Source organism: Yoonia sp. MH D7, assembly GCF_054439475.1.
The window spans coordinates 1-55,794 of sequence record NZ_JBTJCF010000005.1; the positions used below are offsets into that span (position 1 = coordinate 1).

General features: G+C 53.5%; 57 protein-coding genes and 8 pseudogenes (1 of these 65 only partly in view). 36 read left to right on the top strand and 29 right to left on the bottom strand.

Annotated elements, in window-relative coordinates; all coding sequences use genetic code 11:
- From ACXLHR_RS18365 to ACXLHR_RS18425, 13 genes are all read left to right on the top strand, one after another.
- Nucleotides 1-468: FAD-linked oxidase C-terminal domain-containing protein (locus ACXLHR_RS18365; RefSeq protein ID WP_458792926.1), on the top strand; the 468-nt coding region annotated here is incomplete at its 5' end.
- Entirely contained in the window at nt 468-1,901 is a 1,434-nt protein-coding gene (locus ACXLHR_RS18370) for an FGGY family carbohydrate kinase (RefSeq protein ID WP_458792927.1), read from the top strand. The genes ACXLHR_RS18365 and ACXLHR_RS18370, both read left to right, overlap by 1 nt.
- Nucleotides 1,902-1,913: 12 nt before the next feature.
- On the top strand, nt 1,914-3,311 hold the full coding sequence (locus ACXLHR_RS18375; protein ID WP_458792928.1) for an aldehyde dehydrogenase family protein: 1,398 nt from the start codon (nt 1,914-1,916) through the stop codon (nt 3,309-3,311).
- Nucleotides 3,312-3,315: 4 nt separating this feature from the next.
- Complete coding sequence (locus ACXLHR_RS18380) at nt 3,316-4,116, top strand: enoyl-CoA hydratase/isomerase family protein (protein WP_458792929.1); 801 nt, start codon at nt 3,316-3,318, stop codon at nt 4,114-4,116.
- Nucleotides 4,113-4,871: an enoyl-CoA hydratase/isomerase family protein gene (locus ACXLHR_RS18385; RefSeq protein WP_458792930.1), complete on the top strand. Its 759-nt coding sequence runs from the start codon at nt 4,113-4,115 to the stop codon at nt 4,869-4,871. Before ACXLHR_RS18380 ends, ACXLHR_RS18385 begins: the two co-directional genes overlap by 4 nt.
- 12 nt (nt 4,872-4,883) lie before the next feature.
- Entirely contained in the window at nt 4,884-5,501 is a 618-nt protein-coding gene (locus tag ACXLHR_RS18390; protein WP_458792931.1) for a TetR/AcrR family transcriptional regulator, read from the top strand.
- A 4-nt stretch (nt 5,502-5,505) separates the two neighbouring features.
- Nucleotides 5,506-6,660 (top strand): iron-containing alcohol dehydrogenase, encoded by a 1,155-nt coding sequence (locus tag ACXLHR_RS18395; protein ID WP_458792932.1) that lies wholly within the window; start codon nt 5,506-5,508, stop codon nt 6,658-6,660.
- A complete protein-coding gene (locus ACXLHR_RS18400; protein ID WP_458792933.1) occupies nt 6,660-7,115 on the top strand; it encodes an acyl-CoA thioesterase in 456 nt (151 codons plus the stop codon). Before ACXLHR_RS18395 ends, ACXLHR_RS18400 begins: the two co-directional genes overlap by 1 nt.
- Before the next feature lie 891 nt (nt 7,116-8,006).
- Entirely contained in the window at nt 8,007-8,342 is a 336-nt protein-coding gene (locus ACXLHR_RS18405) for a DUF7832 domain-containing protein (protein ID WP_458792934.1), read from the top strand.
- The gene (locus ACXLHR_RS18410; RefSeq protein WP_458792935.1) at nt 8,278-9,066 is read left to right on the top strand and encodes a CpaF/VirB11 family protein; all 789 of its coding nucleotides are present in this window, start codon (nt 8,278-8,280) and stop codon (nt 9,064-9,066) included. Before ACXLHR_RS18405 ends, ACXLHR_RS18410 begins: the two co-directional genes overlap by 65 nt.
- Complete coding sequence (locus ACXLHR_RS18415) at nt 9,056-9,352, top strand: hypothetical protein (protein WP_458792936.1); 297 nt, start codon at nt 9,056-9,058, stop codon at nt 9,350-9,352. The genes ACXLHR_RS18410 and ACXLHR_RS18415 overlap by 11 nt, the downstream gene beginning before the upstream one ends.
- Nucleotides 9,300-10,437, top strand: a protein-coding gene (locus ACXLHR_RS18420) for an IS3 family transposase (RefSeq protein WP_458790733.1) whose coding sequence is annotated in 2 segments (ribosomal slippage) — nt 9,300-9,593 and nt 9,595-10,437 — 1,137 coding nt in all. Because the reading frame shifts where the segments join, the coding sequence is not laid out codon by codon here. The genes ACXLHR_RS18415 and ACXLHR_RS18420 overlap by 53 nt, the downstream gene beginning before the upstream one ends.
- Before the next feature lie 255 nt (nt 10,438-10,692).
- Nucleotides 10,693-11,913, top strand: a complete 1,221-nt coding sequence (locus ACXLHR_RS18425) for a TrbL/VirB6 family protein (protein WP_458792937.1) — start codon at nt 10,693-10,695, stop codon at nt 11,911-11,913.
- A 175-nt stretch (nt 11,914-12,088) separates the two neighbouring features.
- Here the strand turns inward: ACXLHR_RS18425 and ACXLHR_RS18430 are convergent.
- The 7 genes and pseudogenes from ACXLHR_RS18430 to ACXLHR_RS18460 form a co-directional block, all read right to left on the bottom strand.
- Nucleotides 12,089-12,352 (bottom strand): annotated as a pseudogene (locus tag ACXLHR_RS18430) (helix-turn-helix domain-containing protein); the annotation flags it as partial.
- A gap of 11 nt (nt 12,353-12,363) precedes the next feature.
- A complete protein-coding gene (locus ACXLHR_RS18435) occupies nt 12,364-13,341 on the bottom strand; it encodes an ABC transporter ATP-binding protein (protein WP_458792938.1) in 978 nt (325 codons plus the stop codon).
- Entirely contained in the window at nt 13,338-14,324 is a 987-nt protein-coding gene (locus tag ACXLHR_RS18440) for an ABC transporter ATP-binding protein (protein ID WP_458792939.1), read from the bottom strand. The genes ACXLHR_RS18435 and ACXLHR_RS18440 overlap by 4 nt, the downstream gene beginning before the upstream one ends.
- Nucleotides 14,321-15,196: an ABC transporter permease gene (locus ACXLHR_RS18445; protein ID WP_458792940.1), complete on the bottom strand. Its 876-nt coding sequence runs from the start codon at nt 15,194-15,196 to the stop codon at nt 14,321-14,323. Before ACXLHR_RS18445 ends, ACXLHR_RS18440 begins: the two co-directional genes overlap by 4 nt.
- Entirely contained in the window at nt 15,197-16,135 is a 939-nt protein-coding gene (locus tag ACXLHR_RS18450) for an ABC transporter permease (protein WP_458792941.1), read from the bottom strand.
- A 91-nt stretch (nt 16,136-16,226) separates the two neighbouring features.
- The gene (locus ACXLHR_RS18455; protein WP_458792942.1) at nt 16,227-17,819 is read right to left on the bottom strand and encodes an ABC transporter substrate-binding protein; all 1,593 of its coding nucleotides are present in this window, start codon (nt 17,817-17,819) and stop codon (nt 16,227-16,229) included.
- Between the two features lie 68 nt (nt 17,820-17,887).
- Nucleotides 17,888-19,897 carry a CocE/NonD family hydrolase gene (locus ACXLHR_RS18460; protein ID WP_458792943.1) on the bottom strand — a complete coding sequence of 670 codons (2,010 nt, stop codon included), beginning with the start codon at nt 19,895-19,897 and terminating at the stop codon, nt 17,888-17,890.
- A gap of 119 nt (nt 19,898-20,016) precedes the next feature.
- Here ACXLHR_RS18460 and ACXLHR_RS18465 point away from each other — a divergent pair, with 119 nt between their 5' ends.
- Nucleotides 20,017-20,826, top strand: a complete 810-nt coding sequence (locus ACXLHR_RS18465) for a helix-turn-helix domain-containing protein (RefSeq protein WP_458792944.1) — start codon at nt 20,017-20,019, stop codon at nt 20,824-20,826.
- A 77-nt stretch (nt 20,827-20,903) separates the two neighbouring features.
- Here ACXLHR_RS18465 and ACXLHR_RS18470 read toward each other — a convergent pair.
- Both ACXLHR_RS18470 and ACXLHR_RS18475 read right to left on the bottom strand, forming a co-directional pair.
- Nucleotides 20,904-21,053, bottom strand: a pseudogene (locus ACXLHR_RS18470) (IS30 family transposase); the annotation flags it as partial.
- A 14-nt stretch (nt 21,054-21,067) separates the two neighbouring features.
- Nucleotides 21,068-21,894 (bottom strand): annotated as a pseudogene (locus tag ACXLHR_RS18475) (transposase).
- A gap of 94 nt (nt 21,895-21,988) precedes the next feature.
- On the opposite strand from ACXLHR_RS18475, the pseudogene ACXLHR_RS18480 reads away from it, so the two are divergent.
- Nucleotides 21,989-22,261 (top strand): annotated as a pseudogene (locus ACXLHR_RS18480) (IS3 family transposase); the annotation flags it as partial.
- Here the strand turns inward: ACXLHR_RS18480 and ACXLHR_RS18485 are convergent.
- From ACXLHR_RS18485 to ACXLHR_RS18495, 3 genes are read right to left on the bottom strand one after another with little or no spacing between them, the layout of a single operon-like run.
- Nucleotides 22,207-22,659: a GFA family protein gene (locus ACXLHR_RS18485; RefSeq protein WP_458792945.1), complete on the bottom strand. Its 453-nt coding sequence runs from the start codon at nt 22,657-22,659 to the stop codon at nt 22,207-22,209. The pseudogene ACXLHR_RS18480 and the gene ACXLHR_RS18485 overlap by 55 nt on opposite strands.
- The gene (locus ACXLHR_RS18490; RefSeq protein WP_458792946.1) at nt 22,660-23,565 is read right to left on the bottom strand and encodes a bestrophin family protein; all 906 of its coding nucleotides are present in this window, start codon (nt 23,563-23,565) and stop codon (nt 22,660-22,662) included.
- Complete coding sequence (locus tag ACXLHR_RS18495) at nt 23,562-24,473, bottom strand: LysR family transcriptional regulator (RefSeq protein ID WP_458792947.1); 912 nt, start codon at nt 24,471-24,473, stop codon at nt 23,562-23,564. Before ACXLHR_RS18495 ends, ACXLHR_RS18490 begins: the two co-directional genes overlap by 4 nt.
- Nucleotides 24,474-24,651: 178 nt before the next feature.
- On the opposite strand from ACXLHR_RS18495, the gene ACXLHR_RS18500 reads away from it, so the two are divergent.
- The 4 genes from ACXLHR_RS18500 to ACXLHR_RS18515 all read left to right on the top strand — a co-directional run bounded on the left by ACXLHR_RS18500 (nt 24,652) and on the right by ACXLHR_RS18515 (nt 28,000).
- Nucleotides 24,652-25,767 carry an S-(hydroxymethyl)glutathione dehydrogenase/class III alcohol dehydrogenase gene (locus ACXLHR_RS18500; RefSeq protein WP_458793063.1) on the top strand — a complete coding sequence of 372 codons (1,116 nt, stop codon included), beginning with the start codon at nt 24,652-24,654 and terminating at the stop codon, nt 25,765-25,767.
- Nucleotides 25,768-25,828: 61 nt separating this feature from the next.
- Nucleotides 25,829-26,662: an S-formylglutathione hydrolase gene (gene fghA, locus ACXLHR_RS18505; protein WP_458793064.1), complete on the top strand. Its 834-nt coding sequence runs from the start codon at nt 25,829-25,831 to the stop codon at nt 26,660-26,662.
- Between the two features lie 31 nt (nt 26,663-26,693).
- The gene (locus ACXLHR_RS18510) at nt 26,694-27,191 is read left to right on the top strand and encodes a GreA/GreB family elongation factor (protein ID WP_458792948.1); all 498 of its coding nucleotides are present in this window, start codon (nt 26,694-26,696) and stop codon (nt 27,189-27,191) included.
- A 71-nt stretch (nt 27,192-27,262) separates the two neighbouring features.
- The gene (locus ACXLHR_RS18515; RefSeq protein ID WP_458792949.1) at nt 27,263-28,000 is read left to right on the top strand and encodes a hypothetical protein; all 738 of its coding nucleotides are present in this window, start codon (nt 27,263-27,265) and stop codon (nt 27,998-28,000) included.
- Nucleotides 28,001-28,006: 6 nt separating this feature from the next.
- Here ACXLHR_RS18515 and ACXLHR_RS18520 read toward each other — a convergent pair whose 3' ends face one another.
- Nucleotides 28,007-28,981 (bottom strand): NmrA family NAD(P)-binding protein, encoded by a 975-nt coding sequence (locus ACXLHR_RS18520; protein WP_458792950.1) that lies wholly within the window; start codon nt 28,979-28,981, stop codon nt 28,007-28,009.
- A gap of 740 nt (nt 28,982-29,721) precedes the next feature.
- Nucleotides 29,722-30,060 carry a MerR family transcriptional regulator gene (locus tag ACXLHR_RS18525; RefSeq protein WP_458792951.1) on the bottom strand — a complete coding sequence of 113 codons (339 nt, stop codon included), beginning with the start codon at nt 30,058-30,060 and terminating at the stop codon, nt 29,722-29,724.
- Between the two features lie 156 nt (nt 30,061-30,216).
- On the opposite strand from ACXLHR_RS18525, the gene wrbA reads away from it, so the two are divergent.
- The 3 genes from wrbA to ACXLHR_RS18540 all read left to right on the top strand — a co-directional run bounded on the left by wrbA (nt 30,217) and on the right by ACXLHR_RS18540 (nt 34,097).
- Nucleotides 30,217-30,807, top strand: a complete 591-nt coding sequence (wrbA, locus tag ACXLHR_RS18530; RefSeq protein ID WP_458792952.1) for an NAD(P)H:quinone oxidoreductase — start codon at nt 30,217-30,219, stop codon at nt 30,805-30,807.
- 331 nt (nt 30,808-31,138) lie between these two features.
- Nucleotides 31,139-31,942 carry an undecaprenyl-diphosphate phosphatase gene (locus ACXLHR_RS18535; RefSeq protein WP_458792953.1) on the top strand — a complete coding sequence of 268 codons (804 nt, stop codon included), beginning with the start codon at nt 31,139-31,141 and terminating at the stop codon, nt 31,940-31,942.
- A 304-nt stretch (nt 31,943-32,246) separates the two neighbouring features.
- A complete protein-coding gene (locus ACXLHR_RS18540) occupies nt 32,247-34,097 on the top strand; it encodes a glucose/sorbosone family PQQ-dependent dehydrogenase (protein WP_458792954.1) in 1,851 nt (616 codons plus the stop codon).
- A 97-nt stretch (nt 34,098-34,194) separates the two neighbouring features.
- On the opposite strand, the gene ACXLHR_RS18545 is transcribed toward ACXLHR_RS18540, so the two are convergent.
- From ACXLHR_RS18545 to ACXLHR_RS18560, 4 genes are all read right to left on the bottom strand, one after another.
- Complete coding sequence (locus ACXLHR_RS18545) at nt 34,195-34,521, bottom strand: type II toxin-antitoxin system PemK/MazF family toxin (RefSeq protein WP_458792955.1); 327 nt, start codon at nt 34,519-34,521, stop codon at nt 34,195-34,197.
- Complete coding sequence (locus tag ACXLHR_RS18550; RefSeq protein ID WP_458792956.1) at nt 34,518-34,736, bottom strand: antitoxin MazE family protein; 219 nt, start codon at nt 34,734-34,736, stop codon at nt 34,518-34,520. Before ACXLHR_RS18550 ends, ACXLHR_RS18545 begins: the two co-directional genes overlap by 4 nt.
- 90 nt (nt 34,737-34,826) lie before the next feature.
- Nucleotides 34,827-35,612 (bottom strand): hypothetical protein, encoded by a 786-nt coding sequence (locus ACXLHR_RS18555; RefSeq protein WP_458792957.1) that lies wholly within the window; start codon nt 35,610-35,612, stop codon nt 34,827-34,829.
- A 187-nt stretch (nt 35,613-35,799) separates the two neighbouring features.
- Nucleotides 35,800-36,420, bottom strand: coding sequence for a hypothetical protein (locus tag ACXLHR_RS18560; protein ID WP_458792958.1), 621 nt, complete (start codon nt 36,418-36,420; stop codon nt 35,800-35,802).
- 473 nt (nt 36,421-36,893) lie between these two features.
- Here ACXLHR_RS18560 and ACXLHR_RS18565 point away from each other — a divergent pair, with 473 nt between their 5' ends.
- Genes ACXLHR_RS18565 through ACXLHR_RS18580 form a run of 4 tightly spaced genes read left to right on the top strand, consistent with a single transcriptional unit; the run spans nt 36,894 to nt 39,210 of the window.
- A complete protein-coding gene (locus ACXLHR_RS18565; RefSeq protein WP_458792959.1) occupies nt 36,894-37,448 on the top strand; it encodes a DeoR family transcriptional regulator in 555 nt (184 codons plus the stop codon).
- Nucleotides 37,408-37,656: a hypothetical protein gene (locus ACXLHR_RS18570; RefSeq protein ID WP_458792960.1), complete on the top strand. Its 249-nt coding sequence runs from the start codon at nt 37,408-37,410 to the stop codon at nt 37,654-37,656. Before ACXLHR_RS18565 ends, ACXLHR_RS18570 begins: the two co-directional genes overlap by 41 nt.
- Nucleotides 37,649-38,821, top strand: a complete 1,173-nt coding sequence (locus ACXLHR_RS18575; RefSeq protein WP_458792961.1) for an MFS transporter — start codon at nt 37,649-37,651, stop codon at nt 38,819-38,821. Before ACXLHR_RS18570 ends, ACXLHR_RS18575 begins: the two co-directional genes overlap by 8 nt.
- A complete protein-coding gene (locus ACXLHR_RS18580; RefSeq protein ID WP_458792962.1) occupies nt 38,818-39,210 on the top strand; it encodes a VOC family protein in 393 nt (130 codons plus the stop codon). The genes ACXLHR_RS18575 and ACXLHR_RS18580 overlap by 4 nt, the downstream gene beginning before the upstream one ends.
- Before the next feature lie 262 nt (nt 39,211-39,472).
- On the opposite strand, the gene ACXLHR_RS18585 is transcribed toward ACXLHR_RS18580, so the two are convergent.
- The 3 genes from ACXLHR_RS18585 to ACXLHR_RS18595 form a co-directional block, all read right to left on the bottom strand.
- Nucleotides 39,473-39,928 (bottom strand): hypothetical protein, encoded by a 456-nt coding sequence (locus ACXLHR_RS18585; RefSeq protein WP_458792963.1) that lies wholly within the window; start codon nt 39,926-39,928, stop codon nt 39,473-39,475.
- Complete coding sequence (locus ACXLHR_RS18590; RefSeq protein WP_458792964.1) at nt 39,925-40,101, bottom strand: hypothetical protein; 177 nt, start codon at nt 40,099-40,101, stop codon at nt 39,925-39,927. The genes ACXLHR_RS18585 and ACXLHR_RS18590 overlap by 4 nt, the downstream gene beginning before the upstream one ends.
- Before the next feature lie 388 nt (nt 40,102-40,489).
- Complete coding sequence (locus tag ACXLHR_RS18595) at nt 40,490-40,768, bottom strand: hypothetical protein (RefSeq protein ID WP_458792965.1); 279 nt, start codon at nt 40,766-40,768, stop codon at nt 40,490-40,492.
- A 134-nt stretch (nt 40,769-40,902) separates the two neighbouring features.
- Here ACXLHR_RS18595 and ACXLHR_RS18600 point away from each other — a divergent pair, with 134 nt between their 5' ends.
- Complete coding sequence (locus tag ACXLHR_RS18600; protein WP_458792966.1) at nt 40,903-41,064, top strand: hypothetical protein; 162 nt, start codon at nt 40,903-40,905, stop codon at nt 41,062-41,064.
- Between the two features lie 185 nt (nt 41,065-41,249).
- On the opposite strand, the gene ACXLHR_RS18605 is transcribed toward ACXLHR_RS18600, so the two are convergent.
- Both ACXLHR_RS18605 and ACXLHR_RS18610 read right to left on the bottom strand, forming a co-directional pair.
- A complete protein-coding gene (locus ACXLHR_RS18605) occupies nt 41,250-42,260 on the bottom strand; it encodes a hypothetical protein (RefSeq protein ID WP_458792967.1) in 1,011 nt (336 codons plus the stop codon).
- 39 nt (nt 42,261-42,299) lie between these two features.
- Nucleotides 42,300-43,385 carry an NAD(P)/FAD-dependent oxidoreductase gene (locus ACXLHR_RS18610; RefSeq protein WP_458792968.1) on the bottom strand — a complete coding sequence of 362 codons (1,086 nt, stop codon included), beginning with the start codon at nt 43,383-43,385 and terminating at the stop codon, nt 42,300-42,302.
- Between the two features lie 105 nt (nt 43,386-43,490).
- On the opposite strand from ACXLHR_RS18610, the gene ACXLHR_RS18615 reads away from it, so the two are divergent.
- A complete protein-coding gene (locus tag ACXLHR_RS18615) occupies nt 43,491-43,853 on the top strand; it encodes a MerR family transcriptional regulator (protein WP_458792969.1) in 363 nt (120 codons plus the stop codon).
- Nucleotides 43,854-44,160: 307 nt separating this feature from the next.
- On the opposite strand, the gene ACXLHR_RS18620 is transcribed toward ACXLHR_RS18615, so the two are convergent.
- A complete protein-coding gene (locus tag ACXLHR_RS18620) occupies nt 44,161-45,078 on the bottom strand; it encodes a LysR family transcriptional regulator (RefSeq protein WP_458792970.1) in 918 nt (305 codons plus the stop codon).
- A gap of 133 nt (nt 45,079-45,211) precedes the next feature.
- Between ACXLHR_RS18620 and ACXLHR_RS18625 the strand changes: the two genes are divergently transcribed.
- The 7 genes and pseudogenes from ACXLHR_RS18625 to ACXLHR_RS18655 form a co-directional block, all read left to right on the top strand.
- The gene (locus ACXLHR_RS18625; RefSeq protein ID WP_458793065.1) at nt 45,212-46,195 is read left to right on the top strand and encodes a type 2 periplasmic-binding domain-containing protein; all 984 of its coding nucleotides are present in this window, start codon (nt 45,212-45,214) and stop codon (nt 46,193-46,195) included.
- Nucleotides 46,192-46,722, top strand: a complete 531-nt coding sequence (locus ACXLHR_RS18630; RefSeq protein ID WP_458792971.1) for a TRAP transporter small permease — start codon at nt 46,192-46,194, stop codon at nt 46,720-46,722. The genes ACXLHR_RS18625 and ACXLHR_RS18630 overlap by 4 nt, the downstream gene beginning before the upstream one ends.
- Entirely contained in the window at nt 46,719-48,014 is a 1,296-nt protein-coding gene (locus ACXLHR_RS18635) for a TRAP transporter large permease (RefSeq protein ID WP_458792972.1), read from the top strand. The genes ACXLHR_RS18630 and ACXLHR_RS18635 overlap by 4 nt, the downstream gene beginning before the upstream one ends.
- Nucleotides 48,015-48,017: 3 nt before the next feature.
- Complete coding sequence (locus ACXLHR_RS18640) at nt 48,018-49,622, top strand: alkaline phosphatase family protein (protein WP_458792973.1); 1,605 nt, start codon at nt 48,018-48,020, stop codon at nt 49,620-49,622.
- Between the two features lie 281 nt (nt 49,623-49,903).
- Nucleotides 49,904-50,116: pseudogene (locus ACXLHR_RS18645) on the top strand (transposase); the annotation flags it as partial.
- Between the two features lies 1 nt (nt 50,117).
- A pseudogene (locus ACXLHR_RS18650) lies at nt 50,118-50,603 on the top strand (IS21 family transposase); the annotation flags it as partial.
- Nucleotides 50,593-50,937 (top strand): annotated as a pseudogene (locus ACXLHR_RS18655) (ATP-binding protein); the annotation flags it as partial. The pseudogenes ACXLHR_RS18650 and ACXLHR_RS18655, both read left to right, overlap by 11 nt.
- Before the next feature lie 74 nt (nt 50,938-51,011).
- Here ACXLHR_RS18655 and ACXLHR_RS18660 read toward each other — a convergent pair.
- From ACXLHR_RS18660 to ACXLHR_RS18680, 5 genes are all read right to left on the bottom strand, one after another.
- A protein-coding gene (locus ACXLHR_RS18660) for an IS3 family transposase (RefSeq protein ID WP_458792974.1) occupies nt 51,012-52,354 on the bottom strand; the annotation gives its coding sequence in 2 pieces (ribosomal slippage) (nt 51,012-52,027 and nt 52,027-52,354; 1,344 coding nt in all).
- Between the two features lie 54 nt (nt 52,355-52,408).
- Entirely contained in the window at nt 52,409-52,681 is a 273-nt protein-coding gene (locus ACXLHR_RS18665; protein WP_458792975.1) for a hypothetical protein, read from the bottom strand.
- Nucleotides 52,682-53,008: 327 nt separating this feature from the next.
- A complete protein-coding gene (locus ACXLHR_RS18670) occupies nt 53,009-54,181 on the bottom strand; it encodes a GGDEF domain-containing protein (RefSeq protein WP_458792976.1) in 1,173 nt (390 codons plus the stop codon).
- Between the two features lie 386 nt (nt 54,182-54,567).
- The gene (locus ACXLHR_RS18675; protein WP_458792977.1) at nt 54,568-54,861 is read right to left on the bottom strand and encodes a helix-turn-helix domain-containing protein; all 294 of its coding nucleotides are present in this window, start codon (nt 54,859-54,861) and stop codon (nt 54,568-54,570) included.
- Entirely contained in the window at nt 54,858-55,214 is a 357-nt protein-coding gene (locus tag ACXLHR_RS18680) for a type II toxin-antitoxin system RelE/ParE family toxin (RefSeq protein ID WP_458792978.1), read from the bottom strand. The genes ACXLHR_RS18675 and ACXLHR_RS18680 overlap by 4 nt, the downstream gene beginning before the upstream one ends.
- A 298-nt stretch (nt 55,215-55,512) precedes the next feature.
- On the opposite strand from ACXLHR_RS18680, the pseudogene ACXLHR_RS18685 reads away from it, so the two are divergent.
- Nucleotides 55,513-55,794 (top strand): annotated as a pseudogene (locus ACXLHR_RS18685) (DUF736 family protein); its annotated part runs 27 nt beyond the window's last position; the annotation flags it as partial.

A 55,794-nucleotide genomic window follows, 5' to 3' on the forward strand; every position in this document is an offset into this window, starting at 1 on the left:
GCGCTTGACGATTTGATTTTGGACCGTGCGCCCGACACGATGGAGATTACAGCCCCTTGGTCCAAGCTGGCGAAGATTTACCATGACGCTACGGCGGCGATGATGGCGGTTGACGGCACGCGCACCGCGACTGCGCATATTTCGCATGCCTATCCGGGGTCTGCGGGACTTTACTTTATGTTTGGCGGTCGTCCGCAGGTTGAGGATCGTCCACGCTGGTATCGCGAAGTCTGGAACGCAGGTGCACGCTCTGTTCTGGCGAATGGCGGCAACCTAAGCCACCACCACGGCATCGGTCTGGGCCGTGCGCGTCTGATGGGCGAGGCCTTGGGCTCTGGTCTGGATATGTTGCAAATGGTCAAAGACGGGCTTGATCCGCATGGTATTCTGAACCCCGGCAAACTGGGTCTAAAAAGCCCGTTTGGCGCGACACCCGATTGGGCAGACACGGCAAAGGCAGCAAAGTAATGTCCTCCCCGACGCTCATTCTCGTCGTTGATCTGGGCACAACCAGCCTGCGCTGTTCCATCGTGGATCAGGGCGGGACTGTGCTGGCGCATCGTCAAAGCACTGTGCCTGAAATTCGCGATGCGGACGGGCTGGCGTGGGATGGCGGAGTGCTGGCGGCGCAGGTTTTAGCCGACGCGCAAAGTTTGGCGCAAGACTGGCAGCCCAACGCTGTGGCTATCGCCAACCAACGCACAACGGCGCTTGTCTGGGACGCGCAAACAGGCGTGGTGCAAGGGCCGGTTCTAAGTTGGTCCGATAACCGGACCATCACGCTTGACCGCGATTTGCGCGCGCAGGGCGTGCGGATGATTGCGGGGCTTTCGGCGTCAAAATGGCGCTGGTTGCTGGACGCTTGTGACGCAAGTGGTGGTCGCAGGCGCGCGGGGCAGTTGCGGGTTGGCACAATGGACAGCTGGCTGGTTTGGGTCCTGACCCAAGGGCAGGCGCATGTGACCGATCACACAAACGCATCCCATACGGGGCTGTACGATCTTAAGACTCACGGCTGGGATATGGATCTTGCAACTGACCTTGGCTTTCCCGCATCCGCACTGCCGCGCATCATTGCGTGCCAGCCTGACGGATTGCATGCCACTGCACTTGTGGGCGCGCCACCGATCCTTGCTGTCATTGGCGATCAGCAAGCCTCGCTTGTTGGGCAGGGATGCGAGGCGCAGGGGCAGGCAAAAATTACCTTCGGGACATCGGGCGTTTTGAACGTTGTGATGGGGACCACGCCGCTTGCGAACCCGTCGCGCAGTGCGTTTGGCAATGTGGTGCAAAGCACGGGTGACAAAATTATTTACGGTGCAGAAGCGTCCGTCTTAGGCGCAGGCAGCGCGATAGAGTGGCTGGTGCGTTTGGGTGTTCTGGATGAAGCCCGACAGATTGATACGCTGGTGGACCCTGCAACGCGTAGTGACGCGTTATTTGTCTCCGCACTTGGTGGGATTGGTGTGCCGCATTGGCAACCACAGGCGCGCGGCGCGTTTTTCGGATTGTCGGCGGCTCATGGTCCCTCCGAAATGGTGCGCGCGGTTCTTGACGGTATTTCAGCGGGGGCCGCAGAGGTGGTTGCACAAGCGGAACAGGCCACTGGGCAAACCCTGACATCCATCAGCATCGATGGGGGCATGACAAAGTCCACGGCGTTCACCGCGATCCTTGCGGCCACGCTAGACCGTCCGCTTTATCTTGCCCCCGCAGCCGAGGCCACAACGCGTGGCGCGGCAATTCTGGCGTTACGCGCGCTGGGTGGTGCACCCGAGGCTGTTCCGCCAGCACAGGCGATTATTGCGCACCCCGACACACGGCCCGCAGACACCGCGATGTGGCGCGACGCCGTTGCGTTGGTATTGGCCCATACAAAATCCCGAATAGCAGCGACCTGAAAGGAACCGACGATGTCCGACTTTAACCAAGCACTTATCAACGGCACGATTGCCCCCGTACAGGGCCGCCAGACCCAAGACATTGCAGGCCCGTTTGCGGCCAACGCAGCCGTCACTGTCACACACGGCGACGCAGCGGATGTGGACCGTGCGGTGCACGCGGCCCGCGCGGCATTTGCGGACTGGTCGCAGACCGATCTGGCCACGCGCCGCGCCGTGTTAGAGGCACTGGCCACAGCAATTGCAGACCGCCAAGCAGATATTGCCACTGCGATTACGGCTGATGTGGGCACGCCAGAGAAAATTTCGCAGATCGTGCAAGCGGGTCTGCCTGTGTCGGTTCTACGCGGTTTTGCGCAGGACGCAGAGGCGGCTTTGGCACCCGAAACAATTGCACATTCCACCGTGCATCAACGCCCCATTGGTGTGATTGCCGCGATTACGCCGTGGAATTATCCGCTGCATCAGGCGATGGCCAAGGTCGGCGCGGCGCTGGCTGCGGGTTGCACCATGGTGTTAAAGCCTAGCGAGCTGACCCCGCGCACCAACCAGATTATGATGGACATTCTGGCGTCTACAACGCCTGCGGGTGTAATCAACGTGGTCTGCGGCGACCGCGCGACAGGTGTGGCGCTGGTCGAGCACGCAGGCGTCGATGCGGTATCGTTCACAGGCTCGGTCGCGGGCGGGCAAAGCGTGGCGCTGGCCGCGGCCAAGCATCTCAAGCCGTGTTTCCTAGAGCTGGGCGGCAAGTCCGCGGGGATCGTGCTGGATGACGCCGATCTTGATCTGGCGCTCAAGGCGATCGTGAACGGCGGGCTGCTGAACACTGGCCAGACCTGTAATGCGCTGACCCGTATTTTGGTGCCCGCGGCAATGCTCGACGCCGCCGCAGATAAAGTTGCGGCTTTAGCTGATAAAATGACAACCCGGCTTGGCCCTGTGATTTCACAGACGCAATTTGATGCGGTGCAAGGGTTTATTGCGCGCGCGGAGGCGGCGAAGGGTGTCACGCTGGCGACGGGCGGATTGGGTCATCCTGACGGATTGGCTGACGGATTTTATGTCAAGCCGACCGTGTTCAAAGTGACGAACCGCGCCGCAGAAATCGCCAACACAGAGGTGTTTGGACCAGTGTTGTCGGTCATTGGTTACGGCTCTGACGACGATCTGGTGGCGCTGGCGAATGGCACGGATTACGGGCTTGCTGCCGCACTTTGGGGGCAAGACGACGCACGCGTCAACGCACTGGCGGCGCGCCTGCGTGCGGGACAAATCGACATTAACGGCGCGCCTTTTAATCCGCGCGCGCCATTCGGCGGCTTTGCCCATTCGGGCGCTGGTCGCGAAATGGGTCTGCACGGAATTCGTGAATTCCAGCGTCCCGTTTCCATTCAACGTAAAGGATAAAATCATGAGCGACGAGCATACACTTTTGACGACAATTTCAGACGGCGTGGCGCAATTGACGCTAAACCGCCCTGACGCGATGAACACAATGACACCTGCGTTTCTGGACAATGTGCTGGAGCAGCTTGAGGCGATTTCCAACGACGACGCCGTACGTGTGCTGATCCTGACAGGCGCTGGTCGTGCGTTTTGTGCGGGCGGTGATCTGAAACGTGGGCCGGGGGGGGCGGTTGCGGGTGACGGGCCGCTGGCCTCGCAAACGCGGCGGCTGCGCACGTTTATGCGCACTTCGCAATTGCTGCGCGAGATGCCCAAGATCACGATTTCTGCGATCAACGGGGCCTGTGCAGGGGCCGGTTTTTCCTGGGCCTGCGCCACGGATTTGCGGTTTGCGTCGAACAAGGCACGGTTTGCCACGGCGTTTCGCAACGCGGGTCTTTCGGGTGACTTTGGCGGCACGTGGTTGTTGCCGCGCATTGTTGGCGCAGGGCGCGCGCGCGATTTATATCTCCGCTCCAAACCGATCACGGCTGACGAAGCCCTGATGATGGGGCTTGTGTCCGGCACCTACGATCCCGAGGCACTGTTGCCAGCAGTCTACGAGGTTGCGCGTGATTTGGCAGAGGCCGCACCACTGGCGTTGCCATTGATCAAACAGAACCTGAACGATGCTGACGAAATCGGATTTGCAGAGGCGCTGGACCGCGAGGCGCTGCGGCATAGCACGATGGTCGCCACTCAAGACGGAACAGAGGCCGCAAAAGCCTTTACCGAGAAACGCACAGCAAACTGGAGCGGAAAATGAGCATTGATCTGAGCTGGAACGACGCGGGCACGGTTGCCACTGTAACCTTAAACCGCCCTGAAGCCTTGAACGCAATGACAGGCGAGGCCCTGATGCAAGTTGCGGATCATTTCCAACAGGCCGATGCGGACGGGGCACGCATTATTCTGCTGCGCGGCGAAGGGCGCTCGTTTTGTGCGGGTGCGGACCGCAAAGAGTATCCAGGCTTCAAAAGCAGTGAAGAGAATGTCGGCAAAGCACAAAACGCAATCGAGATTGGTATTCATATGAAACGGGCAATGACGGGGACCAATGCGCTGACGATTGCGCAGGTGCACGGACATGTTGTCGGCGGCGGATTGGTGATGGCGATGTGCTGCGATATGCGCTTTGCAGCTAACGATGCGCGGATGTCGCTGCCCGAGCTTAAGCTGGCGTTACCGCTTGGGTGGGGTGCGCTTTACCGCTTAATCGAACTTGTCGGGCCGACCCGTGCGTGGTCGATTATGGCGGAGTTCGAAGAGCTGTCAGGCACGCAGGCGGTCGAGGCCGGTCTGTTTTCGGCGGCGATGCCTGCGGACACGTTGGCGGCAAATGTGCAGAGCCGCATCGAAAATATGTTGAATATCGACGCAGAAGCGCTCTATTTGACAAAACGTCAATTCCGCGCAATCGCCGCCCGTTCCTCTTTTGGGAACATGGACGATCTGGATGGCGCCATTTTGCTCGGTCCATTGCGGGGCCCGAATGTGCGTCAGAAATTCAGCGGCCTTTAAGAAAGCAAGTCTATGCCCCCCAAGTCAGCCATAACCTCAGGGCCGCGTGAACGCGCGGCTAGCGCCGAAAAAGTCGAAGAGGCTGTGCTCGAAATGCTGGAAGCGCAAGGCGTCCTGACGGGCATAAACCTGAACGAAGTCGCAAAGGCCGCAGGCGTGAACCGGACTTTGGTGTATCATCATTTCGGATCCCGCCGCGGCCTTTTGCGATCAGCGATCAAGCACGAGTTGCGCGCGCGGCAAGTGCAAACCAAAACACCGCAAGAGCCTATGAAACTGGGCGCGCGCGTAACCCACGCTCTAAGATCGTTACTGGGCGGCGGCTCGTCGTTAAAGCTGACGACGTTATTGCATCTAGACGGGTCTACCGCGCCAAAACTGATGCCCAACGCAGGGGCGACATTGCTACAGCTTGAGCGGGACAAAGCGCTGGGGCTTGTGGCTGACACCGATGATCTTGCGGCACTTCATGCCACCTATGCGGCCAGTGTCTATGGGTATGCGCTGTTTCGCGAAGTGTTCGCGCGTGATCTGATGATTGATCAAGAGGAATTGGATGCGCGTGTTTTAGCGGTCATGGAGCAGTTATTTGATCAGGAACTGGGTGCGGCACCTACCAAGAAGGAGTGATCTTATGCGGCCATTTACGTTTAACACAACACCCACCGTGCGCTTTGCACCTGATGGGTTAAACGATCTTGCCTCAATCACTGACGGTTTGCTGGGCCAGCGAATTGTTATTGTGACGGATCGCGGCATGGTGGCAACAGGGTTTCCATCGCGTGCAGCGTCTGCGATGGCGCGGACAGGAGCCACGGTGCAGGTGTTTGACACCGTCGAGGCCGATCCACCCGAAAGACTGATCCTCGCCGCGACGCAATTGATGCGTGATTTTGATGCAACGGGTGTGATCGGATTGGGCGGCGGCTCGTCGTTGGACGTCGCCAAGCTGGCTGCGGCACTAGCGAAAAACAAGATGGCGCTGCGTGATTGCTATGGTGTCGGGATGCTCCCACAGGGACGTTTACCGCTTGTGTTGATTCCGACGACCGCCGGAACCGGCTCGGAGGTAACCCCGATTTCGATTGTGACCACTGGCGCGAATACCAAGATGGGTGTTGTCAGCCCTGTTTTACTGCCCGACATCGCGCTACTTGACCCCTTGCTGACGCTTGGACTGCCAGCGCATGTGACGGCCGCCACAGGTATCGACGCAATCGTGCACGCCATCGAGGCTTATTGTTCGGCCAGTCCTAATAACAACCCTGTCTCGCGCGCGCTGGCCTGTGAGGCGCTGCGGCTGATGGGCCCTGCGCTGGAATTATCTGTGACGTCACCTGAAAATTTATCGGCCAGATCGGATATGTTGCTTGGATCAATGCTGGCGGGTCAGGCGTTTGCAAACGCACCGGTTGCCGCCGTGCATGCGCTGGCCTATCCGATTGGTGGCCGTTTCAAAGTGCCGCACGGCTTGTCGAATGCACTGGTCTTGCCGCATGTCCTGCGCTTCAATGCGCAAACGGCACCCGAGGGCTACGCTCAAATCGCCTCGCTATTGTTTCCCGATCTAGCAGGTCCGCCGCGCGATGTAGCGCTCGGCTTTTGTGACGCGCTTGCGACCCTCGCCCTACGCTGTGGACTACCCCAGCGTTTGCGTGATGTGGGCATCGGGCAAAACGATCTGCCTGCAATGGCCGATGACGCCATGCTGCAAACCCGTCTATTGGTGAATAACCCGCGCCCTGTCACACATGCCGATGTGCTTGCGATTTATCAGGCAGCGTGGTGATGAACAGGCACGCCTATCCGCTTATCCGCGAAATGCAGACCCGTTGGAACGATAACGACGCCTTTGGACATATGAACAACGCTGTTCATTACCAATTCTTCGATACGATGGTAAATGGTGTCCTTCGGGGCTGGGGATGCCTACAAGACGCACAAGAGGCCACGCGGTTTCTGGTCGCCGAGACTGGCTGCAAATACTACGCGGAAATGCGATATCCCGATTGCGTCATTGCTGGCCTCAGAATCAACCATCTTGGCAATTCATCGGTTTGCTATGACCTTGGACTGTTCTGCAATGACGACCTGACCCCCTTTGCAGAAGGACGTCTTGTTCATGTAAATGTTGACCGTCAAACAGGTCGTCCAACGTCGATCTCGTCTGATTTGCGGCGGAAGATGGATTTATTGAAGAGAGAATGTGACCGGATATCCCACGCTGACACCGATGACTTATAGGATTTCAGCATTGTTCTGCCCCTGTTAGTTCGACGTATCGTGACTTAGTTTTAAAACAGAAGAAAGCGTATCAGACTGGAAGCGACTGATAACGCAAACAAGCGTGTCATTGGAATTTACGCTAGACATCCCAATTGCGTTTAGGACAAAAACGCGGTGCGTTCGATATTAAGCTTAACGATCCCGAAGGATGGGATAATATCCGTCTTTCGCCTATGTTTGGCCCCTCCCACAAAACGCGCGTAGAATTGAATGCCGTTTACCCGCTGCTGCTGAAGGCGTTCTGGGCATAGCACAGAAACGGCAAGCCGCCGGAGCAACGCAAGACGATTGGACCAAAATGGGGGCGTGGCTAAAGGAGTCCGTAGAGTTCACAAATCTGGCGTCGCACCAGCTTATTCCAGTACTTTCAACCCCAACCATGGGGACACGACACCAGAAATTTCAGCCTGCGGTGGTTAAGCAGGAAATATTCCAGAGCTTGCATGATGCCGCCTCAGGCAGCGGCACACGGAGTAGCTATCAAAGTGCCAGTGCCCGCTGCTAAGTTTCAGGTCACCCCTGGCCGCACCAAAATTTGGTCATGGATGCGCCATCCCATTTCTCCGATCCAACCCATCCGAACACGGACCCACAACTTAACGGGTCACTTTGTTTCCGAAGTTGAGGAAATGACAGAAACTGCTGCCAGGCTCCGATACGTTACCATCAAGGAGGCTTGGGAGTATGTTGCAGACAAAACTCGTGAGAACTACCGCAATATACGCCGCGCATTGGTCGGTGCGTTCGTGGCTAGCGGTCGTTATCGCTTGATTCTTCCGACGGCTGCGGAAAGCCCAAAGCAGACACTTTTCCCTGTTCCTTACGTTGTAATGATTTTATGGTTTGACGATGAAATATGATGACGCAAGCTGGCATTATGGTGGCGACTTTGCTGCTACTTCCCCATCCGAATATGTTGCTACGCACATTGCATTATTCTTGAAGTGGTGCTTCCGAAATGGATGGGCGGGCGAATTGCATCTGAAAGAATGGCCCGGAGATGTTCAAGCGGTAATTGATGAAACTAATTCGGCCACAAGTTTTTTCATGAAAAACTGCGATGGAAAACTCACGGATGAAGACTTGAGTGAGGCAGGGAATGCTTTTACGCAGCGGTATTATGGCAAAGATGGCCTCTATCTCGAGGACTATGAACAAGCGTTTCTCGAGTACATGTATGGATAAGTGCGTCTGGGGTAAAGGGGGAGAACGTCCTACACCCGATTTGTGCAACAAAGCCCAAGCGGATACCGAAATGTTTGAGCCGGCATACCTTGGCGATGGTCCAGAAAACGCGAGTGTCGCGCGACGCGAGCTGACCAATAAAGTCTGGGGTTTGGCAGAAGGCAACCTGACAGATGCGCTCAAAATGTGTGTGACCGAAAAACTAAATCTCGTCGTTAGCGGCGGCACCAGTTCAGGCAAGACGTCGATCGCGCGATGGTTAGTCGCTCAAGTCGATCAAAAAGAACGCATCCTGACCATCGAGGACATTCCCGATTTGATGCCACGCCAGCCAAACAAGGTTATGATGGTATCAAATCGCCTTGATCCAATTCGCAGCCCGGACGCGTTGCTTCAATCTTCACTGCGGATGCGTCCAGACAGGATTATTCTTTCGGAAGTCACAGGATCAGATGCGTACACATTCCTAAAAGCAATCAACACAGGTCATGGTGGGTCGATCACAACTATCCATGCAGAGACGGCAGAATTAGCCGTGGAGAGGATGGCTCAAACCGCATTAGAAGCTGATGGAAAAATGACCTACGAAGACATGATAGCTTATGTGATCCGCTCAATCGACGTCATAGTTCATGTGGAAAAACGCAACGGAAAGCGTGGTGTCTTAGAAGTGTTTTTGCCCAGTCGCTATGATGCACCTCAGGAGATTGTCGATGAAGCTTAATCATGCCGCGAAGATATTCTTGGTTGTCGGATTGAGTGTTGGCGCTCAAAAAGCAACTGCGGACAATCAAAGTTCAGTGAGCGCCTTACCGGATGCGAACGTCGCCGCCGTTTCCGATAGCGGGTATGTCGATCCGGAAATTAGCAACCGCAATCGGTGCTTAAATCAGAGGTGGTCGCGGATTTTCGGACCAGTTGTTAAGGTGGATCGCATGACGAAAGAAGTGATCCCAAATGACAAAACGAAAGAACCATTCGCCCGATTTCAAAGCCAAGGTTGCGCTTGAAGCAATCCGCGAGGAGATGTCGATGGCGGAACTGTCCAAAAAATATGGCGTTCATCCGACCCAGATAGGGACTTGGAAACGGGCGGCGATAGAGAATATGGCGACGGCATTTACGCGCAAAGGTTCAGCGCCCGATGGGGTAAGTGCCGTTGACGTCGACAAGCTGCATTCCAAGATAGGTCAGCTTGTTGTGGAGCGAGATTTTTTGGCGGATGCCTCGCAGCGCCTAACGGCCTCGGGATGCGAGGCAAAAAATGGTGAGCCGAGATCATAAGTTAAGCATGCGTAAACAGTGCGAACTATTGCAGTTGTCGCGTTCGCGGCTTTACTACCAGCCCGTCGGCGAGAGCGCTGAGAACCTGCGGTTCATGGAAATCATCGACAAACAGTTCCTGGAAACGCCTTGGTATGGATCGCGTCAGATGGCCCGGTACATGAAGCGCAACAATCACCAATGTGGCCGCCACCGGATCCGGCGCTTGATGCGGCTTATGCGTCTGGTTCCGATCTATCAGGAGCCCAACACAAGTAAAAAGCATCCGCATCACAAGATCTGGCCTTACTTGCTGAGGAATGCGGCAATTGACCGCCCAAATCAGGTTTGGTGCGCAGATATTACCTACATACCGATGCGACGCGGCTTCCTGTATCTCGTGGCGATCATGGATTGGCACAGCCGCAAAGTGCTTTCGTGGCGGCTGTCCAACAGTATGGATGCAGACTTTTGCGTCGAGGCTTTGAAAGAGGCGCTCGCCAAGCACGGCACGCCGGAAATCTTCAACACCGATCAGGGCAGCCAATTTACCAGCGGCGCTTGGATCGACGTGCTGGTCGACGCAGACATCAAGATCAGCATGGACGGAAAAGGCGCATGGCGCGACAATCGCATGATCGAAAGGCTCTGGCGATCGTTGAAGTATGAATGCGTCTATTTGAATGCCTTTGAGACAGGCTCGGAAATGCGGGCTGGGATCGGCAAATGGCTGACGTATTACAACTCTGAGCGCCCGCATTCAACTCACGGCATATTGACCCCAGATGAGGCCTATGTCAGCAAAACAGAACCAATGAGATTAGCAGCCTAAATAAAACCCAGATCCACCTTAACAAGGATGTAAACTGGTCTAAAATCTAGGACCACCTCTATCATCCCGGCCGTCCTGCATGGATGATGGTACAGCCACTCGGTTTCGAGTGGCGTTTAGATCTTGCGAATAAGTTTCGCAGCTCACAACGGGCGATGATGGTCACGGGCGCGCAGACCTGCAACTGTGATATGTTGTATCCCGATTGGGACGCGTTTCGCGCTGATTTAGAAGAAATCTGGAACGGTGTCAGCCGTGACTCTCAGTACGTTTGGAACGCAGGCACCCGATCCCAATTCGAGACGGCACGAAATAACTTGGCGGAATATAGCAGTCCATTGGTTACTGAGGTTTCCAGGCTTTGCAAAAACGTGGAGTAAGATAATGGGTTTCATCGAGGCCACCTACACCAGAACAATGTTATTGCTCGATTCATTGGGCCAAAGCCAGTTCGAAGCAGTCGCCTCCCAACTTGGCGGCACCGCTCAAATCCTGTCAGCGCTGATGGTCGTTTTAGTCCTTATCAACATGTCTCTGCAGTTTCGCCCTATGGAAGCAGGCACTTCGATATGGTTGATCTTCAAGCTCGCCCTCGTCGCTCTCTTTATGAAAAGTTGGACGGATTTCAACGCTGTTTTCAACGCTGTTGAAACCGGCTTCGAAGCGATTGGTCACGCCTTACTGGCGGGCGGGATCGGCAATGGCCAAACGACAGCAAGTTTTCCGCAAGAGCTGGACAATCTTTCCGAAACTATCGGCACCTACGCAAATGTGACGGCAGGTCGATTGAACATTTTGGGGGGCATGATCAATGCCTTGATGTTTCTTGCTATCTCTATTTTTGGCGCGCTTGCCACCTTGGCGATGGTTGCTTCACGAGTCGTTCTTGCGGTGCTTATCGGCATTGCACCGTTTGCAATCTTGGCGACACTGACTAACCAAACGAAGGGGTATTTTGACACATGGCTAACTGGAGTCATAAAAGTGTTGATGTTTCCACTCATTCTCATTGGGATATTCGCAACAATACTCGGTATGGGTAATGCAACAATCTCAAGTATTGACCCGGACAACATCACCACAATTGGTCAAGTGGCGCCGATTTTGACGGTTCTTGTGTTGGCAAGTTTCCTTGTTGTTCTCAGTCCACTCATCGTCACATTGGTAACAGGCGACTTTGCCTTAGGTGCTGTTACAGCCGTTCTAAGTAGCAAACTTGGTGGGACTACACGATCTAGCGGTAGGTCAGTTGGCGCTGCGACAAGTGGGCTTGTGGGTGGCGCGAGAGGCCGTGAGGTCGTTGATGGTGCAAGTCGATCCAGTCGCGCAGGGAACGCTCTTGGTGGTGGGATAAGAAACGCCGCGTCGGCTGTCTCCGCTGCCAACTTAAATGGAAATCTTCGTGCTGGGGTTGAACATCGAGCGGCCCAGATCAATCGGGCCTCTGAGCGCGTAGCTCGTTTAAAACGAAAATAAAAAGGGGGCCGAGGCCCCATCTATTTCGTCGTCATGGGGTCGTCTGCGGTAAGGGGTAAGCTTCTGGCGCATAAATCGCCGCTCGGGTGGGAACACATCTTGCTCACGGGGGAATACAAGTGGCCAGCAACCCGCACCCCGCTAAAAAGGGGGGATTACCCAAGCCAGCTTACAAAGCTCGGTCCCAAGCGGCTTGCTCTGACCCAGACGCACGATAGCCAACTGATCCACCATTGCGTCGCACCTCTCGGCTGATCGTCGATGGGGCGCGCCCCAACTGCCGTGAAATCGCGCCCAGAGATTGCTTTCTGCCCAGCCCGCGAGATATTTCTTCGCGCTCAGAAAGACTCAGAGCATACCTGCCGCGCCTACGCTCTGGTGGGCGTATCCCGCCCGATGGTGAGATGACCTAAAACACCGACAAAGATTGGCGATCAAAGCGGCATGAAGTCAGGTGTCGTGCACCGGAAAATGACAGGTATACGAATGACCAGGCGTATGCACTGTTACATCCGGCATCTTTGTTTTGCAGAATGATGTCGCGCGGGGGCAGCGTGTGTGGAATTCGCACCCTTCAGGGCGCTTGCGTGGACTGGGTATCTCACCCTCCAACGTGATGCGCGCGTGAATGGTATCGGGGTCCGGTTCAGGATTTGCCGACAAAAGTGCCTGGGTGTAAGGGTGGGAGGGCGTGTGAAAAACGCGCTCAGTCGACCCTATCTCGACGAAGCGCCCAAGATACATGATTGCCATGCGATCAGTGATGTGGCGTACCACATTCAGGTTATGTGTAATGACCAGAATAGCGATCCCGAGACGGCCCTGCATTTCCGCCAGCAAGTTCAACACCTCGGCTTGAACCGACATGTCTAGACCCGCTGTCGGCTCGTCCGCGATAATCAGACGTGGGTCCAGCGCAAGCGCACGCGCAACTCCAACGCGACGGGCCTGACCGCCCGAAAGCTGGTGGGGGAAACGGCCTGCAAAATCGTTCGGTAGGCCAACCATCTCTAGCAGGCGATTGGCTTCGGCGCGCATATCTGCACGTTTGCCATGGATCTCAAGTGGTTCGGTCACGAGGCTGCCGACAGTGAGACGCGGTGAGAGCGACCCGACTGGGTCCTGCCACATCATCGCGATCTCGCGTCGCAGCCGCGAGTATTCCTGCGCGCTGGCGTTCGTTATTTCCTGGCCATCAAAGCGAATCGACCCAGAGGCCGCGCGTTTCAAACCCATGATTGCGCGCGCGACTGTCGATTTACCCGATCCGCTTTCGCCCACGAGTCCCAAAGTCTCGCCTGCGTTTATGCTAAAGCTAACATCAGAAACTGCATCAAATTCCCGCGAAGATCCACTGAAGGTGGCGCGCAGACGGCCCATTGCCGGATAACGTAAGACAAGGTTTTCGACTTCTAATAGCGCGCTCATATCTTGCGGTCCTTGTCCAATAAATGGCACGCGGCGCGGTGCTGCGGGCTGCTAGCAACCAAGCCAGGTGGGTGTTCAACATGGCATTTCTCCAACACATGCATACAGCGAGGGGCAAAGATGCAGCCCATGGGTACGTCGATTAGATCTGGCAGAGTTCCGGGGATGGTCGGCAATTGTCGTGTCGCAACTTCAATGCGGGCGGGATCACATTCTAATAGGGCCTGCGTGTACGGATGCACGGCGCTGTGGAACACGTCGCGCACACTACCCCGTTCGATGACCTCGCCCGCATACATGACAGTCACATCATCACATAGCTCGGCCACCGTTCCGAGGTTGTGTGATACAAACACAATGGCGCAGCCCATTTCACGCTGCAACTCACGCAGCAGTTCGATGATTTGCACCTCAAGCGTGGCATCCAACGCCGTCGTCGGCTCGTCCGCAATCAGCAGATCGGGTTTGGTCAAAAGTGCCATCGCGATACATACTCGCTGCCGCATCCCACCCGAAAATTGATGTGGATAGGACAATATCTGCTCGTCAGGGTCGGGAATACCGACACGTTCAAGCATCTGCACCGCGCGCTGGCGTTTCTCAGCTTTGGTTCCGCAGTCGCGGTATTGGATGTCCAGCATCTGCCGTTCAACAGTGGCTACTGGATTAAGTGCCGTCATCGGGTCTTGAAAGATCATAGAAACACGTAAGCCGCGGATGTCACGTAGTTGGCGTTCAGTCATTTTTGTCACATCCACGCCATCCAGCAGGATCGCACCACTTGCGAGCTCGCTATTTGCGGCTAAGAGGCCAGATATACTGGCGGCCAGAGTGGATTTTCCGCAACCGCTTTCACCAACAAGGCCCATTATCCGACCTTTGGACACGTTTAGATTGATGCCGCGGAGTGCATGAAGCCGACCACCCGGTGTGCGGAAATCGACCGATAGATTTTGAATCTGCAAAAGGATTTCCTTGTTCATAGATTCCGCCTCAGCTTGGGGTCAAAGATGTCTCGCAGTGCCTCACCAAGGAAGGTAAAGCCCAGCGTTACTAGAATGATTGGCAGCGATCCCGCGATAACCGGCCATGGTGAATTGCGTATAAAATTAAAGCCGTCATTAAGAATTGTTCCCCAACTAGGGGCAGGAGGGCGCACACCCATTCCGAGAAAACTAAGCCCCGCCTCAGTCGCGATGACCAGCGGCACATCCATGCTGGCCAAAATTAGTAGCGGGCCTAAAACGTTGGGCAACACATGCAGGCTTAGAATGCGGAACGCACTGGCACCCATCGCCTTCTCAGCTTGAATAAATTCGGCATTTCTCAGGACCTGCGTCTGCGTGCGAACAATTCGCGCATAGATGGGGATCGATGTTATCGCGACGACGAGAATTACCGTATAGAGAGACGGACCGATCAGCGTCACCACGGCGAGGCCAAAGACAATAACCGGAAACGAACGTATCGCATCGAAGACCAGAAGCAAAATATTATCGAGCCATTTGGGTCCATAACCGGCAATAAGACCAAGTGTGAGACCCACGCTCATCGCCGCACCCAGCGTGGCGACGGCAACCAGCATCGCAATGCGGCCCCCTGCAATTACGCGGCTCAGAAGGTCACGGCCCAAGTGATCGGTGCCCATCCAGTTCGCCCAGGATGGGCTGCCCAGACGCGGACCAATCATAATCTGGTTCGGGTCATAAGGCGCAAGCCAAGGCGCAAAGATGGCGGTCATTACAACAATCAGCACAAGGATCAACCCCATCATGCCCATCGGGTTCTGCCGCAACTGCGTGCAGTAAAGGCGCAGCGCAGAAGGCTCTTTGGAAGGGGTGGATGCGTTCACCATTTACAGTTCCTCACTTTGGCGCGGATCGAGCCACGCGATAACAAGATCCGAAATAAGCGTCGCTAAAACGATAATCGTTGTCGTAATTAGGACGGCGCCTAAAACAATGGGATAGTTGCGTTCGTTTACCGCACTAACAATCAACGCGCCTATACCAGGGCGCGCAAAGATCACTTCGACAAAGACAGCAGCAGAAAAGAGGTGAGCAACCCCTGCCCCAATCAGCGTGACCGCTGGCAATACCGCAATCCGCAGCATGTAGCCGCGTACGATACGCCCTTCAGTAAGGCCAAAAGCGCGGGCCATGCGAACGTGATTTTCATTCATCACCTCAAGCATCGAGGCGCGCACAATACGGGCTATGTATCCAACCCATGAAATACCAACAGCAAAGGCTGGCAATACAAGATGCACGATCTGATCGCTCACTCCCTCTCCCGCGCCAATCGCGGGAAGCCAATGTAGCCAGACCGCAAAAATCAAAACGCCATAAAGCGCCATGACAAAAGATGGAATTGATATGGTGCCGACTGATAGGATTCCCGTAATTCGGTCGATCCATGAATTACGTCGGATCGACGAATAAGCCCCCAGTGGAATACCAATGGCCGCCGCCCAAAAAATAGACGTACCAATCAGGACAAGTGTATAGGGCAGGGCCTCCATCACGATCATTGTAACTGAACGCCCCGTGAATACGTCAACGCCCATGTCGCCACGCAGTAGATTGCTAAAGAATATTGCCATTTGGCGCACAAATGATTGATCGAGGCCCATCGAAATGCGGGTCTGTTCGATCAGTTCAGGCGTCGCGCGAGGTCCCAAAATCATTACTGCAGGATCACCCGGAACAAGATGAAGCATGATATTCAAAAGGCAGACTGCGACGACGATTATAAGCACCGACAGAAGTAATCTCTGGATTGCATAGATCACCATGATGTCAGGTCTCCTGTGTCTGAGGTAATTGAAATAAGAAATGTGGTGGCTCGGCTGCGCATGCGGGTCGAGCCACCCTTACATGATCGGATTAGACCGGTTTGAATCCCGTGAAGAGTGGGCGCGCATCCGGGCGTAGAGCAGGCTGAAGGTCATCGCGGAACATTACCGGACTGCCCTCATGCGTGAGAAAACGGTAAGCGCCACTCTCTTCCATCAGGTCCTGCATCTTGTGATACATCTCGCCGCGTTTCTCCTTGTCGCTTTCGATCTGAGCGGCTTTATGCAGTTCGTCAAATTCTGGGTTTGCGAACCTCTCCCAGTTCCATATGCCGACGTTCTCGGTTGTGAACCACGTGGTCGCATAGAATGGGTCGGGCATCATCGAAAAGCGATTGATGACGAGCTGCATCTTCTTCCAGCGATCACCTTCGCTCTCCATCCCAAGCGTCCAGAAGGAGCCTGAATCTTGCACATTAATCTCCACCTCGATTCCGATCTGACCCAACTGGGCCTGAATGACTTGAGCGATAGTCTGCCACGTCGTCGCATTCAACGTGTCGATCGTAATGGGCTCAGACGGTGGGCCACCTGCCATTTCCAGATACTTGCGCGCCGCATCCAGGTCGCCCTGTGGTGGCACGATTGCTTCCTCGCGGTGGCCGATCAGCCCTGGCGCAATCAGGCCAGTTGAAGGCGCAGCTTGGCCAAAATAGGCGGCGTCAAGAATCTGTGGGACGTTGATAGCGTATTGGATCGCCTTGCGTAGATTTTCGTCCTTGAGCGTCTCATTTTCCAGATTCATGCCCACCCAAACGTAGTAAAGAGATGGGTATTCTTCGATCATTGTATTTGAGGGCGGGCTTGCTTTGTAGTTTGCCAGCGACGACAGCGTGATGCCGGTATAATCCAAATCACCTGCTTCATAGGCGCGTTCGGATACCTTTTGGTCATCCATCGGAATGATGCGAATTTCGTCATATCCTGGAAACAAATCACCTGTATAATCGACGTTACGCACCATCTTGAGGTATTGGTTAGGTTTCCACTCTTCGATGATATAGGGACCAGAAAACGCGGGAGGATTCATACCAAAGTCACCACCATCACCGGTCGCGTCCATCACGGCCTTTTTAGATACAATATGTCCAACGCCATAAGGGAGAGTGATGCTCCATAGCGGCTGAAACGGCTTACTCAGCACAATTGTGCCCGCATATTTGTCATTCTGGTCCAGCTCGACGGATTCCAGCGGGCCCCAGTCACCTTTGACGGGGCTGTCGTGTTCAAGAACGCGCTCGAACGAGAATTTGACGTCTTCTGCCGTCATTTCACCGTAGCCGCCGGTGAACATGATGCCCGGTTTAAGCTTGAAGCGGATGTGGGTGTCATCAATCTGTTCCAGCACCTCTGCTGCTTCCAGCTCCGTCTCCCACTCGCGGCCCGGTTTGTAGCGGGCCAGCTTGGAATAGATGCAGCTCATAACATCAACGTTATAGGCATTTTGATAAAAACCAGGGTCGAGTTTGTCGATATCGGCATAGGACGACGCGCGCAGTGTATTGCCCGTCTGTGCCCACACAGCGGACGTCAGCGGCATGGTCCCCGCAGCGATGCCAGTGGTAGCGACCCCTTGCAAGAAGCCACGGCGGCCCAGGGTAATGTCGTGGATTATTTTAGTCATGATAGTCATCCTCCATGATTATTCGGTACGCCTCTTTGGCCCCCATCAATTTTGATCTGCGGCCGTGCTTAGACATGGTTGCGTGGAATGGATTCGTGCCACTCTTTTTCATAGGCCAGCGTATTGCCTTCCCATGCGCGCAGGCGGGCGCTAATTTCCCAAGTGGTGGTAGTGCTGCTCACTTCCGTCTCAGTTTCAGACCGCACCGCCCAGTCGTCTCTGCTCATTGCATGCGACCATGTAATTCGTGCCTTTGGGGCATAATCAGTGGCACTGTCCACAGTATAGGTTTCGACCCCTTTTGAGGTGATAGTCAGATTATTCTCACGGATGTGGATCGTGCCGTCATCGTCGGTAACCGTGATGCGAGCTCCGCCTTGGTCCGTGCGATCGACCTGCCAGTCGAAGCCTCCTTTTACGATGATCTCAGGTTCGAGCGGTGGCGCAACCTTGGGCGTTCCTAGATCATGTAAAACCCCATCTGCTCCGTTCCTCTCGGGCAGGGTTAACGTGCAATGCGCCAAATCGAGTTTGACATTGGCCGCTTCGGGCGCGGGCCATACCATTGGGAAGTAAGTGTTAGACAACGAAAGGCGCAGCTTGTGACCTTTGCGCAGAGTTTGCGCCACGTGCTTCAGCGGGACACATGCAGTGTATGTTCGCCCTGGTTCCATCGGTTCAGGAACTTCATGGTTATCTCTATGGGCGAGGTTTAGTACACCATATGTCACGCGGGTCGCGCTACTATTCGGCGCGACGTCAACAAGGCGGGCGGCGATCAACGCAACGGGTGTGTCGCAGGTAAAAGCAATATTAAGCTCACCATCCCCTGCGATCTCGAAATCGGCCTCTAGCGGTGCTGTTTCAAAAATCACACTAGCATCGTCATCCGGCCCCTGATCGCCAGGCTGGTCGCCGGGGTTTGCATAGGAACACCACTTACCTGACTGCAATCCAACGGTTGCTGCGGTCGACACCTCGGCTACGCCCTGCGCTTTTCCGCCGCGTTCCAATGTGCCGGCCTCACTTAGTGCCCAGTCTACGTGGGTAACATTTGGCGACGGCCAAGATGGCTCTGACACCCAACGGCCTACGCGCGATTCATAACTGCTTTGCGGTGCGGCATGATCCTGCATGAAAAGGCGCAACTGTGGCTCATCCATGATACCTGTTTCCTGCCCCTTCAGCCATTGATCCCACCAACGTAGTTCTTCGGTTAACCAATCGATGGCCGGACCTGGCGCGCCCAGATGAGGGTATTTATGTGCCCATGGGCCAACCAACCCCTTACGCGGGACGCTAAGATTTTCCATTAAACGGAAAACAGCGCGCGGATAGCCATCGGCCCAACCAGATGCGGCATAAACGGGCACCTGAACAGCCGAATAATCTTCGCAAATTGAACCGTGTTTCCAAAACTGATCGCGCGACTGATGCTCGAGCCAGTTTTTAAGCCAGAGGCCACTCCCCTTCAGGCGGTCCATCCACATGCCACGCCAGCGATCACCAACGTGAACAGGGTCGGGGGCTAGCGTGTTAATGCCAAACATTGTCGCGGCCCAGCTGATCTGTTCGCAAAGCATGGTACCGCCCATGTAGTGGATATCATCCGCGTAACGATCATCAGTGGAACAGAGTGTCACCACAGCCTTTAGTTCGGGCGGCTGAAGCGCCGCAATCTGAAGTCCGTTGAAACCGCCCCACGAGATACCGACCATCCCAACTCCGCCATCGCACCAGTCTTGCGCACCAAGCCACGCGATCACATCACAGCCATCTTGTAGCTCTAGAGTGGTGTATTCATCTTTCATGATGCCTTCCGAATCGCCGGAACCACGAACATCGACACGCACATAAGCATAGCCATGACCTGCAATGTAGGGCGCGCGGGCGATGTCGCGCGCCAGCGTATTATCGTTCTTGCGATAGGGCAGATATTCTAAAATCGCGGGCACGGGTGCGTCTCCAGCATCTTCAGGCAGCCATATGCGCGCAGCCAGCTTGATGCCATCGGGCATTGTGATTTCAGTATGTTCGATCTGGCGAACCTTGCGGGGATATTCAGTGACAATCTGCATGGAAGCTTCCGCTTGGGTTAGGATAATTGTGGGAACGGGTAACGCGTATGAAGAACAACCTACAACTTCGCATGTACGGCCACTTGACACTCTAAGTGCGTCAGTATGCTATAGGCAGCATGACAGATGACCCCTTTGCCACCAACCTCTCGTATGCATGCAGCCTGCTGCCATCAATTTCCGAAGTTTGTCGCCGCATTGGCATCAACCGACAGCAATTCAATAAATACCTCGCTGGATCGGTCCGCCCATCGCGCCATAATATGCGACGTATCTGCGATTTTTTTGGTGTCACTGAATCCGAAATTCTTTTAGACATAACACGATTTTCACCATTGATTTCACTCCGAAAATCGCCGCTGCGCACTTCAGAGTTACCTATGCACCTCACTGCAATAGAAAATCTGCACCGCATGTCAGGCGAGCTTGACCGCTACACAGGTTGGTATTTCCGCTATTTCTATACGTTCGGCTATCCTGGTCGAATTACCTGCTCTCTTGCGGTCATATCGGAACAAGACGGACGACATCTGTGGAAGAACGTTGAGCGGCCTGGAAATAAAGACCAGACAATAGAGCGCTTAGTCGGCAAGTACGAAGGGCTTGCTTTTCACCTTGGCCACCGCATTTACATTGTTGAGTACGACGTAATGAACACCGGTTCCATTACGCAACTCATGCTCTACCCGTCCTACTCCCCCCGTCCCGCCTATCTTCGAGGAGTACAGACAGGCGGATCAATGCGCCGCGGGCGTAAACCTGCGGCCTCAGCCGTAGTATTGGAATATCTAGGTGAAAATATCGATCTCCGCGGCGCGTTAGCACGTTGCGGTATATTTGATCCTAGCAATATCGACGACCGGATAAAGCGACTGATATCCAACCGCATGGCACCCGATGAATGGGTGTTTGAAATCGACGAGATTTAGTGCTCCATTAATGACCGGATGGATGCTGTCACCTAAACTGCGTGACTTGCTGCCAATTCACACTTTGTCCTGCGGTTTCAACGGGTCGCTGCAACACAGGCTTCAAAATTCTCTGCTGGTGTCTGATATAGCAAGGTCTTTTTTGGTCTCTCGTTGAGTTGGCGTGCGACAGCGCTGAGCTCAGCTTGGCTGAAACCAGATATATCAGTGCCTTTGGGGAAGTATTGGTTCGAAACTAGAACTACGCGGCCATTTTATATTGGTTCAATTTCATAACGGGAGTTATGCCGCCGATGCCCATATCGGGGCGGTCATTGTTGTTAGTCCACATCCATTTTGTGGCGTAATGTTACACCTCCTGATTGCTGTGAAAGATATTCACCCCGAGCCATTCATATCGCACTGCCCGATTGTACCACTCGATATAAGCGTTTTGCTGCGGTTTGCCGGGCTGGATGTAGCATAGGGTTATATGATGCTTTGACACCCATTCGACCAATTTTGAACCGACGTATTCTGGCCCTTAACACCTTCGGAATGAAGTTGATCAAAAGGCTATGATGATCGCCTGCACAGCCCTCACATAGCGCAAATACAGGTAACACACTCAAAAGCCCCAGTTCCGACGGGCCTTGGTCAAAGCAACCAGCCAATCCTCTATCTCTTCGTTCTCGTTAGCGAACAGCGGCATATACCGGTAGCAACGCCGGCTGATCGCGAACGCACGGCAGGCGAGTGCAATGCTGACACCACGCGCGGCGACTGTTTGTTGGGCCATCTCTCTCAGAAAGACGGCCTTACTACTTTTTTGCCAGCGCTTCCTTCACCAATTCATTTTGCATCGCAATATCCGCATATATCCGTTTCAGACGCGCATTCTCGGCCTGCAACTGCTTCATTCCTGAAATCAAAGATGCGTCCGTCCATGCCACCATACTTCGAACGCCATTGGTAAAACGCAGCGCTGCTCATCCCGTGCGTCCTGCACAGTTCTGAAACAGGCACCCCATTCTCGGCTTCTTTCAAGATCGAGACAATCTGGGCCGCTGAATAACGAGATTTCTTCATCGTGAATCTCCTTGGCTTATCTTGCCGCAAAAATTCTAGTTTTCAACACAACCATTTTTCGGGGGGATTACCCTTGCGACGACCGGTTGAATCCGCCCAATATTGTTCAAACGAGTATCAGCGGCGCCTGAAGCTGCACGGCTTCAAGGTCTCAATGAGCAGCAAAGGTAACTGCTACGACAATTCCATGGTTGAAACGTTCTTCAAATCCATCAAGGCTGAGCTGATCTGGCGCAACAAATGGGACACACGCCGTCAGGCAGAAGGTGCGATCTTCCAGTATATCAATGGGTTCTACAATCCGCGACGCCGTCACTCATCGCTGGGTGGTAAAAGCCCCTTGGCATTTGAACGAAAGGCCGCATAAATAAGTTGAGAGACCGGAACGTAAGCGGGACAAGACCAGTTCTGTTTGTCGTTCAGCATGATTGGCGTGCCACATTCCCCACAGGTGCACAATTCCAGTGGACCATCGGGGTTGTTGGCGTTGAACGGCTGGCGTTTCAGACCAGCCTCATTGTTTACCGCCACGTCTGCGTGGTTGAAAAATGCAACATGGGTAGTCGCTTGTCCGGTCACACTTTTGCAAACTGAACAATGGCAGGTGTGATTGTCGATTGGATCGTGTTCGGAATGGGTCTTAATGTGATCGCAACCACCTGAGTATTTATGAGACATATTGTCCCCCTTTATTGATGAAACGTTAGAATATTTGGCAATCGCATCATTGCGCCGTGCGAAGCGGTATGGGTTGATTTCGTACATCTAAGTCAAAACATGGTTCGCGGCGCTCAAAGCAGCGGGCGGGGGGCGGTCCAACGCTTCGGAAACAGATATCTCAATTGTCCTGCATAATGCATCGAGAGGCAGTCCGTTTTGAACATTGCGAAACGGCAATTCCAACTCGTTGGTCACGGCTTGCAAGCCAAAGAACACATAGGCAACGACCGCCGCAAATATTGGCGCAAACCAGCCTGTAGAATCGATGAGCGCAAAGGGCAGCAGTCCACAGTATAGGTAGGTCGTGCGGCGCACCAGCAATGAATAGACAAATGGCAGCGGTGTGGTCACGATACGTTCACATCCGGCTTGCGCCAGCGCCAAAGAAGACAGTGTTTGTGAAATGGTCATTTGACCAAAACCGCTGATGGCGTCATGTTCAATCAGCCTGCCAATTTGATCCGCCATGGACCGTAGTGCTGCATCTGCCGGATTCTTCCGCGAGATCATCGCTTCGGCTTTTTCATCACCAATCCAGTCGACTATATCAGCGCGCACATCAACACTGCGCAAGAATCCACGGTGGAGATGAGCGAAGGCGACGGCATAGGACAGTATGTGTTCTCGGTCTGCTCCTTTGCCAACAAAGACGCACATATGCCGCCCCAAATTGCGCACATCAGCAATCATTGATCCCCAAAGTTTGCGGGCTTCCCACCAGCGATCGTACGCCGCGTTATTGCGAAACCCGAGGAACAGCGACAGAGCGACGCCGAAGATGCTCATCGCGCCGATCGAGATATGCGGCAGGATGACGACGTGCTGATCCAGAAGTAAGACGATCACCGACAGCACCGCGACGCCGATGATCCTGCCCATGATTTTCGGTACAACGGATCCCTGCATAACAAAAAACAGATGAAGCGATGACGGGTGTTCTCTGACGATCATTTGGAGTCCCCAATTGTTTGTGTCGTCTTATCTTCCGCTGCTCCCAGACCCTCGCTGAGATGTTCCAGCAGCAAACGCACCTTGGGCGAGAGATGGCGGTTATGCGGATAGATCGCCCAAATGCCGTCGTCCGGTGCGCGATACTTGTCGAGTATTGGCACCAGACGACCCGCCTCAAGTTCAACCTGAACATAGTAATCCGGTAGTTGCACAATCCCGATGCCTTTTAGCGCCGCATCGACCAGTGACCAGCCGCTGTTGCAACGCAGGTTCCCTTTGACGCGGATGTGGCGAGGCTTGCCTTTTTCCTCAAACCGCCAATAGTCCAGCGTGCCTTGCAGGCAATTGTGCTGTTCCAATTCGGACAGCGCATATGGCACGCCGCGTGCGGCAAGATAGTCGGGCGAGGCGCAAACATAATGCGTGCGCGACGCTAGCCGTTTGGCCATCATCGTGCTGTCCTCAAGTTCGCCCAGACGGACCGCCAGATCATAACATTCTGCAACAAGATCAAGCATCTGGTTGCTCAGTGTCAAAGTGACCTCCAGCTCCGGATAGCGAGCAACAAACTCATTCACCAAAGGCGCAATCCGCTTCTCGCCAAAGGTTACAGGTGCCGTCAGGTTTAGCCTGCCTTTGGGGGTTTGGTGCAGGTCTGTAATCGCGCGTTCGGCCTCGGCCAACCCGTCAAGCACCTGCCTGCAGTGGTTATAGTAGATTTGCCCCGTATCCGTGATCGAGACTTTGCGGGTCGTGCGGTAAAACAGTTTAACGCCCAACCGCGATTCAAGCGCACGGATTTGGCGGCTGACCTGGGCTGTAGAAATCCCCAAACGGGTTGCGGCGGCCGTAAAGCTTTCGGTCTCCGCAACCGAGACAAATTCCGAAACCCCTTCCCAGTTGAACATTGGCGTTTCCTTTTTGATCGCGCAAAGCAGACTACAATTGTTACTGGTGCGTAATAGTGAATTACCGAATTGCTGAATTATCAACTTACTGGCAATAGCGTAAACACTCAATTATAAATCGTCACACGCGTAAATAATTCTTCCACCAAAAGCAAAGTGAGTTCTGATGACCGAAATAATCAAATCCAAAGCCGCCGTTGCCTGGGCTGTGAACGAGCCGCTGTCAATCGAAGTGATTGACGTGATGCCACCGCAAAAAGGCGAAGTGCGTATTCGCATTGTCGCAACAGGCGTCTGCCACACTGATGCGTTTACCCTGTCTGGTGACGACCCAGAGGGCTTGTTCCCCGTAATTCTTGGCCATGAAGGCGGCGGTATTGTCGAATCTATTGGCGAGGGTGTGACCAGTGTTGCGGTCGGCGACCACGTCATACCGCTTTACACGCCGGAATGTGGCGAGTGTAAGTTCTGCAAATCGGGCAAAACCAACCTGTGTCAGAAGATCCGCGAAACCCAAGGCAAAGGCCTGATGCCAGATGGCACCAGCCGGTTTTCCATGAACGGCAAGCCAATCCTGCATTACATGGGCTGCTCGACCTTTTCGGAATACACCGTGTTGCCGGAAATCTCGCTGGCAAAGGTTAACCCCGAAGCCCCGCTTGAAGAGGTTTGCCTGCTCGGGTGCGGCGTCACCACCGGCATGGGCGCAGTGATGAACACCGCCAAAGTCGAAGAAGGCGCAACAGTCGCGATTTTCGGCATGGGCGGTATCGGCTTGTCGGCAGTGATTGGTGCGGCGATGGCAAAGGCCAGCCGGATCATCGTGATCGACATAAACGAGAGCAAATTCGATCTGGCACGCAAACTGGGCGCGACGGATTTCATCAACCCCAAGGACCACGACAAGCCAATTCAGGACGTAATCATCGAACTCACTGACGGCGGCGTTGATTATTCATTCGAGTGTATCGGCAACGTCAACGTCATGCGCTCTGCGCTGGAATGCTGCCACAAGGGCTGGGGTGAATCCGTGGTGATCGGCGTTGCTGGCGCGGGTCAGGAAATCTCGACCCGTCCGTTCCAATTGGTCACGGGCCGTGTCTGGCGCGGGTCTGCGTTTGGTGGCGTCAAAGGGCGGTCTGAACTGCCAGATTACGTCGAGCGCTACATGAAGGGCGAATTTAAGCTGAATGATTTCATCACCCACACAATGGGTCTTGAGGACATCAACACCGCGTTTGAGCTGATGCACGAAGGCAAAAGCATCCGCACCGTTATCCACTTCGACAAATAAACCAAACAGGTCGCGCCCAATGTGGCGCGGCCCCTATCTAAGAAAAGGGTGCTGTATGCCACTGGAAATCACAAGTGTTAACAAAAGCTTCTGCGGCTGGACCAAACACTACACGCACCGTTCAACCTCACTGAACTGCGACATGCGGTTCGCGATTTATCTGCCGCCACAAACGGCAAACGGGCAAAAAGTGCCCGTGATTTATTGGCTGTCAGGCCTGACCTGCAATGACGAGAACTTTATGCAAAAGGCCAGTGCCCAGCGTATCGCAGCAGAGCTTGGCGTTGCGATTGTTGCTCCCGACACCAGCCCGCGCGGTGTGGATGTCGCTGATGATGAAGGCTATGATCTGGGACAGGGTGCCGGATTCTACGTGAACGCGACGCAAGCGCCGTGGAACCGCCACTATCAGATGCATGACTATGTGCTGAATGAACTCCCGCAACTGATCGAGGCCACGTTTCCGGTTAGTGACAAACGCTCGGTCTTTGGTCATTCCATGGGCGGTCATGGTGCGCTGGTTTTGGCGCTTCGCAATCCTGATACCTTCAAATCGGTTTCGGCGTTCAGCCCAATTGGCAACCCGGTCGATTGTCCTTGGGGCCAAAAAGCCTTTGCGGCATATCTAGGCAAGGACAAAGGCGCATGGGCCGATTATGATGCCAGCCTGCTGATGCGAAAGGCCAAAGGGGCTGTTCCCGCACTTGTGGATCAGGGCGAAGCTGACGATTTTCTTGAAGAGCAGTTGAAGCCGGAAACACTGGAAGCATCAGCGAAGGTCAGCGGCTATCCATTGCAGCTGAACCGGCGCGAAGGCTATGATCACAGCTACTATTTCATTGCCAGCTTCGTTGAGGATCACCTACGGTTCCACGCAAAGCACTTGGCCGCATAGCGACGAGCCGCCAAACATTGGGGAAATTGTCATGAGCAAAGCATTTACCAAAGAAGACGATGGCACCGAAAACGTTCGATTGGATGATTTACCACAAAGCCCACATCCAAACTTGGTCACCGCATCTGGTCTCGCTGCACTCAACAGCCGACTTAGTGCTCTTCAGTCGGATCTGGCAAGGCTGCGGGAGAATACTGATGAAATCGACAGCAAACTGGCCATTGCGGTGGCTCAGCGTGATGTCCGCTTTCTTGAAGGGCGCATCAGCCGTGCGATCCTCGTTGATCCCAAAAACCACGCCGCGGGCACTGTTGCTTTTGGCGCAGAGATCGAAGTTATTACTGAAGACGACAGCCGCCAGAGTTTTCGGATTGTTGGTGAGGATGAGGCAGATCCTACGCATGGCCTGATTGCCCCATATTCGCCGCTTGGGGTTGCGCTAATGGGCGCGGTGGTTGGCGACACGGTCGAATGGCAAAAACCCACCGGCATCGTTGATCTTGAGATCGTTGCGATCCGGTATGAGTAGAAAACATCGGATGATCTGTCGCGCCGAGAGGCCCAAACTGCGCGATTGTCGCGCCCAAAAAGGAATTTAGAATGAACTCCATCGCATTGATCGGGCTTTCGCTTGCATCGGTTGTATTCCTTAGCCTTGTCCATGTGCTTGCTGATCTGCTGCGGTGGAAACACCAAATGCCTCAGAAATACTGGCTGTCGTTCGCTGATGGTATCTCCATCAGTTATGTCTTTCTTGGCCTTCTGCCCAAGATCGTTGATGGGACGCTTGCCTTTCCAGAATCCCTTGGACCTATGGCGGAAATCCTGAAGCACAGCCCGTTTCTGCCGCTCCTGATCGGTCTCGTCGCGTTCTATGGAATGGAACGTTTGGTTGAAAAGCCAGTTGATGGAAGTGGCTCTCATAGTGCGACGGAAACAACCGGGTTGAGGGTCTGGATACATCTTGCATCTTACGCGTTTTACAAAGCAATCATCGGCTACCTCATCGTCCAGATGAACGATCCGGTCGCAATTGTTATTTTTGTACTCTCAATGGCGGTGCATTTTCTGGTCGTGGATTACCGGATGATGGAAATCCACAAAGGGGTCTATCAGCGTATCGGACGATGGGCGCTGACTGTCGCCATTCTTGCGGGTTGGGTGATTGGCGCGACAACTGTTATTTCGCCAATCGTGGTCACACTTTTGCTGTCGTTTCTTGCCGGCGGTATTGTCTTGGTTGTGCTCGAAGAGGAGTTTTCGCGCGAACACCCTTCGTCATTTCCTGCGTTTGTAGCAGCGGTTGCCGTTTATACCGTGGTGCAGATTTCGATTTAGCGCAGCTTAAGACTTGGCGGCATCTTTCATGGCATCGGCGCCTTTTTTCCAAAGGTTGCCTTGCCATAGCTCTTCAAGACCAGTTTCGCCGCTGACACCTTTGGTGGTCAGATAATCGAAATAAGATGTCGGCTTGTGACCCGTGAGGTTGTAGAAGTCCGGACTGCAGCGCGTGTAAAATCCGTTGGTCAGGTATTCAAAGAATTCGGCCCGTGTCGCGCCAAAGTCCGCTTCAAAATCGACCATGGATTGGGCGCGGTACTCAACGTCTTTGCCCATGGCACGACCCAAATCAGCGGCGATTTCGGACATGGATTGCGGTGCCGGGCCTGTGATATCGTAGAATTTGTTCGCGTGCCTGTCTGGCCCTTCGGATAGAACAACAGCGGCAGCTTCGGCAATATCGCGGGTGGCCACAAAGGAGTTCCGCATATCGCCCAGCGGGTTTGAGAACCAGCCTTCGCGATCAATCATCTCGCAATCAGTTTTAAGAAGATGGTTCATGAAGAAATTGTTGCGCAGGGCGGTGACGTTCAACCCTTCGTCGATCAACGCCTTTTCGCCCCACCAATAGTGTTGCAGCATCAACGGGATTCCAGCGCCGTTACGTGAAGCATGCTGGTCCGCGATATAGGACGCGGTATTCGTGTCCGCCCCCATACAGCTGATCCGCACCACATATTCGATCTGATCGCGACGCTTTCCGAGCTCTTTGCTGAAGGCAAGATGCTGTTGAAGCATTGGATCAAGGGACGCAGAGTAGACGGCGTTCACACCTTCAAGCGCGGCCTCCCACGTTTCCGGATCGGAAAGGTCGAACTTAACGACTTCATCTGCCCCCAGGGCCATTAGACTGTCGGCTTTGTTCTCGCTAAAATAACAGGCGCGTACCGTGATGGCCGCGTCCAAGGCCAGACGAGCCACTAGTTCTTTGCCAATTCGGCCCGTTGCCGAGGTAATCAGGACAGTTTGCGAGGTCATTTGGATCGCTTTCAGATATAGGATTTTCTACCAACCTGACCTGATAGATGCGAACAATCAACCGACCTTGTTACATCTACCAATGCCTGCAAAACACTTGTAGCACACGCAGTCAAATCAATTTCGTTAAATTGGATTTCATCTGCGAGATGTTGCGTAAGGGCGGTCCTATTGTTGGGTTCCTCGGTCGATGGCGCAGCAAGAAATTTCTGCAAGGGCATCCGGCAGCTTCGTCCGCGACCCGATTGTAGGAGCCGTGCACAGCGAAAGGGTGGTTTGCAATTAACACCTTATCACTGACTTCAATGGCTGCTTCGGTAAAGTGCGCTGCATTGCAGCAAAAACTCTGCTGCAAGTGCGAGTAAATGCTGCGTCAGCGAGATTGGGAAATCCTATGTCGGCTTGGTCCCGCACTCTGTGAGTTCAAGCATGGTGCAGCGAAGGTCTCCATTGACGACAACTTCAAATGAGACTTCATCACAGCATGTTCAATTGCTGTATAAATGCGCGTCGACACTCACGGCCCAAAGGCGACTTTAAGCGGCCCACAACTATGCTGCGGTGCGGCCCATGGAAGGAGACATTCGCTGCGCCTGCTAAACTAGGTGATCAGCAAATTCACACTGTGTGGACTTAGCCGACAATTGCAGCACGTGCGTTAATGTCGGGTTAGTCGGGCCGTTCAACAAACGGTCGTTTTTGGAACTTCTGCACCGGCGGTATGGTTGGCAGGATCAGCATCATCGGGCGAGCGCTTTCTCCAAAAAACTCACGACATTTTCGATCTGCTCCGCGCGTTCCTTCAACTCACCTATCTTTTGGCGCATGACGTCTCGTGCAGCTTCTGGATCACAACGGCCAGCAACAGCCTCAACGATGCTGCGAAGATCGGCCACCGACATGCCTGCCTCTCTGGCACCAGTAAAGAAGCTCAACCAGATCAGGTTATCCTTCGCATACGCTCGGTAGTTATTTGTCGCACTTTCGCCTGCGACAGAAGTGACCAATCCATTGCGTTCATAAAACCGGATCGTGTCCCGACTGACGCCAGATTTTTCTGCAAGTTCGCCAATTCGCATGGGCTATCCTAAAACCATTGACCGAAGTCTATTGTTATTTGTTGTCTTATATTCTACATGGCCTCTGAAGCGTAAAGATGCAACCGGCACTCATCTATCGGAGTTTGCCGCAACATGCGATTAGCTTTGATTTTCCCAACTGACAGGAGAAAGACCATGACCGTCAAACTCGCCATAATCTACTATTCTAGCTACGGCACCAACTATCAGATGGCCTCCATCGCGGCTGAAGCGGCAAAGGCCACCGGTGCTGATGTGCGGCTGTTGAAAGCACCCGAGACTGCCCCAGATAACGTCGTCGCCGGAGTCGATGCGTGGGAGGCACAGGCCAAAAGGAGCTCCGACATTCCCGCCGCGACTGCTGAAGATATGGAATGGGCGAATGCCTATCTCTTTTCGGCACCTACTCGCTTCGCCACCATGGCCAGCCAGATGCGCTCCTTTATCGATACGCTCGGCGGTGTCTGGGCAAAGGGCGGGTTGGCCAACAAGCCGGCGTCGGCAATGACATCCGCCCAGAACACGCATGGCGGGCAGGAAACGACCCTAGTTTCATTTTATACTACTATCATGCACTGGGGTGGGATCGTCGTCACACCGGGTTTCACCGACGAGGCTATCTACAAGACCGGCGGCAACCCCTACGGCTACAGCCACACCCAGGGCTCGGAATTCACCGAAGAGGTGAAAGCAGCCATCAGCCATCAAGCACGCCGCCTCGTTGAGATTGCCGAAAAGCTAAATTGAAGCGTCTGGTAGCTATCCCTTTCTAATGATGAGCTACGACGTTGGCACGGTCAGGATTGTTATTCGTGGCCGTGCCTGCGCTACAGATGGCGCGCTATGGTGAAGGAGCCATCCGCTCCATTTGCATAACATACGGAGACCGTTCAACAAACGAGAGTTTTTGGAACTGAAGCCCTATGGAGATTAGGATCAGCGTTCAAACCTGTTTGGATCGTTGATAATCTTGGCATGTCCATGATATCCGCCAGCTTAAAATGCCCTCGATTGCTCCATCTTAGCTTAATCGAAAAAGCGCTTCTCAAATGGAGGTCTGCCTTCTTACGGAACTCATATGACTATTTTCCACCTTGTCCTTGTCGCCATCATTCAAGGGATAACCGAATTTCTTCCGGTGTCCTCTTCGGGGCATTTGATACTCCTTCCGCACCTCACGGGTATGCAGGATCAGGGGCTTATCATCGACGTGGCAGTGCACGTTGGCACCCTTTTTGCCGTCATGCTTTTCTTCTGGCGCGATGTCGTCGCTGCATTGGTAGGTTTTGGTAGGCTGGCCCGTGGGAAGGCCGATACGCCTGGCGCAAGATTGGCCGTATTGCTGATGATCGCCACAATACCCGTGGTGTTAGTGGGCCTGGTTCTAAAAGTCTCTGGTGCTATAGAGATGATGCGTTCGGTAGCCGTAATCGGGTGGACCATGATCATCTTCGGCCTGCTGCTCTATTGGTCCGATCAACGTGGAGTGGGTGCAAAGCGAACTGGGGATTGGACATTTTTTGATGCCGTCATCGTTGGCCTCTGGCAGGCTGTCGCATTGATCCCCGGAACCTCCCGATCAGGGGCGACGATCACAGGCGCTCGCGCATTGGGATACGTCCGTGAAGATGCCGCGAAAATCTCCATGTTAATGTCGATCCCGACCATCATCGCGTCTGCAGTGCTTTTAAGTGCTGATGTTGTCTCAGTGTTTGATGCTGCGGCTACTTTGCAAGCAGGCATTGCCGCGGGCTTTGCCTTCATCGCCGCCCTCGCCGCCCTGACACTTATGATGCGGCTACTGAAAGCGGTCAGCTTTACGCCCTATGTTGTTTACCGGCTGGTATTAGGTACGGCGTTATTGATCTATGCTTACAAATGATAGCCGTGGTTTTGAGCTGGTTAGTCTATTTCTAAAACCACCGTTTTTTGATCGCTTAAACTTGACAGCCATCTTTGACCCTGTTCAGTTATTGCACCCTCCCCTGAGTGCCGCGCCATGGATTCTCAATACGCTATGGCGAGGACATTTTTGGATAACGCCACCTCCCCAAAAGGGCCGATACTGGTCAAAAACTCTTCGCGAAAACACTTTCTTTTCATTAGGAACCATCATTGTAATACTGCGTTACATCAAGAACTGCCTGAAAAATAATGGCAAATCGATGACAAACAGGAGACTGAATATGACGAAGAAAAGCTTGGCTTATTTGAGCAGTGGGCTTGCAGCTACGCTCGCGCTTAGCACCTCAATTGCGACGGCGCAGGTTACCCCAGCCCCGATTGATTCTGGTGATAACAGTTTGTTTTCGTCACGTGTGCTCTCCACTGGCCTTGATAACCCTTGGGCGATGCGCTGGGGCCCCGACGACCAGATTTGGCTAACGGAACGGACAGCTGGCGAAGTCACCCGCATCGATCCAACCACTGGCACTCAACAGGTAATGCTGACCCTTGATGACGTTTATACCGGCCCCCAACACGAAGGCCTGCTTGGCCTCGCCCTACATCCGGAACTGCTGCAAGATACAGGCAACGATTACGTCTACATCGGCTACACAGTGAATGACGGCACCGAAGCAGAGCCTGATCCTTCTGCACAAATCGTGCGCTACACCTATGACACAAACACCCAGCAGTTGGTCGACAAGACAATCTTGATCTCGGGTATGCCTGCCGGAAATGACCATAACGCGGGCCGTGTTGTCTTTGGTCCAGACGACAAGCTTTATTACTCGATTGGAGAGCAGGGTCACAACTTTGGCCGTAATCTGCGCAAACCGAATATGGCGCTTGTTTTGCCGACCGTTGACGAAGTCAGCGGCGAAGACTGGCACACCTACTCCGGCAAAATCCTGCGCCTCAACCTCGACGGTTCTATCCCAGACGACAATCCAGAGATCGACGGCGTCAAAAGTCATATCTTCAGCTATGGCCACCGCAACCCTCAGGGCCTTGCCTTTGGTGGAAACGGCCTGCTGTACGAGGCCGAGCACGGCCCGGCCACCGATGACGAGCTGAACATTATTCAGGCTGGCGGGAATTACGGCTGGCCCCGTGTGGCGGGTCTTATTGATGACGAAAACTACCTTTATATCAACTGGAGCGAAGCCCCAAATGATGTCAGTGAGAATGCTGATCCCCTGCCCGACTCTGTGCCTCAGTTCCCAGAAGCCACTTTCGAGGGTGATATGGTGAAGCCACTTGCGACCTATTTCACCGTTGATGATGATTACCCGATTGGCCAGGTCTGCGGGTACATTTGCGACCCGACCATCGCGCCATCGTCTATCCTGCCCTACACAGCGGGTGAGGACGGTATTGCCGAGTGGGACAACTCGGTTTTGCTAACTACGCTCAAGCATGGCACGCTGTACGTTCAGCATCTGTCCGATGACGGCACAGCAGCAGACGGCGATCCTGTCGCATGGCTGTCGACCCAAAACCGATATCGCGACGTGCTGGTCGGGCCCGATAACCGCGTCTTTATCGCCACAGATGCCTTTGGGTCTGCGGCGCAGAAATTTGGTGACGGGCTCAACACGTCGATCCTGCACAACCCCGGCTCCATCCTGCTCTACACATATGGAGAAGAGGGCGGGTCTGACCTTGGCCTAACCCGCAGTTCCCAGACTGTGGAGGAAGCGCGTGCATCTGGCACCGCGTCCGATAATCCCAAAGAATTTGAGGATCCCAACACCGGCAAGGATACTACGACTGACGAGGATAAAGCCGTCACAGCCGATTCTGACGTCGCGCAGGTGGCTGCGCGTGGCGGTTTCCAATTCGCGCAGACCTGTTCCACATGCCACGGTCCCGCAGGCCGCAGCGATGCAGCGGCTGTTCTGGCCGGGAATGAAAAACTCGCGGACGCGGCGTATGTTGCAACGACCGTCGTACATGGCTTTGGCTACATGCCCGCCTTTGGTAGTCAGTTGTCGGATACGGAAATCGCCGAAATTGGTACCTATATCCGTAACAGTTGGGGCAACGATTACGGCATTCTGACCACGGGCGATGCGACTGAAGCTCGATAGTCTAAAATCATACATAAGAAACCCGCCAGATACGGCGGGTTTCTTATGCGGGTGTTCCAAAAACGCTCGTTTTTGGAACATGTAAAGCCACAACACTTTAGCCCGCCAGCCCCAGCACCAATGCCAGCGATCTGTTCACGCTGACCATTGATGCGTCATCGAGGTGGCCGAAGGCGGCACCGATCTTGTCTGCCTTCACCGTCATGGGTTTGTCCAGCATGATCTGTGACGGCTTACGCAGTCCATTTTCGGGCGATGGCTCCACAGTGGGGCGCAACAGCGGTGCATCGACCAGCGTGGACGTGATCGGCAAGATCACCACCGACCCCAGATCAGCAAATTGGTCAGCCTGAATGACAAGCGCGGGACGTGGTTTTCCGTAGTCGCCTTGTAGGGCGGCCGTCACCAGATCACCGCGCCTCACTTCCACTCGTCTAAATCAGTTAGGGCGGCATCCATGAAGTCCGACAGATCCGTGTCGAGCTGATCTGCCTGCGCTACCAGCGCAGCTTGACGGCGGCACTCTGCGGCGAAGCCAGGACGGCGGGTGTCCGGCACCCAGATTTGCACGGGGCGCAACCCTGCGGCCCGCATGGTGTCGCGGCGCTTCTGGACACGTTCTGAAACAGGTGTAGGCATGACGCTCTCCTTTCGTTACATGTAACAAATGGGAAGGATGATTTCAAGCCTTCAACAAACGGTTGTTTTTGGGGGCCTTCTGAAAAAGGTTTACCTCAAAGGTTTCGTAATAATCTTACGCCCAGCATCAAGCTGGATCATACCCCCAATTTGAGTTTTGTTCCCAACGCTAAGCTCCGCGTCGGCTGGTAAGTAAATAAGCCAGCGATCCGAGGCGACAAACCCGTCGGTGTAAACAGTTCCATCTGTTGCTATAATTTCAGCCCCTTTTGGCAAAGGTTGGTTTTCAATACGATTGCCAACTGCCGCCATGCAGCTTTCGAATGCTTTGACACTGCCATCACTGTGGGTCTTCAGGGTTATCGGATGAGTAGCATCACATCGCCATTCATTCTCCAGACCTTTACCAATACCCGTCAGGCGGATATTGAGAGGAGTGTAACCCAATATGCGAAATTCTTCATCGGTTTCTGTTGTGATATAACGCTCTGCGAACAGTGCATCGGTGCCACTAATGCGTATGGGGTGAGGAAATTTAGCTTCCCTGAAGGTTTCGAAATCGTAGGGGGCATTTACTACCAGCTTAGTACCGGCTGGCATATTTATGCCTCCTATCAGGCTATTTTCAGACAGTACCGGTTCAAACTTCGTTTTAAAATCGGCTGTCTGCTGATGGAGATCATAGTGATGCCAAGCCGTGAGACAACTCATCGCCGCAAAAATGGCATAGACAAAAATACGCCATGGACCCAGCCGACGCCATGCCTTTGCGCTAAGAATGATGCGTAGTGTCCAAACTAGCCAAGCTAGAGTGGCAGCGTAGAAAGCCAATATGATCAAGATGGCTACCGGCGACAGGATAGGAATTGGTATCATAAGATGCTCCACGAATAGACCTCGTGACGAGGCCATAAGGCTTGGGCTTTCATTAGCTTCAAGATTTCAAGATGACAAATCTGCGTAACGAATAACCGATTGGAGACCCAAAAACGCTGGTTTTGAACGTGCTAAAAGGGTGGTTTTTGGGAGGGAGGATAAGCATCCGAGCCACAGCCATCGTACTTCAATCAGAACGACTTTCAGTTGCAGCATAATGTTCGAGGACGGCATCAAACTTAGAAAGTAGATCATTGACAAGCAAAGGATTACGCTCAGCAATTCTAGGCTTATTCTTCGTCGTAACTCCGACGAAGCTAATTTCGAGAGCATCCTTGCGGCGCAATATTCTGTATGAGCAGCTAATTGTTGCGCGGCCTATTTGTCTTTCGTGACAGGAAGTAAATATAGCATGGGTACCGTTGACCCAGCCCGCAGTGCGTAGGCTTTCTACAGACTGGTTTGGGACTTGTGAGGGGTCAGCCCTAAGACTGTCTGGCGGACCTGTGATATCTTCGATTTCAATGACCACCATAGGTTTGATGCGAATATCCACCAATTTGACATCGTTATCCTCGCTGAAACCAATATTTAGAGCCAAGGGCACCACAGCCTCACGTTGAAGTCTAATGTCAGTGACACTGGGCAGGTCCGAAATATCGGTGTCGCAAAAACTCCAAAGTTCATCCGAAGACAAACCCCGCACAGCAGATACTCTTCGGATATCGCTGTGAGTATTGGGAGGATCGCTAATCACAAGGCCAGTGTTCCGAAGCGCTGGTATAACAAGGGGTGCTTCGCCAAGCATGACATGCGCGAAAGGCACCCAGATGCATTTATCAAACCGTAGATTTTCTCTGAAATTTGATATTAGAACAACGCCCACAACCAGCAAAGCTAGACCGAATACAGTGTAACGAACGGTACGCAGTAAGTGGTGGAGATTGAACACGTAATCCGTCCCGTCATATTGGTTGTAGTGAGTATATTACAGTCATGGATGCATCGAAAGCCTTCCAGAAACGCTGGTTTGTGAACGTTCAGAAAGGGTCCTTTTTGGAACGTCGTGCATGTGCAGCGAACGGCGGCTTCGACGGACAGCGCCGCAATTTTCGGATTGCGTTGTAATTGGGTCTGGACCCGCATCGGCTGGCGTTCCAAAGTCTATGACCAACCCGAATATGAAAATGAAACCGTTTCATCAGGCCGTCGCGCATGGGCGCACGTTAACGCTCGATGCAAATACATGCATGATCTTGCAATAGATTGCATCAGTAGCTGATGGCCGACCTAAATACCCCCGATACCCGCGAGACGACCCTACGGACCCGCATCCGCGAAGGCGTTCCCCTCGTCGCTGCCGATCTCGCAGCCGAACTCGACACCTCCATCCATACCATTCGCCGCGATCTGATTGCGCTGGAGCGCAAAGGCCTCGTGCGACGTGTGCGCGGCGGGGCAATGCCGCTGACGGGATCAACTCCGTCCTACGCGGCTCGCGTGGGGGGGGCGGACAAGGCCCTCGTGCCGCTGGCCGCGCGTGCGGTGCGCACAATTCCCGAGACCGGAACCGTTTTTCTCGACGGGGGAACGACGCTGCTTGCTGTCGCCGGACATCTGCCGGAGAATTTTCGCGGTCTCGTCGTAACACCCGCACCGGCGGTTGCGATGGCGGCGATGGCTCGAGGCGCGCGGGTCCAGCTGATCGGCGGGGTATTGTGCCCCGAGGGGGCAATGGCGACCGGCGGTGCGGGTGTTACGACGAGACGCAGCCATGATCGCCGCCGACTTGTGCATGCTCGGAGCCTGCGGCCTGTGGCCTGTCTTTGGCCTTAGTGCGGAAGACGCAGGCGAGGCGGGCATAAAGCGGGCGATGGCGCTCGCGTCGGCGCGCACGGTCGTCGTTGCGTCGGCTGCGAAGTTCGAGCGGCGCGGTCGTCACCGCGTTCTGGCTCCGGAGGAAATCGACGCTATCGTGACGGACGCATCTCTGAATGCTGTTGCACCGTTCGCGGATGCTGGCGTGGAGGCAATCCATGTCTGATGCGATCACGCGGCCTGTCCCCCTTCGGGCAGATGCGAAATGGCGCGCCGTGGTGGCTGCCTTCACGCTGAACGGCTTGCTGTTCGGGGCCTGGGCGGCTCGCGTCCCGGCCTTCAAGGACCGGTTCGACCTCGACCCCGGAACGCTCGGCCTACTGCTGCTGGCCCTCGCAGGTGGTGCCATCGTGTCATTCCCCCTTGCTGGGGCCTTGTCAGAACGGTGGGGCACATCGCGCCTGACAGTGCGCTGCGCTTGGGGCTACGCCCCCGCTCTTGTCCTTCTCGGACTCGCGCCATCACCATTCATGCTCGGACTGGCGCTCCTGATCTTCGGCGCGTTCCATGGCGTCATGGATGTGGCGATGAACGGTTGGGGCGCGCGCGTCGAGACGCGTCTGGGCCGAAGCACAATGTCCATCTTCCACGCGATGTTCAGCCTCGGCGCAGGGCTCGGGTCGGCGAGTGGCTTCGTTGCCGTCCGCATGGAGCTGAGTTCGGTGGAGCACTTCGTCGCTATTGCCGTGATCGGCGGCGCGCTTGCGCTGGCCGTGATGATCCCGGCTTCGGGACCAGAACGGGCGGAAGCGCGCGCCGAGAACCCCAAGCCGCTCTTTGCACTGCCGTCTGGGACGCTGTTTCTTGTGGGCCTGATCGCGTTCGCCATATCCATGGGCGAAGGCGCAATGGCCGATTGGAGCGCAGTGTTCCTTCGTATCGCGGCAGAGGCAACGGACGCGCAGGCAGCGCTCGGCTATGCTACCTTCAGCGCAGCGATGGTAGTGATGCGACTGTGCGGGGGCCTGCTGGTTGAACGGTTTGGCCCGGTAGCCACCGTCCGTGCCAGCGCTTTGATTGCATTCGTGGGGCTGGCGGTCGCCATAGCGGGACAGACGGTCCCGGTCGTTCTTATTGGCTTCGCGTTGACGGGCATCGGTTATGCGGTCGTAATGCCGCTTGTGTTCTCGCGCGCGGCAAAGGATCAGACGATGGCACCCGGTCCTGCCATCGCGAGCATCGCCACGCTCGGTTATGGCGGTATGCTCCTCGGCCCACCAATTATAGGCTTTGTCGCGCAAGTTACGGGGATGCGGTTGTCGTTCGTTGTCCTCGCCGGGCTTGCCGTTCTCGCGGCTGTCTTGGCATCGAAACTACGGGTGGATGAATGACGACAGTGTTTCAGCTAGCCCATATTGCGCTCTGGACGCAAAATCTGGAGGCAGCAGCCGTTTTCTGGCGGGACTATTTCGACGCCGAGATTGGCGAGAGATACGAGAGTAGAAACCGGCCCGGTTTTGCATCGCGGTTCATCCGACTGCCGGATGAGGATGTTCGTCTGGAACTGATGGAGGGGCCGTGGGTGTCGCTCGATCCGGGAGAGACCAGTGGATGGGCTCACATTGCCTTGTCGGTGGGCACAACTGCACGGGTGGATGAATTTGCAGACCGATGCCGCTTGGATGGCTTGCTGGTTTCGGAACCACGGACGACTGGCGATGGATACTACGAGGCGGTCGTTCGCTCGCCGGATGGCACCCTCATCGAAATCATTGAGTAAGAATATCTGACATGCCTGCACACGACGAAGCTACCTTGCAATTTTATACTGATTTTGGGTCGCAATAATGGCTAAACGGTCAACTTGATCTTGTGGCGACAGGAGGTCTTATCTTGTTCCAAAAACCCTCGTTATTGACACGGTCGCAAACCACCCCGATTTCTGCTGTCAAAGACCCCTTCCAAAACCCAAGAGGTTGTTGAACGTTTGTGGCGAGGTTACCATAGCTCCACCGATTGGTAAAGTCGTCGTGACGGTTCCCTCAATAGTCATCTATTTCAACGTGGCCGTTGGCTTCATATTCAGCGATGAAAAAACGCGCGCCGAGGTTGTCGTTCGGGCAAATCGCATACAGCTTGCGCCAGATAGCGACCGCCTCTTCCAGCGTGTCATCGCGCGGATCAGCAACTAATGCCAAGGACAGTGAGTGCAAGGCTCTCATATAGGGGCGGGTTTCAAGTTGTCCCCAGAAATGAAAGTCCTCGTTGGGAGCGGCAAGAATTTCATTGTCGAACAATTCGTCGCCAATGCGAACGCCCTCTCTTAAAAGAGCAATCTTCTCCGCAAGTGTTGCTGCAGTACGTGAAAGGATAACGTAGCTGTCAATTGCGTTCGGCTCACGATCCAAAACGTCGCGGGCACATCGTGCTGCATTATCGAAATCGCCTAACTGAATATATTCCCAGCCATCATCCTCAATGTCTTGCCAATCTATCACTCGGTTGATCCTCCTTTTAACATTGTTGTAGATGCAGGTTTTGCGGGCTCAATCTCATCAGAGCCTTCTGGCTTTGAAAGCCCACTATTATTGGGATGAAGGCGTAAGCCGAGCTTGTCTCGCGAGCTCTCTAACAGCGAAAGCGCTTTGCCCATGTTTAGTGCTTTAGTCATGTGACATCCCTTTTCTAAAACGCTTGCTCAAGCCTATTGACCGTTGGCGACTGGAATCATGCTATAGTCTCATTACCCTAAAGATGAATGCGAAGATTGCATTACCAGCATGAACCACATCAAGCGGCATATCGGCCCACTGCTGCCGTTCGCGAGGGTACTCGAATGTCAAGCCAACTCGAATTGCGGACTTTCGTGCAGGGCGCAGCACTTCAGCCAATTTGAACTCACAGAGTGCGGGACTTAGCGACCTTTTATTTCTTAGGAGGTATCGTTAAGCTTGAGCGGATAATTCGTCGAAAAAGGGCTATGTTGTGCATTCTCAATTGTCGTTCTGGGTTTACAGAGCTTGCATAACGCTTGTTCTTTTAGCGTCATTCAAAAGCGCTCAATTTATGTATGAAATGTTCTCTGAAGCTAGTGCAGGTATCTTGGCGGCAGAAGGATATAACGCGGTTTGGGCAAATGCTCTTTGGTCTTCTTTGAGTACACCCGCTTTATTGTTTTTAATAACTTTTTCCCTTGTCTGCCGATCCGGTGCGTCTGTGTGGCTTGTTGCATGGTTGTTCTTGTCAGAAGCAGTACCTGTACTTTTCACAAGCATTGAAAACGCGGCTGGCGGCGTCCTGATTTTTCTTCTTTCGACAGTGTTTATTGTGGTACTCATTGTCACGAGCGCCTTAGCTTTTTTGATTAGGTCTGGCGAAATTCGCAAGCCATAGTCAGACGTGCAATTAAAGCAGACGCGATATTGCCTAAGAAGTAGTCTGGGTTCTCTGTGGCCATTCGATCGGTTGCAGCATGTTCGCATCAGGGCGCACCAACACTGGCAAGGACGGCCCATTGCTGCCTTTCGTCTCTACCATCGATTGCTGCGGCGCAGCCCGTCAGACCGGACATTGGCTGCGCGTGCTAAATCCGTGGATGGTCGAGCTCACACACTGCGGACTTAGCGACCTTTGACCTTAATAGAACCAATGACTACTTTCGTGAAACGGGAATCTGATCCGATGTATTTTGTACGCTCCGAAAACAGTGGTTTACGGAGCGTCGTGCGAATGCCGTGAAAGCGGTCATTGATAGCGACCACTTCCGCTGTGGTCACTTAGGTAGCAGAGAACTTTTCATGCTGCTGCAGCTCAGTTCCTTTAACTTTGGTACCCATCATATTGATCGTCTTCGTTCACGAGGAATACAATTTCGTGCAAGGCCTTTGTCTTGAACTCCTGCGTTTCACCGGCTTTGGTAATCCGAATGGTGTCATTCCCGATGTAACGATAGGCAGGTTCACCGTGGGGCGCGCATTCTTTTAGGGGCTGCTCAACCATAACAAGGTGGTCTTGATCAATCTGGAATTCGATTTCAAAATCACTTTGAGACGCTTTCATCTTAAGGGTTTTCGCATAAGCCAAACCAAGCTTGCTCTCGCTCGCCGGAACCATATCCTCAATCGCGCCCGTCATCGTCAGACCTTCGGGGTTGAAGACCGGATCAATGACGACGCCGTCCTTTGAGAATACCCAGCAATTGATTTGCAGATCACCTTCGCGCGGAACCATGATAGAATAATCCACCGAATATTTAGGCGTGTGCAGTTTGCCCCAATACCAATTGCGTAGCCCGGCGGACATCGGTTTCGTGCCCCAGTTATGGTCGTGATAGCCGCTGCCTTTTACAGCAGTCTCTACGCCGTCTTTGACAATCACCCCCTCAACGCGGCCTTGCGGAACTGCGATCGTCCACCCCATAGGCGCGATCGCCATTTCTTCTGGGGTTTTGCCAATCACCCAATGCGGGAAGTCTTTGTTGAGTTTTAGATGAAAACCGTGGCCATTGCTCATCGCCTGAAATTCGAAGTGATCACCGTGGTCGACGCAGAAATCACCCCCCATTCGTGCATCACATTTATCGTATGAAACGCTGACTTGATCGTCAGAATAGCGGACCAGTTCAGTAATTTCACGTCCATCAGGCGCGTAAATGTTCAAGCGGACAGTTGGCTGGCGAGGTGACACACGGGTGTCATTGGTTGAATACATTACAACCACATGGTCGCCGGAATCCAGTTCTGCATCAAAATACCACCATTCAAAATCAGTCGCGCGGTTTTCCATCGGAAACGGCAGATGCATTGCGTCGTGTGTCAAAAATTTGGTCATATCTGTATCCTCTAAATGATCGCCTCTATGCTAAGTTGGCTAGACTTTGCGGCCCAAAAGCTTGTTGTATTTGGATAGGAACAAGTCCTCGCCCTTCATTTTTCGGGTTAAGAGATTCCCCGCAGTGAAAAAACCTAGAAAGGAATTACCCAACTTAGGCCCCAGCGGTACAAGGAACGGCGCCTTCGGACCCCATGACTTGTAGGGCGGCAAGTCCTCTACCTTTTGGCCTTTTAACAAACCCTTTAGCGATGTCTTTAGCCACGTCACTTGACGGCCTGCACCAACGATGGTCATCGCATCACCCATCTGTGCCGCATCACCTGCTGCGAAGATGTTTGCAATGCTCGATGGGCGCATCCATGCATCCGTCGCAATACGATCAGCGCGTCCAGTCTTTGCTCCGGGTAGCGATTGCAACAAAGTCGATGTGGCATGGCCGCCGATGGCAGGGAAAATCAAGTCAGCCGAGATTTCATCCCCATTCGAAAGGGCAAGCGTGCCCGCATAAGGCTCTGTAAGGCTTTGCAAGTTTTCAGCGCGTGTACCTAAAGTTACCACGACACCCGTCCCCCGTAATTTTCTGGTCAATTCACGGCCCAGTTTAGGTGGGTGATGTGGGAACAAATTAACGTCGCTTGAAATCAGATTAACTGTCTTGTCTGGAAAAGCATGAGCGATCTCGCCAGCAAGCTCTACTCCGACGGCTCCTGCACCAATGATTGCCACGGTTTTGGCCTGCAGGAGTTTTGCGTTTACCAGCGCATTTGCAGCACGTAGGGCATCAATATCCCCGCCATTTGGTTTAAGCGGGACAGCGTTGCGCGATCCGGTTGCGACCACAATGTAGTCAGCGGCGATCTTTTCACCCGAAGCGAGTACCACTTCAGTTTCAGAGAGCGACTGTGCTGCCGCCTGAACGACGCGGCCACGCTTTAAAAGCCCATCGTATGGGATAAGCGCACGATCCAGGATTGCCGGATCAACAATGGCCCTAATCATCGCAGGCGCATGAACAAAGTGACTGTTTTGCTCAATAAGCGTTACTTCGGCGACGTCATCCAATGACTTTGCAAGGTCTGCCCCAACATACCCGCCGCCAATAATCGCAATCCGATGAGACATGATTTCGTCCTTCTAAGTGCCGTTTGTTGCATTCTTCTTTGAGTCACTACATAAAGGCAATATTAACGAAAAACAATAGACCATGGTCCACGGTTTGGAGGGAATATGCAAATAGGTGAATTGTCGGAAAAGTCTGGCCTTAGCCGTGATACGATCCGGTTATACGAAAAGAACGGCTTGATCTCGTCTTCCGCTGGGCAAAGTTTGACCAACAACTATCGAAACTACAGCGATGATGTCTTGTTGCAGCTGCAATTCGTAAGCGCCGCGCGCGAGGCGGGCATATCAATTGCTGATTTGCGCGAACTTATGAAGGCTTTCTTTGACAGTTGTGATCCGTCCGAAGCCGAGAATGTGATCGTCGCTAAAACCGCCGAACTCAAAGATCGGATAGCTCAGATCGAAAACGTGGTCGCGTTTCTTGCTGCCGCATTGGTTAAGGTACGTGGCGGTTTAGATGAAAGTTGAAGCATGTCGGGCGTGTCAGCTACACTCGTTTTGGCACGCTGCAAGCACCCTCTTTTACGCTATCAAAAACACATTTCAAAACGCAAGCCGCTGTTGAACTTTTTTCCCTCTCCTGCGTTAGCGGACACTCGTGCTCTGCGCAGCATCGGTCATTCTGGGCTCGCAGCCGTCATTAGATGGATCGCAGCATCTGACCAGTAGGGCGCTGTCGCCACCAGCATTCCCGGCCCTTAGCCGACGTTGGTCGGGATTGTTGCCGCCGACGTGCAGCTTCCCAAAAGCAGTCATTGGTAAAAAAGACTTTTGATCATTCATGTTGGTAGCGCGTTTTTATATATTCACGCAAATGAACCTTAAAGTCAGCCGTCAGTTTGCTTTTCTCGCGGTTCGCTAGCGTAATCATACTTACTATTTGCTCGCGAGCAGGCATGGGAATTTGCACAATCGCCAAACCATCTTGGAAATTTGCGCGAACAGCATAGCGGGGCAGAACCGTTAAACAGTCTGTGCTTCTGAGCAATTCCATTACGGCGCCTGCGGACTCGCTTTGGAAGGCCAGGCGCAAATTTCTGATACCCAGAAACTTGAGTGCCTCTTCCATATCATATCGCAACAGGCTCCGATCCGAGTGCCCTATCCATGTGACATCTGTAAGGTCAGCCGCAGAAACTGCGACTTTCTCCGTAAGGGGATGCTTGATCCGGCCCACGATGACATGCGCATCTGTAAACAGCGGTTCCAGCTGAAACTCTGGGTTTCCTGCCTCAACAAACTTTGCCGGACCGATGATGATGTCGATTTGGTTTTGAAAAATACGTTCATGCAATCCGGCAAGATAGTCGGGCACAAGGTCAACACGGATTTCCGGACGTGCAGCAATAAAGCTTGCGATCGCCTCTGAAACCAAACGTTGGCATAAAAAAGGTGGTGCCCCAATTTTAAGGACACCAAAAAACCCTCTTGTACCAAAGTCCACCAGCTCTGCGGCTCGAAGCCGCGCAGTTCTGATGGTACGTCCTTGATCGGCGAGCTCTGCCCCTAAAGCCGTTGGTCTAAGGGGGCGACTGGACCTTTCGAAAAGCAGCATCCCTGCCCGAGTTTCGAGATTGCTAATCATTCGGCTTAACGTCGGTTGCGATGTGCCCAACTGTCTGGCGGCTTCGAGCAAAGTGCCAGAGACCACAATTACCGAAAGCTGTTCCAAGTGTCGGGGATCAATTAACATATCAAAATCACATACTATAATGTCAATATACTATTGGACTGATATATTCTTATCGTCAATGATTAACAAAATCTGTGTTTGGGAGGACATCATGAAATCTAATGTGTTGATCGTTGGCTTTGCAGCGGCTGTTATGACTTCCGTCATACCCGCCTCGGTGCAGGCAAATACCCGCCTTGTCGTTAATTGTTTTTGGGCACCGCAACATTTCGTTTGCAACGAGGTGTTGCCCGGTTGGCTTGCAGAAGTGGAAAAAGTGACCGAAGGCCGCGTCGTCGGAAATATCCCGCCAAAGTCAGTGTCTCCGCCACCAGAACAGCTAAGCTCCGTCGAAAAGGGTGTGGTTGATGCCGCGGTTCAGTTCAACGGCCTTATTGGGAACCGTGTAAACGGCGCGCTGACTTCCATGCAGCTTTTTTCTGGAAATGGCAGCGCAGTTGACCTTACAGAAGCCGCATGGGAAACTAACCGCAAATTCTATCCAGATGAGTTCGACACCGTCGAGCTTTTGTCGCAGTGGGTCATAACGTCGGGCAATCTCTTTTCTAACACGGAAGAACCGATCATCACTTTGGACGATTTCAAGTCACGCAAGATGTGGGCGTTACCAGGGCCGCTCGCCAATCTGTCAAAAGATATTGGTGCAGGCGTGGTGTCCACCCCTGCCGTTCAATCCAATGAGGTGATCGCCAACGGTGTTGTTGACAGCCATATTGGGCAAAATGGCGAAGGTTTAACGGCGTTCCAAATTTTACCTTACACCAAATCGATGACCCGCTTCTCGTCGTCAATCTATCGCACGAGCTTTTCTTTCTTTATCAATAAAGACAAATGGGCCGAAATCTCTCCAGAAGACCAAGCAGCCATTCGCACAATAAGCCAAGAAAAAGTGGGCGCTGCGGCAGCCGAACTATGGGATAGAGCTGACGATGTTTACGATACATTTGAGGCACAGGGAATCCAAATCGTCGATGCTGATCCCGCACTTGAAGCTGCGATGATTGAGAGTGCGACTCCTATCATTGATGCTTGGAAAGACCAAACAAACGTAGCTGGCATTGATGCCGATGCGGCGCTGGCATTCTACTTGCAGCGCGCAGAAGACCTGTCAAAATGAGCAGAGCGCCCGAGATCCCTTCCGCGACGAGAACCTTACTTGCCAAAGCAATTTGGATCCTTGAAACGATTTCAAGTGCCGTCATTTTCATCATGATGGTTGTGACATTTGCGGATGTAATCGGGCGCTATGTTTTTCACAAACCTATCTTCGGCGGGACCGAAATTGTCGCGGCATTGCTTGCGCTGGCGATCTTTTCGGGGCTCGGTGTGGTGAATGCACGCGACGATCATATCGTCGTCGAGCTTTTCGAAATGCCTGCGCGCCGCCTCGTTGGCCCTCTCGCCTACGAGATCAGTATTCAAATTTTCTCGGTCGCCTGTATGACATTGATCGCAGTGGTCTTGTTTATGCAGGCGTTGGAATCCTATCACTTCCAAAAGCTGACGGTCGTGCTTGAAATGCCAGTTTATTATGTATCGGGGGCAGTGGCAGTCTTCGCGGGGATCAGTGTCATTTCGCAGATCACGGGCGTCGTGCTCAAAATTGTTGATCTTGGAAAACAAAGAAAGGCAGATGCGCCATGATGACGGCTCTAACCGGTTTTGCCGTACTCTTGGCGCTGTGCTTCTGGGGCTTTCGTGTGGGGTTTGCCACGCTCATGGTCGGATTTATCGGCTTTGGCCTCGAGCGGGGCTGGACCGCGTCGCTAACAATGGTTGCACAGCAAGTGCTGGAAGACTCTCAGAACTATAACCTGTCTGTCATCCCGTTGTTCATCCTGATGGGTGTCTTCATCTACCGGTCGGGCGTGAGCACCGATCTTTACGATGCAGCGTCAATGGGACTTGGGCGGTTCAAAGGCGGGCTTGCGCTTGCAACGGTCGTGGCTTGCGGCGGATTCTCCGCTGTGTGCGGCTCTACGCTCGCGACAGCGGCGACCATGTCCAAAGTTGCCATGCCACAGATGAAGGCCTTTAATTATTCTGATCGGCTGGCAGCCGGTACAATCGCGGCGGGCGGTACATTGGGGATCATGATCCCGCCTTCCGTCCCACTTGTTATTTATGGGATCATTGCCGAACAAGATATTGGCCTGCTGTTCATTGCGGGTATTCTGCCGGGCCTCCTGTTGGTCGTGCTGTTTTTGCTGACTGTCTCAATAACCGTTCGCCTTGATCCAGCGTCTGCACCCACGATTTCGGAACTCGCGACCGACCGCAAACGCGCGGCAATGCGTGGCACAACGCCTGTCTTGGTGCTTTTCATTGTGGTGCTGGGCGGCATTTACGGCGGCGTCTTCACCGCAACCGAGGCCTCTGGGATCGGCGCTTTTGGGGCCGCAGTCATCTCTTTTATCCGTGGGCATCTGCGCACACTCACCGACTGGCGCAATTGCCTCGTCGATGCCGCAATGACCACCGCAAAAATATTTATCGTCCTGCTTGGCGCAGTCGTCTTTACCCAGTTCATCAACCTTTCTGGCCTGCCCTATGAACTTCTCGATCTCATCGAAGAATGGGACCTCGGGACCGCGGGTTTAGTCGCATTTATCTGCGTCATTGCACTCCTCATGGGCATGGTATTCGAGACAATCGGTATCATCGTTCTCTTGGTGCCAGTTTTCCTACCAGCACTCTACGCGGCAAATGTGGATATGATCTGGTTCGGGATCATCGTGGTTTTGGTCACCGAGATCGGCCTGATCACACCGCCCATCGGGATGAATGTCTTTGTGGTCAAATCAGTGCTGCCGCAGGTGCGACTGGCCGAAATTTTCAAAGGGGTGCTGCCGTATATCGCCGCGCTCTTCATTGGTCTGCTGGCAGTCTATTTTGTGCCACAGATCGCGACATTACTTCCTTCAATTGCGAGATAGATCATGGCAAATATCAAGAACATCCTGTTTATTATGGCTGACCAACTGCGCTGGGACTATCTATCATGCTACGGTCACCCGCATCTAAAAACGCCCAATATCGACAGGCTCGCCTCGAAAGGTGTCCGGTTTGACAAAGCCTATGTGCAATCTCCGGTTTGCGGGCCGTCGCGTGCATCCTTTTATACGGGCAGGACTGTTTTCAGTCACGGGGCGACGTGGAATCAAGTGCCCCTGCCGATTGGCGAGCTGACAATCGGCGACTATCTGCGCCCTCTTGGCATGACCACTGCCGTCGTTGGCAAAACACACATGACCCCAGATGCGGAAGGTATGGCGCGGCTTGGGCTGAACAAAACCACAGACATCGGTTGTTTGATAAGCCAGCCGGGGTTTGACCCTTACGAGCGTGACGACGGCCTGCACCCCAACAAGGGGCTTGCCAAACGCGGCGGCAAACTCCGCTACAATGATTGGCTGCGATCCAAGGGATACGAAGGCGAAAACCCGTGGAACGATTACGCCAATGCAGCCGAAGGCCCGAATGGGGAAATCATGTCGGGGTGGTATCTGAAAAACTCTCTACTGCCCGCCCGCGTGAAAGAAGAGCACTCTGAAACTGCATATATGACAATGCGGGCCAAAGAGTTCATAACCGAAATGGGTGATACGCCCTGGCTCTGCCATCTCAGCTTCATCAAACCACACTGGCCCTATATGGCCCCCGCACCCTATCATAATATGTTCGGCCCCGAAACTTTTTCACCCGTAAAGCGCGACATCCGCGAAACGCAGGATCCAAACCCTGTTTATGCGGCCTTTATGGGGATGGAGGTCAGTGAAACCTTCTCCCGCGAGGGTGTGCGCGAAACTGTGCTTCCCGCATATATGGGATTAATCAAACAAATCGACGATCATCTGGGTCAGCTTTTTGACTGGTTAGAGGAAATCAACAAAATGGATGAGACCATGATCGTGGTCACCTCGGATCATGGCGACTATCTTGGGGATCACTGGATGGGCGAAAAAGAGCTTTTCCACGAAGCCTCCGTGCGTGTCCCCCTGATCATCTTTGATCCGCGACTAGAAGCAAACCAAACGCGCGGCACCGTGTCCGACGCATTTGTCGAAGCCATTGATCTGGTGCCAACATTCATCGAGGCCGCTGGCGCACCACCACAAAGCCACAGGCTAGAGGGGCGATCACTGATGCCGCTCATCAACGAAAAGACGCCCGACGATTGGCGCGATGAGGCCTTTTCCGAGATCGACTACTCCTTTTATACGGCGCGCAAGGCGTTGGAACTGGGTGCCTCGGACGCGCGTGGCTACATGTTGCGCACCCGCCAATGGAAGTACGTCCACTTCAAAGGTTTCCCGCCTCAACTGTTCAATCTCGTCGCAGATCCTGACGAGTTTAATGACCTCGGACGCGATAAGGATCATGAAAGAATCCGTCAGATGATGCACACCCGTTTGACTGACCGCCTTATCAACCGCAAAAACCGCACAACCATGACCGACGAACAGGTGATTAACATGCGGGAAAAAGAGAACTCGGTGGGTATTATCATTGGTGTCTGGGATGACACAGAGACCAACACCTAGCTCGATCAGATCACGTCGTCCGGAAAGTTGTAACCCTCATTTTGCAACGCACAGCAGGCGCAGCAGATCACCACCATCGTTAAACAGAGGTCCATGTTGAGCGATGGTGACGACCGCAGCCTGCGGGCTACTGCTGGCTTGGGATCACAGACGAAGAAATACGCCCGTCATTTGCGCTTGCCGACATATGAACCGTCTCGCACTTTGAGGGCTCGACGGGCTTTGTTGCACAAATCGGTTGAAGGGATTCACTGTACGAATCCAGCGTGATAGCTGAAGGCATGAGCAGTTGGGCCCCTACGAAGTACAAGACCAAGAATTGGTCGTCTTACAATAACAGCTTGAAGCGGCGCGGATCGTTATCGATCTGGTTTGATCCAGAGATGGTTTGGACACCGCCACCGAATGGCGAGCGGGGTCGCCAGCGGCAATTCAGTGACGCTGCCATTCAGACGTGTCTGACATTGAAGGTCTTGTTCGGCATGCCGCTTCGCCTATCCCGAACGGCTGGTCATCGTGGCCGAGGGAGCCGTGATATGCACGCATAAGCGCATCATTGAGCGGTCGCACCGTCAGCCTGGGCGCGTCATCTATGACTGGCGCCATTATCTGGCCGTTGTGCAGCGCAAACCGGGGGCGTTGCGTAACGGAGCACCGTTTGTCGAGATGCCAGAGGCGTTCCGCAAGCTTCAAAGCCTGATGCTGCGTAAGCCTGGCGGAGACCGGGAAATGGTCGATATCTTATCCTTGGTTTTGCAGCATGAAGAGCAGGCCGTGCTCTGCGCCGTAGAAATGGCACTGGACGCAGGCGTGCCGACCAAGACCCATGTCCTGAACCTGCTTCACAGGCTGGTGGATGGAAAGCCAACTGATCTGCCAGACGTGACGCCACCGAGCACGCTGTCGCTAAGCAAAGAACCCGAGGCCAATGTTGCGCGCTATGACGGGTTACGCCAAGGAGGTGCGCGCCATGCGTCATGATCCTGCCGGTGCCGCTATCGTCATCATGCTGCGCAGCCTCAAGCTTCCAGGGATGGCCTTGGCTGTGAACGATCTACTTGAACAGGGGGCACCCGCGTTCGATGCAGCCGTTCCGATATTATCGCAGTTGCTTAAAGCTGAGATGGCCGAACGCGAGGTGCGCTCCATCGCTTATCACATGAAAGCAGCGCGCTTCCCTGCCTACAAGGATCTTTCTGGCTTCACATTTGCTGACAGTGAGATCAACGAAGCTCTGGTGCGGCAACTGCATCGCTGTGAGTTCATGGACGCGGCTGAGAATGTCGTCTTGATCGGTGGTCCTGGCACGGGAAAATGTCCGTCGTCAGGGTTTTTGGCACCAAAGGCGGCCTAGACTAAGAGAGAGTTCGGCTCATCTGGTTGGTTGCATTATGCGGCGTGTTGTCTGTGATGCAAGCGTCGCGTTTCGAGCGTCTTACGTTTGATCCTTTCCCGTTGCTGTAGAATGGCTTTGTCGCGTCCGAAGTATACGTCGGCGGGTGTAACGTTGTTCAGGCTCTCGTGGTAACGCTGGTGATTGTAGTGGTCTACGAAGGCTTCGATCTGAGCCTCAAGATCGCCGGGTAGGAAGTAGTTTTCCAGCAGGATGCGGTTCTTCAAGGTCTGATGCCACCGCTCGATCTTGCCCTGCGTTTGAGGATGATAGGGCGCGCCACGGCTGTGCTTCATATCCTTGTCTTGCAACCATTCCGCCAGCTCCCCCGAGACGTAGCTGGAGCCGTTATCACTCAGCAGGCGAGGTTTGTGGACGACATGAACTTGGTCACATCCCGACGCTGCCAAAGCCAAGTCCAATGTGTCCGTCACGTCTTGGGTTCTCATGTTGGTGCAAAGTTTCCACGAGATTATATATCGGCTGTAGTCATCGAGGATCGTGCTGAGATAAAACCAGCCCCATCCGATGATCTTCAGATATGTGAAGTCCGTCTGCCACAACTGATTGATGCCCGTGGTTTTGTCTTTGAACTCGCTCGCCGCCTTTATAACGATAAACGCTGGGCTGGTGATCAGATCGTGCGCCTTCAAAATCCGATACGTCGAAGCCTCTGATACGAAATAGCTTTCTCGATCCGTGAACGTCACGGCCAGTTCACGTGGCGACAACTCGGTTTCTTTCAGCGCCAACTTCACGACCTTGCGCCGCACCTCGTCAGGAATGCGGTTCCAGACGTGTTTGGGCTTCGGCGATTGATCCTGCAGTCCAACTTCGCCACGCCGCAAATATCGATCATACCAACGGTAGAATGTGGTGCGGGGAATGCCCAGCTTTGCCAACGTGAGCCGTGCTGACAGGTGGCTTTCCTCGACCAGCCGGATGATCTCCAGTTTCTCAGATGCAGGATATCTCATTCGTGGTTGCCCCCATCGCCCAGCATGCTTTTTTTAAGCAAACGGAGTTCCAGTGTTTGTTCCGCCACAACTTCCTTGAGATCACGGGCCTCACGGCGCAGATCCTTCACCTCGTCAGTGTTCGCCGCACGTGCCGTATCGCCCGCAAGGCGCCGCTTTCCGGCTTCCATGAAGTCCTTGGACCATTTGTAGTAAATGCCCTGAGAGATACCCTCACGGCGGCACAGCTCTGCAATGCTGTCTTCACCACGCAGACCATCCAGAACGATCCTGATCTTCTCTTCGGATGAGTAATGCTTGCGCGTGGCGCGTTTGATGTCTTTGACGATCTTCTCGCCAGGGCTCGTCGTTGTTTGTCTCATCTTCCACTCCTCAGTGGTGACGATGAGCCAGAAACACTCTCTTATCAAATAACGCTATTTGGTCCCATAGGCGCTGACGTCAGACAGCGCGGTCAAACCAACGATTGTCGATATTGTCTTTTGTTCAAGAGTTCGCCAAGTGACGACTTGGGATTTGTGAACCTCTGTGCCGTCCAGTGGTGTAATGACGTCAAAGGACCATTCACCTCGCATGACGGTTCCTATCTTCGCAGCAGATTCCAAACAGCTAACTTCAAGCCAACTACCCTCCGCGATCAATAGTTTTACTTTGCCCAGAACGGTCACAGGTCTAAGTTTCTTCTCCATGGGCGCTCCGCTATTTAAAGTTGCCAAGCATTAGCAACCTATTGGAAATCGCGCCACCATATCAGTACTAATAAGTACTAAATGACATTATAAAACCTCTAATGACTCCATTAAGTGCTTCTCAAGGAAAGTAAACTACGCGGCGGCCACTTTCCCTACATCTCTAACCCTATAATGCTAACTTCGGACATGGATGATTCTCCTTTTTGTAGCTTTCAACAAAACCACTGTGGCACGTTAAGATGCCGAGAGGAGGGGCATCCCACCCATCATCTTAGCACGCTGTCCGAATTTTCCGGACCTCTTCATGATGAATAGGCGCAACGTTCACGCCAGGGTTAAGTCTGACACAAACCTGTCCCGGCCTTGATTTTTCGCTGCGTACATCAATTTATCAGCCATTCGTATTGCCTCAGCAAGCTTGCGTTCACCAGTGTTCCAAAATGTGCCACCAATGCTCACTGTTACATTTAGATAATTGACGTCGTGTGTCTGTTTCACCGACGTTCGGATGCGTTCGCTAATACGAAGGAAGTCACGTTCAGATATTTGTGGAAAAAGAACTACAAATTCTTCGCCCCCGACTCTGGCTAGAATATCCGTGCTCCTGATCATATCCTTGATGGCCTGTGTCGCGACCTTAAGAGTTTCGTCTCCTGCCGCGTGACCGTGGGTATCGTTAATTATTTTAAAGTGATCGAGGTCAAGAAGGAGGACTCCTCTTCCACCGGGTGTACGGGTGACCATGGTCTGGTCGTACAGATCCTCCAGGCCACGGCGGTTGAGGGCGTTAGTCAATGGGTCGTGAAAAGATTGGTTCAGCAGGCTACGAAAATAGCGGGCTTTGGATCTTTCACGCTCAAACAACGCACCGAAGAACACTGCGCCAAATAAATTGAACCCGGCGAAGAATGGAACCACGCGTAGAAAGTCTGTTTGAGCATCCCCTTGAAGAAAAATAAGATTAAACAAAAGCGTCAAGGAGAGACTGAGACCCATTAGGGCAAGCTGCTTAATATTTAGACCTTTCTTTTTTTCGCGCCAAAATCCCCAAAAAACACCAATGATTAGCGCCAAAATCATGGATGACAGTCCGATCAGCATTCCGTTACCGCCAATAATGAGCCGCACAGCACCTGCCATAACAAAAGCGATACCTGCTCCCATAGGTCCAAGAAAAGCGCCCGCAAAACTTACAAACAGATTACGACTGTCCGCGATCACTCCAGGTGCAATTTCAATTGGATTCATCATGCATACCCAAGCTCCGGCACCAAACGCAACGCCAAGGACGCTATGCCGGACCCAGCGCGGCCAGCTAAGCGATTGGATGATGCCATATGCGATGGTGATCAGCGCGACCAATCCGATCCCGTTCAAACCAGTCCAAAACGTTTGCATGTCGAACCTCACTAACACCAAGCCCAAAGAGCTATTCAATAATATGGCAAAAAGATGATGTGATGCCTCTATCAACGCAATGCACTTTGAACCGTCCAACAAAGCATCTTTCGACCTTTACCAGATATAAATTGCAACTTCAAAGAATGGAATTTTCTGTTAGTGTTGGCGCACTCCCTGTTGGTCAATTAGACCGTACTGCCCTCGCTTAATTAGCGGGGGCTTTTATTTGTTCTAGGGTTTTGGTGACGCGGCAGGGTACGAGCTGCGCCCGCCCCCTGCCCCGCCTTGCGCTAAGTCCCTTTGGGCCAGATCAACTTGCATCTTTTTCCTGTTATTTCAGATGTTGCGATGACCGATTGAATGCACCTCTGCTAATTTCGCGATCATCGGCGCTCATAAAGTCGAGCAAGATTTTTGTTGTGCTTGCCACTTCCATTCCTTCGAGTTGATTGATCCGATCAACCTCACGCGTAAGCCCCGGCTCACGCGCCTCGCAACAAATCCTGAACGACTGACGGTTTTTTGGCGATGAGTGCTAACAGGACCTGTGCCGGTCCTGTCGGATGCCGACGTCCGTGTTCCCAATTTAGCAAAGTTCCTTTTGCCACACCGATGCTTTTGGCGAATGCGGCCTGTGATAGGCCGGTTTGCTGTCGGACCTCTGCGACATTGACGCTGGTTACGGTAATCTCATGCACCTTCGCATCAGTGGTATCACCGTTAGCAAAGGCCAGAGCCTCTTCCAGTCCATTTTTTACGCTCTCAAATGCACTCATGTTCCATCTCCATATCTTGAGACAATCACTTTACTCATCTCGACGGCCGCAGCTTGCTCTATCTTTGACAGGTTGGCCTTCTCATTTTTGGCGAATACCGTGATCAGAAAAATTGGCATGTGAGTTCCGCCAAATACATAGATAGTCCTGAATCCACCACTCTTACCGCCTCCGTCCCGAGGTATACGTACTTTGCGCAGACCACCGCCGAGGGACACACCGGCCTCAGGGTTAGCGGCGACGAAGCTTATTGCAGCCTCGCGTTCCTGGTCAGACATGATTGCCTTGGCGCGCCTCTGAAATTCGGGAAGCTCAACAACAGTCTGCAATCGTGTCATCGTTTCAATCCGCATATGCTCCACTGACTTATGTGTCAATGACGTATGTTATCGTGCTTGCGCATGCAAGTCATAATATGCCTGACTTCGCCGCTGTCTTGCCGACCCTGAGAGATCGTTCATCCGCGTTTGGTTTCCAGGCTTTTGAACAAGAATATCGCAATGCTCTATGTCCGCCCAGCCGAAAAGTTGAGCAGCCTACCATGGTCAATGAAATCAAGTCGGGTCTCCGCTGACGCTTCGCTTTCGGTGTGCCCGGGCCTTGGCCAAATGCAAAGTAACCATCATTGCGACGCAAACAAGGAGAAAAGCAATGACCACGAATTGCATAAAATTCATCAATGAAGATATCGAAACTGCAAAAGGCATCGGCTCAATTTCAACCCTGACCTTCGACCTGGACATCACGGTCGAACCGATCGCCAGCAGCAACCCCATGGCACTGACGCACCGTGCCCTTGGCCGCTCCCCTCGCGGCAAGCTGGACGAATGCGGTGGCATCTGGAAGAAGCAGAACAAAGACACCGGCGCTGAATACTTCACCCTGACGGTCTTCGATCACGCCTTCAACGCCAATCTCGGCAAAGCCGCGAGC

Coding starts and splice junctions, on each gene's coding strand:
- ACXLHR_RS18370 (WP_458792927.1), top strand. CDS start 468: ATGTCCTCCCCGACGCTCATTCTCGTCGTTGATCTGGGCACAACCAGC.
- ACXLHR_RS18375 (WP_458792928.1), top strand. CDS start 1,914: ATGTCCGACTTTAACCAAGCACTTATCAACGGCACGATTGCCCCCGTA.
- ACXLHR_RS18380 (WP_458792929.1), top strand. CDS start 3,316: ATGAGCGACGAGCATACACTTTTGACGACAATTTCAGACGGCGTGGCG.
- ACXLHR_RS18385 (WP_458792930.1), top strand. CDS start 4,113: ATGAGCATTGATCTGAGCTGGAACGACGCGGGCACGGTTGCCACTGTA.
- ACXLHR_RS18390 (WP_458792931.1), top strand. CDS start 4,884: ATGCCCCCCAAGTCAGCCATAACCTCAGGGCCGCGTGAACGCGCGGCT.
- ACXLHR_RS18395 (WP_458792932.1), top strand. CDS start 5,506: ATGCGGCCATTTACGTTTAACACAACACCCACCGTGCGCTTTGCACCT.
- ACXLHR_RS18400 (WP_458792933.1), top strand. CDS start 6,660: ATGAACAGGCACGCCTATCCGCTTATCCGCGAAATGCAGACCCGTTGG.
- ACXLHR_RS18405 (WP_458792934.1), top strand. CDS start 8,007: ATGAAATATGATGACGCAAGCTGGCATTATGGTGGCGACTTTGCTGCT.
- ACXLHR_RS18410 (WP_458792935.1), top strand. CDS start 8,278: ATGGCAAAGATGGCCTCTATCTCGAGGACTATGAACAAGCGTTTCTCG.
- ACXLHR_RS18415 (WP_458792936.1), top strand. CDS start 9,056: ATGAAGCTTAATCATGCCGCGAAGATATTCTTGGTTGTCGGATTGAGT.
- ACXLHR_RS18435 (WP_458792938.1), bottom strand. CDS start 13,341: ATGAGCGCGCTATTAGAAGTCGAAAACCTTGTCTTACGTTATCCGGCA.
- ACXLHR_RS18440 (WP_458792939.1), bottom strand. CDS start 14,324: ATGAACAAGGAAATCCTTTTGCAGATTCAAAATCTATCGGTCGATTTC.
- ACXLHR_RS18445 (WP_458792940.1), bottom strand. CDS start 15,196: ATGGTGAACGCATCCACCCCTTCCAAAGAGCCTTCTGCGCTGCGCCTT.
- ACXLHR_RS18450 (WP_458792941.1), bottom strand. CDS start 16,135: ATGGTGATCTATGCAATCCAGAGATTACTTCTGTCGGTGCTTATAATC.
- ACXLHR_RS18455 (WP_458792942.1), bottom strand. CDS start 17,819: ATGACTAAAATAATCCACGACATTACCCTGGGCCGCCGTGGCTTCTTG.
- ACXLHR_RS18460 (WP_458792943.1), bottom strand. CDS start 19,897: ATGCAGATTGTCACTGAATATCCCCGCAAGGTTCGCCAGATCGAACAT.
- ACXLHR_RS18465 (WP_458792944.1), top strand. CDS start 20,017: ATGACAGATGACCCCTTTGCCACCAACCTCTCGTATGCATGCAGCCTG.
- ACXLHR_RS18485 (WP_458792945.1), bottom strand. CDS start 22,659: ATGTACGAAATCAACCCATACCGCTTCGCACGGCGCAATGATGCGATT.
- ACXLHR_RS18490 (WP_458792946.1), bottom strand. CDS start 23,565: ATGATCGTCAGAGAACACCCGTCATCGCTTCATCTGTTTTTTGTTATG.
- ACXLHR_RS18495 (WP_458792947.1), bottom strand. CDS start 24,473: ATGTTCAACTGGGAAGGGGTTTCGGAATTTGTCTCGGTTGCGGAGACC.
- ACXLHR_RS18510 (WP_458792948.1), top strand. CDS start 26,694: ATGAGCAAAGCATTTACCAAAGAAGACGATGGCACCGAAAACGTTCGA.
- ACXLHR_RS18515 (WP_458792949.1), top strand. CDS start 27,263: ATGAACTCCATCGCATTGATCGGGCTTTCGCTTGCATCGGTTGTATTC.
- ACXLHR_RS18520 (WP_458792950.1), bottom strand. CDS start 28,981: ATGACCTCGCAAACTGTCCTGATTACCTCGGCAACGGGCCGAATTGGC.
- ACXLHR_RS18525 (WP_458792951.1), bottom strand. CDS start 30,060: ATGCGAATTGGCGAACTTGCAGAAAAATCTGGCGTCAGTCGGGACACG.
- wrbA (WP_458792952.1), top strand. CDS start 30,217: ATGACCGTCAAACTCGCCATAATCTACTATTCTAGCTACGGCACCAAC.
- ACXLHR_RS18535 (WP_458792953.1), top strand. CDS start 31,139: ATGACTATTTTCCACCTTGTCCTTGTCGCCATCATTCAAGGGATAACC.
- ACXLHR_RS18540 (WP_458792954.1), top strand. CDS start 32,247: ATGACGAAGAAAAGCTTGGCTTATTTGAGCAGTGGGCTTGCAGCTACG.
- ACXLHR_RS18550 (WP_458792956.1), bottom strand. CDS start 34,736: ATGCCTACACCTGTTTCAGAACGTGTCCAGAAGCGCCGCGACACCATG.
- ACXLHR_RS18555 (WP_458792957.1), bottom strand. CDS start 35,612: ATGATACCAATTCCTATCCTGTCGCCGGTAGCCATCTTGATCATATTG.
- ACXLHR_RS18560 (WP_458792958.1), bottom strand. CDS start 36,420: ATGCTTGGCGAAGCACCCCTTGTTATACCAGCGCTTCGGAACACTGGC.
- ACXLHR_RS18565 (WP_458792959.1), top strand. CDS start 36,894: ATGGCCGACCTAAATACCCCCGATACCCGCGAGACGACCCTACGGACC.
- ACXLHR_RS18570 (WP_458792960.1), top strand. CDS start 37,408: ATGCTCGGAGCCTGCGGCCTGTGGCCTGTCTTTGGCCTTAGTGCGGAA.
- ACXLHR_RS18575 (WP_458792961.1), top strand. CDS start 37,649: ATGTCTGATGCGATCACGCGGCCTGTCCCCCTTCGGGCAGATGCGAAA.
- ACXLHR_RS18580 (WP_458792962.1), top strand. CDS start 38,818: ATGACGACAGTGTTTCAGCTAGCCCATATTGCGCTCTGGACGCAAAAT.
- ACXLHR_RS18590 (WP_458792964.1), bottom strand. CDS start 40,101: ATGACTAAAGCACTAAACATGGGCAAAGCGCTTTCGCTGTTAGAGAGC.
- ACXLHR_RS18595 (WP_458792965.1), bottom strand. CDS start 40,768: ATGAGTACCACAATAAACACTGTCGAAAGAAGAAAAATCAGGACGCCG.
- ACXLHR_RS18600 (WP_458792966.1), top strand. CDS start 40,903: ATGTTCGCATCAGGGCGCACCAACACTGGCAAGGACGGCCCATTGCTG.
- ACXLHR_RS18605 (WP_458792967.1), bottom strand. CDS start 42,260: ATGACCAAATTTTTGACACACGACGCAATGCATCTGCCGTTTCCGATG.
- ACXLHR_RS18610 (WP_458792968.1), bottom strand. CDS start 43,385: ATGTCTCATCGGATTGCGATTATTGGCGGCGGGTATGTTGGGGCAGAC.
- ACXLHR_RS18615 (WP_458792969.1), top strand. CDS start 43,491: ATGCAAATAGGTGAATTGTCGGAAAAGTCTGGCCTTAGCCGTGATACG.
- ACXLHR_RS18620 (WP_458792970.1), bottom strand. CDS start 45,078: ATGTTAATTGATCCCCGACACTTGGAACAGCTTTCGGTAATTGTGGTC.
- ACXLHR_RS18625 (WP_458793065.1), top strand. CDS start 45,212: ATGACTTCCGTCATACCCGCCTCGGTGCAGGCAAATACCCGCCTTGTC.
- ACXLHR_RS18630 (WP_458792971.1), top strand. CDS start 46,192: ATGAGCAGAGCGCCCGAGATCCCTTCCGCGACGAGAACCTTACTTGCC.
- ACXLHR_RS18635 (WP_458792972.1), top strand. CDS start 46,719: ATGATGACGGCTCTAACCGGTTTTGCCGTACTCTTGGCGCTGTGCTTC.
- ACXLHR_RS18640 (WP_458792973.1), top strand. CDS start 48,018: ATGGCAAATATCAAGAACATCCTGTTTATTATGGCTGACCAACTGCGC.
- ACXLHR_RS18665 (WP_458792975.1), bottom strand. CDS start 52,681: ATGGAGAAGAAACTTAGACCTGTGACCGTTCTGGGCAAAGTAAAACTA.
- ACXLHR_RS18675 (WP_458792977.1), bottom strand. CDS start 54,861: ATGAGTGCATTTGAGAGCGTAAAAAATGGACTGGAAGAGGCTCTGGCC.
- ACXLHR_RS18680 (WP_458792978.1), bottom strand. CDS start 55,214: ATGCGGATTGAAACGATGACACGATTGCAGACTGTTGTTGAGCTTCCC.